Here is a 51,983-nt window from a genome sequence, read left to right on the forward strand (position 1 = left end):
TGTGGTGATCAGCCCCCGGCCTCACGCGTCCCGGCCCGTGCCAATAACGTCATGCCCTCTTACAGCTAGTTTCCCTGTACGAAAGCGTTGGCCGACACCGGACGCGGTGGTCATGGAGGCGCCAATTCGTGCCGAACGAATGCCCGGTCCGTGTGGCAGAGGGGCGCAGTCGGGCTCGGCGCCAACTCGGCGTCTTCGTCACGGAGTCGGCTTCTACTCGGTGTTTTCACCGCATCGATCTGCGCTTAGATGCGCACGGATTCCCTGTCATCTCGCTGATCGTATGGGGTCGTCGCAGGTAATACGTTCGCGGAAGTAAAATCTGCTCAGTGTCAGTTCGAGTCCGACTGGGGGCACTGGGAACAGGCGTGAGTCCGCATCCCGCGGCTCCGTGCGCCGCGGGCGGCAGAGTTCCTGACCGGTGGCGTGTTCAGCGCGGCAGGTGGCGCTGCAGCCACAGGGTGCACCACAGTCTCAGCCGCAGCTCGTCCCAGTCGGGGACGTCCACGACCAGGGCGGCCGGTCCGTAGCGGTGGACCGATTCGACGCCGTCGCGGTCGCGCAGCTCGGCGATCAGGTGCTCCACCACCCCCGGGTGCTCGGTGGGGATGTCCTCGCGCAGCCCGACGTCGAAGCAGTCGATCTCGGCGACCACCGTCACCAGCGGCTCCTCGATGGCCGCGGCCTCGGGGCCCTCGCCGTGCAGGGCGTCAATGGTGCGGCGGGCGTGGGCGAGCATCTCGGTCCCGCTCATGGGGTCGCGTCCGTGGGCGGACTGGTAGGCGCTGTAGAGCGGCATGGCCGGCAGGAAGACCTGCTGGTGGTCCGAGCCCAGCACCGGGTAGTTCAGCAGGGGGTGGTCGGCGATGAGGTGCTCACCGACTCTCCACCGGGCCTGCGGTGCCGCGGCACTGATGAGCTGCCCGAGGTAGGAGGCGAAGCCGTCGACGAGCGCGAGCGTCGCTGCCGGCGGGTGCGGGTCCACGAGCCTGCCGTGGCGGGCCCAGGACGGCCAGGAGGGCCGGGTCGGGTCCTCCACCAGGGGCATCGGGGCGACGCCGAGCTCGGTGATCCGGGTGGTGGTCCACGCCCACAGCGGGGAGACGGAGTAGACGGAGCCGTCGAGCATCTCGCCGGGCTCCTGGCCGTGGTCGGCCAGTGCCGAGCGCAGCCGCTGCAGCGCCGGTCCGCGTTCGCCCAGATAGGCGTCCAGGGCGTCCGCGGCCTGCTTCGTGTCCATCAACTCGTACGGCTGGTCCTCCATGGGCAGGACTCTACTGCCGGCGGCCGCGACGGCGCGGACCCGGAGCGGTGAGCGCTCCGAGCATCCGGTGCACCGTCCGGACGTGCTCGTGGGCGATCTCCTCGTTCAGCAGAGAGCGAGCAGCGCTCCAGCCTGCGCGGGCTCCCGCCGCGGCGGTCGGAGCCGGCGCCCGTGGTCCGGGCATGCCGGGGTCGGTCAGCTCACCCCGTGGTCGCCGTGGCCGGGAGGGTTGTCCGGTCCCGCGGGACGACGCCGTGCTCCCGGAGGAAGGCGGTGGTCCTCGCGGCGATCTCCGGGGATTGGGTCCGGTGCAGGTAGTGGCCGCCGTGGAGCACGACGATCTCGTGGTCGCGCACCTGCTGCATCTGCTCCTCGTGGGCGGGGAGCCACCCCGGGGTCTCGTCCACGGTGACCCGGGCCAGGAGCAGCAGCACCGGCAGGTCCGGCGGGAACTGCACGCCTTCCAGCCGGCGGGCGTTGTCACCGATCCGGTGCGTCTCGTCGGCGACGGCCGCGTTGCCGAAGTTCCAGACGGTCATCCGGCGCAGCTGGTCCCGCTCCTGGGCCGTGTGGGCGGTGTCTTCGGGCAGCGCGAGGTCGGGGGCGACCAGCACCGCCCAGCGGAGCAGGCCGGTGTCGGCGGCGAGCCGGGCCCACGGGATTCCCCTGCCGTTCTCAGCCGTCGTGGTCGTCCGCTCGGCGGCGAAGGCCGGGACAGTGGTGTCGATGCCGACCACCGCGGAGACCTCGCCCGGATACCGGTTGACGTAGTCGAGGAGGTAGAACCCGGCCAGGGAGTGGCCCCCCAGTACATAGGGTGCCTCGACCCCGGCCGCCACGAGCGCGGAGTGGATCTCCTCGGAGATGTTCTGCACGGTCCGCTCCGGGGCGGCCCTGTCCGCGTAGCCGTAGCCGAGCCCCTCCACGACCACCACGCGGTAGCCCGTGAGCTCCCGGCCCAGCGGGGCGAAGTCCAGTGCCGGGGCCGGGGTGCCCAGCCCGCTGAGCAGCACGACAGCGGGGCCGTCCGCCTCGTCGTCCACGACGTTGACCGAGCCGCCGTCCACCGGCACCCGCTGCCCGTACGGAGCCGTACTGGTGCGCTCGTGCTGCGTCAGGGCGGCGTTGAGCCCTGCCGAGAAGATCAGCAGCACGAGGAGGGCCAGTGCGGCGGATCCGGCGAAGCGTCCGATCCGCCGTGACCACGGACGTGCGGGATGAGCGGGCCGTGGCGACGTGCCGGTGCCCGGTGGGTCGTGATCGAGGTGACGGCGCGAAGCCATGTCGTGCTCCGATGGCCGGTGGACGGCCGCCGGTGGTGGGCGTCGGTGGGTCCTCACGGTGCGGCCACGGGGCGGGGCGTCGGGCCGGACCTCGAGGTCGACGCCGGAGAGCTGCCGCAGCCGAGACGGTGTGCAGTGTCCATGATCGGTCCTCGTGGCTGGGTGGCGGGGACGGGCCGGACGCTGTCCACGGCGGGTGCAGCGGGTGGAGGCGATGCTGCGGGGGCCGGTGGACCGGGCCCGCGGCACCAGTGTCGTCACGCCGATGACCCGCCTGCACCGGAGGCGCGAGTTGACCGCGGGATCGTTATCGTCCTGCCCGGTGGGCCGTCACAATCCGGGTCGAGCAGGTGCGGCCGTGGGGGCCCGGGGGCTCCTCGACGGGGCCGTCGACGCCGAGCTCGCCGGGCAGGACCTGCAGTGGCAGGCCGGGGCGGGACGCGGCGCCCAGCGGGTCGTCGAGGGCGACGGCACCGTGGCGGGATCGGGCGTCGGGAACCGGGCCGCGGCGACGACGACGCAGGGACACGCCCGTGCACGCCGCACGTCCAGGACGGTGGACCCGGCCACGGGGACGCCGGGAGGACCCGGACAGCAGACGTGCCGCGGCGCCGGACGCGGCGCGGCCCCGCTCCGGGGACGGAGCGGGGCCGCGACGGTACCGGCGCCGGGTCAGCGGTAGTCGATCCGGATGGATCCTCCCGGACGCCAGGTGATGGAACCGCCCTGGAAGTACTGCACCACGGAACGGTCGGCGTGGGTGATCTCACCCGTCCTGGGGAAGCCCAGGCGGCTGGTCGTGCCGCCGAGCGCCACGTAGGCGTTGCCGATCGAGCCCTTGGTCTCCTGGGCGTAGGTGGTGGGGCTCCAGTAGATCCGGCCCTTCTGGAACACCTGGTAGACCCCGCCCGTGCTGGTCGCGGCCTCGTCGGTCGTGGGGTAGCCCAGGGCGCCGGCCGTGCCGCCGGAGCGGTTGTGCTGGGCGCCGATCGAGCCCTTGAGGGCGTGCGCCCCGCCGGCGTCGCTCCAGACGATCCGGCCCTTCTGGAAGGACTGGGAGGTGCCGCCCCGGCCGTCGGGGACGGCCCCGGAGGTGGGGTAGCCCAGTGACCCCTGCTCGCTGCCGGCGCGCGAGTAGGCCGCGCTCGTGGCGCCCGTGATCGCATGCGCCCCGTGGGCGGAGCTCCAGAGGATCCGGCCGTTCTGGAAGGTCTGGTAGAACCCGCCGATGCCGTTGCTCCGCCGGTCCGCGGTGGGGTAGCCCAGGGCTCCCTTCTCGTTGCCCGCCGCGGCGAAGGCCGTCTCGATGTCCCCCGTCAGGGCGTGGGCCCCGGTGCGGGAGGACCAGAGGATCCGGCCGTTCTGGAACAGCTGGTAGGCCCCGCCGATGCCGTTGGACTTCTCGTCCGAGCGCGGGAAGCGCAGGACGCCGGCTGCGGTGCCGTTGCGCTTGTAGGCGGTCTCGACACCGCCCTGCACCCAGTAGGCGCCGGTGGCCGAGGACCAGTAGATCGTGCCCTTGGCGAAGGTCTGGCGGACCCCGCCGGCGACGGCCTGCTCGTGGGAGGTCGGGGCCCCCGTCTGGCTCTTGATCCGCTGATACAGGGACCCGATGGCGCCCTTGGTGGTGTAGGTCGGGGTGGGCGCGGCCGGTGCTGCGGTGGCGGCCGGCTTCGTGATCCAGAGCGCGTCGTGGGTGTTCAGGGTCTTGCCCCCGGGGAGGGTGGCCCAGGCGTCCCCGGAGTCGAGGATCAGCTGCTTGTACTGGTCGGAGCTCAGCGTCGGGTTCTTCTGCTTGAGCAGGGCCAGGGTCCCGGCGACGTGCGGGGTGGCCATCGAGGTGCCGTAGTCGAAGCGGCTGTTGGGCGCGACCGGTCCCCGGAGGCCGGTGTTGCCGGCGGAGAGGATGTGGTGGCCCGGGGCGTAGATGTCCACGGCGCCGCCGTGGTTGGAGTAGCTGGCCCGCACCCGGTCGGAGCCGATGGCCCCGACCGTGATCACGTTGTAGCAGTTGCCCGGGGCGTACTCGATCGCCGGGCGGCCGCTGTTGCCCGCGGCCACGGCCACGGGGATGTTCCGGAACCAGGCGGTGTTGATGGCGTTCTGCAGCGTCGCCGGGCACGCCCCGCCCATGGACAGGGACATGTTGATCACGTCGGCGCGCTTGGGCGGCGCGGGGACGCCGCTCACGGTGTCGCCCGCCAGCCAGCGCACGGCGTCGGCCATGTCGGAGACGTAGCCGTAGCCGCACGCGCCCAGGGCGCGGGCGTTGAGGAGGGTGGCGTCCGGGGCGATGCCGACGGTGCCGTAGTTGTCCCGCTTGGCGGCCACGGTGCCGGCCACGTGCGTGCCGTGCCAGATGGAGTTGGTGGCCGCGGAGCCGGCGTAGCACTGGCCCGCCGTGGAGTAGGTGCCCGGATCGCGCGGGTCGGGGTCCCGGCCGTTGCCGTCGTTGCCGAGGGCGGCGGTGGAGACGAAGTCGTAGCCGCCGATGGTCTGGGAGTCCAGGTCGGGGTGGTTGGCGAAGCCGGTGTCGACGACCCCGACCGTGACGCCCTTGCCGGTGGCCGTGTCCCACGCCGCGAAGGCGCGCAGATTCGTCAGGGCCCACATGGACGGGACGCCGGGGTCCACGGCGGTCGCCGCGACGGAGCCCATGCCCTCCGCCTCGTCCCCGCCGGGGATCCTGGCGGTGGAGACGAGGCGGTCCGGCTCGGCGTAGGCCACGGCCGGGTCCTTGGTGAGCTTCTCGGCCAGCTTCTCGGCCTGGTCGGTCGAGACCTCGCCGGCCAGCTCGACGACGGCCGCGCCGTCGCCGGTGGTCCGGATCTCGGTGGTGTCCTCGGCCTCAGGGACGTCGGCCTGAACGGCGGCGTCCTCGACGACCCGCGCGGACTCGGTCTCGCTCACGGGGGTGCGGTACTTGACGATCATCCGGTCGGTGATCTCCGGCGGGGCCTCGTCGCTGACCTGCTGGGGGGACAGGGTCGTGGCGTTCTCGGCGGGGGAGGCCGTCGCAGGCGTGAGAGGAGCCAGCACGAGGGCCAGGGTGAGGGCGGACAGGGTGGGGGCGAGCATGGATCGTTGCATGGGCGAACTCCTGGGGGTGGGGGGATCCCGGAAAAGGTTCTCATATGCAAATCAATGCGAAAAGATATAAGCGAAGATCACGGCTTCATCACGAAGTGTGACGCCCGGTGGTCCGGCGGGTGCCCGTGCCGGGGCGCTTCACGCGGTGCTCGCCAGGAGGGCGAGCCACTCGAGGTGACGCAGCGCCGAGGGGGTGCCCGCGGTCAGCAGGGCCACGGTGGCCGCCGTCGTGGCGCGGCCGAGGTGGCGGCGTGCGGAGGCACGGGCGCCGGGGGGCCGTCGGTGTGCGGCCGGGGCCAGGTCGAGCGAGACCTGGGCCAGGCTCCACAGGGCCGTGGCGCCCGAGCCGGCGACGACGAGGCAGCCGTAGAGGAGGACGGTGCCGGGCAGCTGCACCACGGGAGCGGGCCGGGGCTCAGCCGGCGAGCAGCGCGGCGGCCAGGCCCACGGCGAGCACCACGGCCACCGCCCAGGTGAGGCGGTAGGCCCGGCGGTAGTGCTCCTCGCTGCGGAGCTCGAGCCAGGCGGCGGTGGGCGCGACCGGGGTGCCCCCCGGTGACGTCCGCGCGCGCTCCAGGCGGCCGAGCGCCCCGAGGTAGCGGCTCCAGTGCAGGACGGCCAGGGCCCCGACGAGGAGGAGCACCGGGATCGCGGCCAGCGGCACCCAGTGGATGGCGGACTCGGGCATGACGGGCCTCCGGATCGGGACTGCGGTCGTTCCCCCCAGCATGTGTGCGGAAGCAAAGCCTTGTCTGTCCGCTCTCCTGGGGGCGGCCTGCCCGTGCCCGGCGGTCCGCCCCCACGCCCTCGGCTTAAGCACAGCAGTTCTCATGCTTTCGTCAGGCGGGGCTTGCTAGGCTGGACGCACATCACGCACAACCGTGCCACGGAAGGACCCCTCAATGGCCGGCGGTAACCCGCTTCTCCGCGATCTCTCGAAGCCGGGCGCAGGCAGCGCCCAGTCCTACGGGAACCAGTACGGACAGAGCTCCTACGGAACCCCCTACCAGCAGCAGCCCGGCTACGGACAGACCGGCTACCAGCAGCCCGGCTACGGCCGGCCGCAGCAGGGCGCCCCGTACTCGGCCGAGCGCCTGGACTCGATGTACAACGCCCCGGCCGCCGGGACGAACCAGACCGGCCGGATGACCTACGACGACGTCATCATGCGCACCGCCACGGTGCTCGGCGCCGTGGTCGTCGGTGCGCTCGCGGGCTGGATCATGCCGATCCTCACCATCCCCGGTGCCCTCGTCGGTCTCGTCCTCGGTCTGGTCAACGCCTTCAAGCGCGAGCCCTCGCCCGCGCTGATCCTCGCCTACGGGGTGTTCCAGGGAATGTTCCTGGGCGGCATCTCCGGGATGTTCGAGGCCATGTACCCGGGCATCGTGGTGCAGGCCGTCATCGGCACCATCGCCGTGTTCGTCTCGGTGCTCGTGCTCTTCCGGTCCGGGAAGGTCCGGGCCTCCCCGCGCGCCACGAAGATCTTCATGGTCGCGCTCATGGCCTACGCCGTCTTCGCACTGGTCAACCTGGGCGCGGTGCTGCTGTTCGGCTTCAACATCCGCACGGACAGCCCGCTCGGCCCCTGGCTGGGACTGCTCATCGGCGCCGTGGCCATCCTGCTCGCCGCCTACAGCTTCGTGCTGGACTTCGACAACATCAAGCGCGGTGTCGAGGTCGGCGTCCCGGAGAAGATGGCGTGGTCCGCGGCCTTCGGCCTGACGGTCACGCTGATCTGGACCTACGTCGAGATCCTGCGCATCCTGGCGATCATCCGGGAGATGACCTCGAACTAGGCCCTCGCCCCGGCTGCACCACCCTCGACGGCCCGGCACCCGCGCACCGCGGGTCCCGGGCCGTCGTCGTGCCCCGGCCCCGCACGGGGAACGGGAGCTCGGGACGGGCGCGGGGGACGGGAGCCCGGGGCCGGCTCAGTGGTACGAGATCCGGGGCCCGGGCGTCGGTCGGGTGGCCGTGTGCTCGGCCGCCGCGGCACGGGGAGGGCGGCCCACGAACAGCCACCCGAGGAGCTTCTCCTCCTCCGCCAGCCCGTAGAACGCACGGACCGCGTCCTCGCCCTCGCCCTCGCGCCGGGACCACACGGTGCCCCAGCCGGCGGCCCAGAACGCGGCCTCGAGCAGGGGACGGGCCCCGTGCGCAGCGTGCAGCTGGTCCTTGCGGGGGAGCTCGAGCGCGTCGTCGGGACTGAAGACGAGCGCGCAGCCCAGGCCTCCCGTGCTCGCCCACTTCAGGGCGCCCCGGAAGGCCGCGAGCCGGCGCAGCTGCCTGCCCTTGAACCGGGGGAAGGGGGCCGACATGTCGGGCACCCGGGTCAGCCCCGCCAGGGCGGCCGCGAGCTCCGGGGCGGAGCGCCGGGTGGTCACGGCCACCCGCCAGCTCAGCCCCGGCTCGGCGGCCGCGGTCCCCGCCGCCGCGCGGAGCACGGCCTCCAGCTCCTCCCGCGGAGGAGCGTCCGGGGTCAGCCCGGGAGCGGGCCGGCGCTGGGCGAGGACGCGGAGGAAGGAGCGTGACATGCCGCCAGTCTTCCACCGCGCGGTCCCGGCGGGGCGGACCGGCCCGCGGGTCCGTCGCCCGGCCCCGGCCAGGGGGCGCCCGGGGGCAGGACCGGCGTGCCAAGATGGCTCCATGCCTTCGACATCGCACGACGCCGAGCGGCCTCTGCGGCCGGGGCCCAGCACCGAGCTCCCCCCGCTGCACGGCGACGCCGCGGGCGGCGTCGCCGTCTCGGTGCGGGTGGCCGCGGCGTGGTCGTGGCGGCTCATCATCATCCTTGCGGCCGTGGGGCTGCTCGGCTACATGCTGTCGACGATCACGGTGGTCATCATCCCCGTGCTCATCGCCGGGCTTCTCGCCGGCCTCCTGTTCCCGCTGGTGAAGTGGCTGCGGGGACGCCACATCCCGGCAGGCCTCGCCTCGGGGACCGCGGTCCTGCTGCTCATCGGCCTCGTGACGGGCCTGCTCGTGCTCGCCGGACGGCAGATCGTGCTGGGCTTCGCGCAGCTGTCCCAGAACGTGGTGGTCGGCACCCAGCAGCTGCTGGGCTGGCTCGAGGACGGGCCCCTGAACGTCAGCGCGGACAGCGTCAACGACTGGATCGACGACCTCGGCACCACGGTGCAGGACAACAGCCAGGCCATCCTGGACGGGGCCATGTCCTTCGGGTCCACGGCCGGCAACGTGCTGACCGGCATCATCATCATGCTCTTCACCCTGCTGTTCTTCCTCATGGACGGCGAACGGATCTGGCTCTTCCTCGTCCGGCTGTTCCCGATCAGCGCGCGGCGGGCCGTCAACGGCGCCGGCCGCCGCGGCTGGACCTCGCTCGTGCAGTACGCGCGGATCCAGGGCTTCGTGGCGTTCGTGGACGCCGTCGGCATCGGGCTCGGCGCGGCACTGCTCGGCGTCCCGCTCGCCCTGCCCATCGGCATCCTCGTGTTCCTGGGCTCCTTCATCCCGATCGTGGGCGCCGTGGTCACGGGCGCCGTGGCCGTGCTCGTCGCCCTCGTGGCCAACGGCTTCGGCAACGCCCTGGCCATGCTCGCCGTGGTGCTCCTGGTGCAGCAGATCGAGTCCAACGTCCTGCAGCCGCTCGTGATGGGCCGGGCCGTGTCCCTGCACCCCCTCGCGGTCTTCCTCGCCGTCGCGTCCGGCACCATCCTCTTCGGCATCGCCGGCGCCCTGTTCGCGGTGCCGGTGATGGCCTTCCTCAACACGGTGGTGCGCTACCTGGTGGGCGGGACGTGGAAGGTGGACGACGAGATCCCCTGGGAGCCGTACTACTTCCCCTGGGAGATCAAGAAGCACGCGCGCCGGAACGAGCTCACCCGCGACCAGATCATGGCACAGCTCCAGCGCTTCCGCCGCACCCGCGCCAAGGAACGGCTGCAGGCCGCCCTCAAGCGCGGCCGCCGGGACGACCGCGCCCGGGCCGCCGCAGGAACGGCGTCCGGGAGCGGCCGGGGAACCGGGCACGGGACCGGGCGGGAGGCCGGCCGCGACACCGGGCGGGGAGCCGGGCAGGCGACCGGGCAGGGGAGCGTGCGCGGGGCATCGGCCGGGCCCGAGCGGCACCCGGGCAACGACTAGGATGAGGACCGCGCCCGCCGCCGGCGGGCGCTCGCCGTGGGGTGGGCCAGTCGGCCCGCCGCGGTCCCGCCCTGACGCACCGACCGGGAAAGAAGACGCACCGTGAGCCTGGCCGAACTGCCCGTCCGTCTCGCCGACATCCAGGACGCCGCCGCGCTCCTCGAGGGCGTGATCGACCGGACCCCGGTGGCCCACTCCCGGGCGCTCTCCCGGCTGGTCGGCACCGAGGTGAACCTCAAGGCCGAGAACCTGCAGCGCGCGGGCTCCTTCAAGGTGCGGGGCGCCTACGTGCGGATGGCCAAGCTCACCGACGAGGAGAAGGCCCGGGGCGTCGTGGCGGCCTCCGCCGGCAACCACGCCCAGGGGGTGGCCCTCGCCGCGGCCAAGCTCGGCATCACCGCCCGCATCTACATGCCGCTGGGCGCGGCCCTGCCCAAGGTCGCCGCGACCCAGGACCACGGTGCGGAGGTCATTCTGCACGGCACCAGCGTGGACCAGGCCCTCGCTGAGGCCCAGCGCCACGCCACCGAGACCGGGGCGGTGTTCGTCCACCCCTTCGACCACCCGGACATCGTCGCCGGGCAGGGCACGCTCGGCCTCGAGGTGCTCGACCAGGTGCCCGACGTCGACACCGTCATCACCGGCGTGGGCGGCGGGGGACTGCTCGCCGGCATGGCCGTGGCGGTCAAGGCCCGCGCCGAGCAGCTCGGCCGGCCGATCCGGCTCATCGGCGTGCAGGCGGAGAACGCGGCAGCCTACCCGCCCTCCCTCGCGGGGGACGCGCTCGTGACCCTCGACCGGGTCTCGACCATCGCGGACGGCATCGCCGTGGGCAAGCCGGGGCAGCTGCCGTTCAGCATCATCAAGGAGCTCACCGACGACGTCGTGACGGTCTCGGAGGACTCCCTCGCCCAGGCCCTGATCTTCCTGCTCGAGCGCAACAAGCTCGTGGTGGAGCCGGCCGGCGCCGTCGGCGTCGCGGCCCTCCTGGACGGCCGGCTGCAGGCCACCTACCCGGACCTCGGCAGCACGGTGGTGGTGCTCTCGGGCGGCAACGTCGACCCCATGCTCATGCTCAAGGTCATCCAGCGGGGGCTTTCCGCGGCCGGCCGGTACATGACCATCAGGATGATGCTCACCGACCGCCCGGGCGAGCTCGCGCGCATCTCCCAGCTCATCGCGGTCCAGGACGCCAACGTCACCGGCGTGGACCACACCCGGATCGGCGGCTCGCTCAGCCTGGGCGACGTCTCCATCACCATCGACATGGAGACCAAGGGGCACGAGCACTGCCGCCAGATCCTCCGGGCGCTCGAGGCGGAGGGCTACCACCCCGTCGTCGTGCACTGACCTCGGTGCGGCACCGATCCGGCGCTCCGACGACGACGGCGCCGGTCCCCGCGGGGACCGGCGCCGTCGTGGACGGGGACGACGTCAGGAGCGGCGCCGGCCGGTGAGGTAGGTGACGAACGCGCTGACGAACGTCGCGAAGACGAAGATGTTGCGCAGGCTGCCGGGGGCGCTCGCGGCCGGGTCGCCCTGACCCGCGAAGTGCAGCACGACGGCCACGACCCCGAGCACCGCCGTCAGGACCATCATGGCCTTCGTGCCCCGACCGGGGCTGCGCAACCAGTGGGTCGTCACGAGCGCCTCAGCCCTGGAACGGCTTGGCGTCCAGGATCTTCACCGGGATCTCCTTGCCGTTGGGAGCCGTGTAGGAGAGCTCGTCGCCGACCCGGTGACCGGAGATCGCGGAGCCCATCGGGGACTTCTCGGAGAAGACCTCGAGATCGCTGCCGGCGGCCAGGTCCTCGGCCACCTCGCGGGAGCCGATGAGGAAGGTCATCGACTCGCCGGCGATCTCCGCGGTGACGACCATGCCGGCCTCGACGACCCCGTCGTCGGCCGGGGCCTCGCCGACCTGGGCGTTCTCGAGCAGGTTCTTGAGGTGGACGATGCGCCCCTCGTTCTTGCTCTGCTCCTCACGGGCGGCGTGGTAGCCGCCGTTCTCCTTGAGGTCTCCCTCCGAACGCGCCTGATCGATGCGCTCCACGATCTCCTGCCGGTACGGGCCGGAGATGTGGTCGAGCTCCTTCTTCAGGCGGTCGTAGGCCTCCTGGGTCAGCCAGGCGCCGGTCTTGTTCGTGGTGGTCACAGTCTCTCCTCGGTGAACGGTCGGTGGGCCGCGGCTGCCCGCCCGGGAGCCCGGTCGGGTCCGCGACCGACCGGGCCGGCGGCGCGGGGCCGTCGGTGGTGCGGGGGTCCGCTACGCAAAGACCCCGCCCCGGTGCGGATCGTCCGTTTCGGACGGTGTCCGGCTGCCGAGGACGGGGAGTCCTGATCGTCAGTCTAGGCGGGGCGGGCGGGCAAGCCCAAAGCACGACGGCGACCGCGACACACGGGCGTCGCGACGGGGGAGGGGCTCAGCCCTCGAGCCAGCAGGATTCCACGACCGCGGTGGTCGCCAGGTTGGTGGTGCGCACCGCCGCGCGGTGCGAGCTCGTGCCGCCCTCGCCCAGTCGGTCCTCGGGCACGGTCCCGACGGTCACCTCCACCCAGCCGACCACGGCGTGCTCCTGGTTGAGGGCCCGCACCGCGCACGTCACGACGTCCTCGGGGCGCTTGGTGAGCTCGAAGTCCGCCGTGGCCCGCGCCTCGGAGACCACCTCGTAGCCGATGTCCTTGAACGTGGGAGCTGCCTGCCGCGCCGTCACCACCCAGGCGACGAAGACGGCCGCGAGCAGGGTGGCCAGCACCACGAGGCCGATCCAGCCGCGGGTCCCGATCCGGTGCTGGCGGCGGGGAGCTCCGTAGCGGTCGCGGAGCAGTTCTGGGGAGTCGATGGACACGGCGGCCTCGGGTCTCGGGGGCAGGGGGCGGCGCCGGGCCCGGCGGCCGCCCGACCACTGTAGCCGAGGCCCCTGGGAGCCTGCCGGGCGCAGGACCGCCCGGCGAACGCGTAAAATGGGCGGCGGCCCGTGCCCGCACCGGCCGAGTCCCCGTCTCCCCGACCGTTCCCGAGAGGATCTCCCGAGTGACCTCCCTGTCAGAGATGCGCCTGCTGGCCGTCCACGCCCACCCCGACGACGAGTCGAGCAAGGGCGCCGCGACCATGGCCCACTACGCCCGGCAGGGGGTCGAGGTCATGGTGGTCACGTGCACCGGTGGGGAGCGGGGTTCGATCCTCAACGCCGAGATGGAGGGCCACCCGCACGCCGAGCGGGACCTGACCGGTCTGCGCCGGCACGAGATGGCGCAGGCGGCCGCCGCGCTGGACGTCCACCACCGCTGGCTCGGCTTCATGGACTCGGGCCTGCCCGAGGGGGACCCGCTGCCGCCGCTGCCGTGGGGCTGCTTCGCCCTGCAGCCGCTCGAGCGAGCCGCCGCGCCCCTGGTCCGGCTGGTGCGCCGGTTCCGGCCGCACGTGATCCTCACCTACGACGAGAACGGCGGCTACCCGCACCCGGACCACATCCAGACCCACAACATCTCCGTCGAGGCGTTCCGCGCCGCCGGGGACCCGGAACGGTACCCGGGCCTCGGCGAACCGTGGACCCCGCAGAAGCTCTACTACGACCGGGCGTTCAACGTGGAGCGCTTCGTCGCCCTGCACGAGGCTCTCGAGGAGCGCGGCCTGCAGTCCCCGTACGCGGCCCGGATCGCGATGCTGCAGGAGACCGACCCGGAGGGCCACCGCCCCCCGGCGCCCCGGCACGAGACCACCACCAAGGTCCGGTGCCCGGACACCTTCGCGCTGCGGGACGAGGCGCTGCGCAGCCACCGGACGCAGGTGGCGCCGGACGGGATGTTCTTCGCCGTCTCCGCCGAGCTGCAGTCCCAGGTGTGGCCGTGGGAGGACTACGTCCTGGCGGAGTCCCGGGTGCCGGCCGACGTGCCGGAGCACGACCTGTTCGCCGGGATCGTGGGCTGAGCGCAGCGATGACCACCGTGCTGAACGTGCTCGCCCTGCTGCCGGCGATGGCCCCCGATCCGATCGACGAGGGTACCCTGCGCCCCGGCCTGGACCCGAGCCAGGTGACTCCCGGGATGCTGGGCTTCCTCGTGACGCTGCTGCTGGCCGTGGCCGTGATCTTCCTCGTGCGGGACTTCAACCGCCGCAACCGGCGGCTGCGCTACCGCGCGGAGTACGCCGAGCGCCGCGCGGCCGAGGATCGGCTGGGCGGCCACGCCGCGGCGGACGGAGCAGGGACCGGCGGCGCCGCGACCGGCAGTGCCGGCCCGGACCGGACCGGCGTGGACCCGGCCGGAGGAGCCCGTGCCGCCGGCGCGGAGCGGAGCGGCGCTGAGCCGCCGGCGCCGGCCGAGGAGCCGGAGGGCCCCGACCGGCGCGGCTGAGACCGGGGCCCGTCCGCGGGCCCGAGTGCAGGACCCGAGATCCGAGGAGCCACCGTGCCCAACCGATTGACCGGACAGTCCTCCGCCTATCTGCGCCAGCACGCGGACAACCCCGTGGACTGGCAGCCGTTCGACGACGCCGCGTTCGCGGAGGCCGCCCGCCGCGACGTTCCGGTGTTCCTCTCGGTGGGCTACGCCGCCTGCCACTGGTGCCACGTGATGGCCCACGAGTCCTTCGAGGACCCCGCGATCGGCGCCTACCTCAACGAGCACTACGTGCCCGTCAAGGTGGACCGCGAGGAGCGCCCCGACGTGGACGCGACCTACATGGCGGCCACGCAGCTGATCACCCGCCAGGGCGGCTGGCCCATGAGCGCGTTCCTCACCCCGGACGGGCGGGCGTTCCACGCCGGCACCTACTTCCCGCCCCGACCGGCCCACGGGATGCCCTCCTTCCGGCAGGTCCTCGAGGCCGTCGCCGCGGCGTGGTCCACCCGCCGGGAGGAGCTCGAGCAGGCCGCGGACGCCGTCGCCCGCGCTATTGCCGGGCAGGCGGAGGACCTGCGCACCGCCCTGGCCGGCGCCGCCGTGACCGTGCCGGCGACCGTGCTGGGGCAGGAGGACGGGACGGACCCGGCGGCGGTGGCGCTCGAGGTGCTCCTGCGGGAGGAGGACCCGGTGCACGGCGGCTTCGGCGGCGCCCCCAAGTTCCCGCCCTCCACGGTGCTGCCCCTCCTGGAGCGGCTCGCCGCCGCCGGGACCGCCGGGACCGCCGACCGGGCGCGGGGCCTGCTCGGGCGGACCCTCGCCGCGATGCGCGGCTCGGCGCTGTTCGACCACGTGGGCGGCGGTTTCTACCGGTACTCCGTCACCCGGGAGTGGTCCCTGCCGCACTACGAGAAGATGCTCTACGACAACGCCCAGCTGCTGCGGGCCTACGCGCGCGCCGCGGCCCTCGAGCCCGGCGCCGGCCACGGGCGGGCCGCCGCGGACACCGCGGGGTTCCTGCTGGCCGAGCTGCGCCTGCCCGGCGGGGCGTTCGCGTCCTCCCTGGACGCGGACACGGCCGCCGCGGACGGCGACGTGCACAGCGGCGAGGGCGCGTTCTACGTGTGGCAGCGGACCGAGCTGCGCGAGGTCCTGGGCGCCGACCGCGGCACGGCGGTGGCCGACCTCATGGGCGTGGCGGCCGGGCCCCCGCAGCCCCTGCACCCAGGGCGGGTTCTCGACGAGGCCGAGCAGGCCCTGTGGGACGCCGCCCGCCCGGAGCTCACCGCCGCGCGGTCCCGGCGCCCGGCCCCGGCCCGGGACGACAAGGTGGTGGCCGGCTGGAACGGCATGACGGTCACGGGCCTCGCGGAGGCCGGGGTGCTGCTGGGGGACCCGTCGCTCGTGCTCGCCGCCGAGGAGGCCGCGGCGCACCTGTGGGCCGTGCACTGGGACGGGTCCCGCCGGCGGCTCGCGCGGACCAGCCACGCGGGCTCTGCGGAGCACTCGATCGAGGGCCTGCTCGAGGACTACGCGATGGTGGCCGAGGGCTTCCTGGCCCTGTACCGGGCCACCGGGTCGACGCCCTGGTACGAGCGTGCCCGGGAGCTCGTGGACGTCGTCGGGGAGCGGTTCTCGCACCCGGCACCGGACGGCGGACCGGACGCCCCGGAGCGGGTGTGGTCCGACCTGGCCGACGTCCCCGCACCGCTGCTCGCCGCCGGCACCTCGGGGCGGGCCGATCCCCTCGACGACGTCACGCCGGCCGGGACGGCCGTGCTCGCCGCGGTGCTCGTGGAGCTGTGGGCCCTCGAGGAGGACGAGCGGCGGCTGCGGCCGGTCGCGTCCCTGCTCGGCTCCCTGGAGCTGCTGGCCCGCCGCTCGCCCCGCAGCGCCGGACGGGCCCTGGCGGTGCGGGCGGAGCTCGCGTCCGCCCCGGCCCACGTGGTGCTCGCGGGCGGGACCGCCGAGGACAAGCTCGCGGCGCGCCGCGCGGTGGGCCCCGCCGCGGTGCTGGCCACCAGGGTGGTGGACGCCGACGCCCCCGGGGCGCCGGGCTCGGCGCGCGGGAAGACCGCGCTCGGCGGCCGGTTCACGGTGTACGTGTGCCGGGACTTCGCCTGCCGCGCCCCCGTCCACTCCGTCGCGGAGCTCCAGGAGCAGCTGGCCGGGACGGGTCCGCTCAGCTGAGCATCGCGAGCATGATCGCCACGTAGTGCAGCACGAAGCCCAGCACCGTGCAGGCGTGGAAGACCTCGTGGAAGCTGAACACCTCGGGGAGCAGGCGCGGGCGCCGGGTGCCGTAGACCACGGCCCCGGTGATGTAGGCGATGCCGCCGGCGGCGGTGAGCGCGGCGGCCGGGGGGCTGCTCTGCCAGAACTGCGGCAGGTAGAGCACGGCCAGGCAGCCCATCACCACGTACAGCGGGGTGTACAGCCAGCGGGGCGCCAGCGTCCACAGCAGCCGGAAGAGCACCAGGCCGGCGGCACAGGACCAGATCACGGCCAGCAGCAGCCGGGACTGCGCCGGGGCCAGCAGCGCGACCGCCAGCGGGGTGTAGGTGCCGGCGATCAGCAGCGCGATGTTGGAGTGGTCCATCCGGCGCAGGACCATGTGCAGCCGCCGGGGCCAGTAGGCGCGGTGGTAGATCGCCGACACGCCGAACAGGAGGATGCCCGTCACGCCGTACACGGCGCACGCGATCCGCAGCTCGGTGGTGGGCGCCAGCAGGATCGCCACGAGACCCATGGCGACGACGACGGGCGTGAAACTCGCGTGGATCCAGCCCCGCCACGCGGGCTTGCGCTCCACGAGGTCCTCGATCCGGTGCTCGACCGCCTCCTCGACGCGGCCGGCGGCCCGGCCGACGGCGCCGTGCGTGTGTTCCATGATGTTCCTTCCGGCGTGCTGTGCGTGAGTCCGTCCGGTCTCCCACCGGGTAGTTTAGGAGGCGTCGCCGAGAGCCGGCCGGGTCCGTGGCCACCACCACGTCCGGCACCGTGGCCCCCACCACGTCCGGTCCACCACCGACACCGTGCGCGAGAACCCGGGAGGAAGCACAGATGCCCAAGCCACGGCCGCTCTACCGGTTCTACGAGCGCCGGCTCTCCGCCGAGCTCGACCCGCGGCGGCTGCCCAAGCACGTCGGCGTCCTCGTGGACGGCAACCGGCGGTGGGCCAAGCAGTTCGGCGCCTCGACCGCGGACGGGCACAAGGCGGGGGCGCAGAAGATCGTCGAGTTCCTCGGCTGGTGCCGGGAGCTGGACATCGAGGTGGTCACCCTCTACATCCTCTCGACCGAGAACCTCAAGCGCCCGGCCGCGGAGCTGGAGCCCCTGCTCGAGATCATCTCCGACCTCATGGACACCCTGAGCGAGGCGGGCATCTGCCGGGTCCAGCCCGTCGGCGCCCTCGAGATGCTGCCGCCGAGGCTCGCGGCGTGCCTGGCCGACCTCACGGAGCGCACCGCGGACAACGCCGGCCCGCACCTGAACATCGCGGTCGGCTACGGGGGCCGTCAGGAGATCGTGGACGCCGTGCGGGAGGTGCTCACCGAGGCCCTCGACGCCGGCGCCGACGTCCGGGAGCTCGCACAGGGCCTGTCCGTGGAGGACATCTCCCAGCACCTCTACACGCGCGGGCAGCCGGACCCGGACCTGCTGATCCGCACCTCCGGCGAGCAGCGGCTGTCCGGGTTCCTCATGTGGCAGTCCGCCTACAGCGAGTACTACTTCTGCGAGGCGCTGTGGCCGGACTTCCGGCGCGTCGACTTCCTGCGGGCGCTGCGCGACTACGCCTCACGACAGCGGCGCTTCGGCGGCTGAGCGCGCCCGTCCCCGCCCGTCGTCGTCCTGGGTGCTGTCCTGGGCGCCGGGCCGTGCCGGGCATCGCGCCTGGTGGTCGCGGGCAATTTCCGCGCCGTTCACCGTTTCTGCTCGCGTGGCGGGGCCGGTCCGCATACGTTGTCCTCAGGTGGACGGCGCGGACGCCGCCCGCCGTACGAGGAGGAAGGGCCGCCATGAGCATCTCCAAGAAGCAGGAGCGCATCGTCGACATCTCAGCCCCCCTGGGGGCAGGGGTGCGCTCCTACGTGATCGACACCTCGGTGCTGCTCTCCGACCCCCGGGCGGTCCTGCGCTTCGCCGAGCACCAGGTGGTGCTGCCCGTCATCGTCATCACCGAGCTGGAGGGCAAGCGGCACGACCCCGAGCTGGGCTACTTCGCCCGGCAGGCCCTGCGGCTGCTGGACGACCTGCGCGTGGAGCACGGCGGGCTCAACCGGCCCGTGCCCCTCGGGGACCAGGGCGGGAGCCTCGTCGTGGAGCTGAACCACGTCTCGGACACCGTGCTGCCGGTGAGCTTCCGGCTCAAGGACCACGACTCCCTGATCCTGGCCGTGGCCCTGAGCCTCGCCAACGAGGGCAAGGACGTGTGCGTCGTCTCCAAGGACCTGCCGATGCGGGTCAAGGCCTCCGCCCTGGGCCTGGAGGCCGAGGAGTACCGGGCCGAGTGGGTGGGCTCCGACGTCGAGTGGTCCGGGACCGCGGCGCTCGAGGTGCCCGACGACGTGGTGGACCGGCTCTACGGCGGCGAGGCCGTCGTGGTCCCGGGCGCCGAGGGGCTGCCGGCCAACACGGGCCTGACCCTGCACTCCGTGCGCGGCAGCGCCCTGGCCCGGGTCCGCGCCGACGGCTCCGCCCGGGTGGTGCGCGGTGACCGGGACGTCTTCGGCGTGCACGGGCGCTCCGCCGAGCAGCGGCTGGCGATCGACCTCCTGCTGGACCCCGAGGTGGGCATCGTCTCGCTGGGCGGGCGGGCCGGCACCGGCAAGTCCGCGCTGGCCCTGTGCGCGGGCCTGGAGACGGTGATGGAGCGCCGGGAGCACCGCAAGGTCATGGTCTTCCGGCCGCTCTACGCGGTCGGCGGCCAGGAGCTCGGCTACCTGCCCGGCTCCGAGGAGGAGAAGATGAACCCGTGGGGCCAGGCGGTGTTCGACACCCTCGGGGCCCTGGTCTCGCAGGAGGTCGTCGAGGAGGTGCTCGACCGGGGCATGCTCGAGGTGTTGCCGCTCACGCACATCCGCGGCCGGTCCCTGCACGACGCCTTCGTGATCGTGGACGAGGCGCAGTCCCTCGAGAAGAACGTGCTGCTCACCGTGCTGTCCCGCATCGGGCAGAACTCCAAGGTGATCATGACCCACGACGTGGCCCAGCGCGACAACCTCCGGGTCGGCCGCCACGACGGGGTGACCGCCGTGGTGGAGGCCCTCAAGGGCCACCCGCTCTTCGGCCACGTCACGCTGACCCGCTCGGAGCGCTCGCCGATCGCCGCCCTGGTGACGGAGGTGCTGGGCGACCTGGACGCCTGATCCCCGGCTCTCCCCGGCGGTGCGTCCGGGGGCCCCTGCCCGGGCGGTGGGCCCCCGGACGTGCCGCCGGAGGCGTCGTGGGTCCCAGGGACCTCGAGGGCCTCAGAACCTCAGGGAGCCTCGGGATCTCCGGGGGCCTCAGGAACTCAGGGGCCGACGGGCCAGGGCAGGTGCCTGCTCACGTCCGTGAGATCCAGGTGCACCGAGCGGAAGAGGTCGTCGATGAAGTACTCGTCCACGGCCTCGATCAGCAGGTCGTGGCCCGTGCCGGCCAGCGGTCCCTCGAGCACCTCGGAGCGGACGCAGATGGCCGTCCGCTCGTCGAGGAGCACCCGGGTGCGGGCCGGGGCGAGGGGGTGTCCCGGCGTCGTCGGGGTGTACGCGTGGCCGGGAACGACCACGGCGCCGCGCACGGGCCGCCCGTGGTGGGTGCCGGTGCTGACGTCCTCGACCGTGCAGGGCCGCCGCTCCGGCAGGTAGGGCGGCACGGGGGCGTCCCCGGCGAGCTCGACCGGGTCGAGGACGGCCTGCCACCGCCCGCCGCCGAAGACGGGGTCCCCGTAGGCCGCCTCGGGGCGGCGCTCGACGAGCCCGGAGTCCGTGAACACGGGCGCCACGAGCTGCGGCGCCAGCAGCCACGAGGCCGAGGTCGAGGCGACGTAGAAGTCGTCGCGGGACTGCTCCCGAGTGGTGGCCGTGTAGAGCGGGGTGCCGTCCAGGGTCTCGACGCGCAGCCCGTCCGGGCGCCGGACCCAGGCCCTGACGGGCCGGCGGGGCGCGGCGCCGGCGGGGGCCAGCCAGGACAGCACGAAGCGCACGGTGTCCCAGCGCCACGGCGACGAGCGGCTCAGCGCGCGGAACTCGTCCTGGTCGGCGGGCGCGGGGACGGGGGAGCGGTGCATGGCCCCAGTCTAGGGACGGCCCCGTGCGTCCACAGGCGCCCCGCTCCGCCGGGGCCGCGGCTACGATGCCCGGTGTGGGCACCTTCCTGGCCGAGCAGTTCGCCCGCGGGGACGCCGCCGGGTGGGCCGCCGGGGTGCTCGCGGCGCTCGGCACCGCCGTGCTCGCGGCCGCGTGCGCGTGGCTGTGGCGCACCGACGTGCGGGAGCACCGTCTGCCCGGCCGCGTGGTGCGACCGCTCTACCCCGTGTGCGGGGTGCTGCTGGGTGCGGCGGCGGTCGTGGCCGGCGAGCCCGTCCGGCTGCTGTGGATGCTGTGGGGCCTGGTGCTCATGGGCGGGCTCTACGTCCTGCTCCGCCTGCTCCACCCCGCGGGGATGGGCCTGGGGGACGTCCGGCTCTCCGGTCTGCTCGGCATGTGCCTGGGCTTCGTCTCCGTCTGGCACGCCGTACTGGGGGCGGCGGCCGGGTTCGTGCTCGGTGGTCTGGCCGGGGCCGTACTGGTGGCACTGGGCCGTGTCGACGCCCGCTCCCGGGTGGCGTTCGGCCCCGCCATGATCACCGGGGCCCTCGGGGTCCTCCTGCTGCTGTGATCCGGGCCGGCCTGCCAGAATGGGCCGGACCCCTGCCCGAGACGCCGCCCGAGGAGCCCGCATGCCCACCCCCGAGTTCGTCCTGTCCCTCCGGAAGAAGATCGGCCACGACCTCCTGTGGCTGCCCGCCGTCACCGCCGTGGTGCTGCGCGACGACGGCCGGGTGCTGCTGGCCCGGCGCAGCGACAACGGCAACTGGGGTCTGGTGAGCGGGATCGTCGAGCCCGGGGAGGAACCGGCGGTCACGGCGGTGCGCGAGTGCCTGGAGGAGACCGGCGTCGTCGCCGCCGTGGAGGAACTCGTGGCGGTCAGGGCGGGGGAGCCCGTGCAGTACCCGAACGGCGACCGCTGTCAGTTCCTGGACCACACGTTCCGATGCCGCTGGGTCTCCGGCGAGGCCCGCGTCAACGACGACGAGTCGCTCGAGGTCGGCTGGTACGCCCCGGGCGAGCTCCCGCCCATGCCGCCCCACCAGCTCGAGCGGCTGCGGGCCGCGCGGACGCACAGCGGGCCACCCCGCTTCGTGGTCTGAGCGCGGTCCGCGCCGGCCGGCATGGAGGCTGCCCACGCGCTCCCTCGCGGCCGGCATGGAGTGGTAGCCACGCACTCCCTCGCGGCCGGACTGTCGGGGACGGGTGATGAGGACCGGGGCGTCGGAGCCGGGAGGTCGGGACCGGGCCGTCGGGGCCGGGAGGTCGGGACCGGGCCGTCGGGGTCGGGTGGTCGGGACCGGGCCGTCGGGGTCGGGTGGTCGGGACCGGGGCGTCCAGGACCGGCGCCTCGGAGCCGGGCTGCCAGGACGGGGCTGTCAGGACCGGGCGGAGGGGGCCTGAGCGGCTCGGGAGCCGATGACCGACCGTGCCGTGTCGCGGGCGAGCGCCACCGGATCGGACGGCGCCCCCCGCAGGAGACTGCTGAGCACCCCGTTGTAGAGCAGCAGGAGCACCGAGGCCGTGGCGCCCGGATCCTGACAGCCCGCCTCCTGGGCCAGGTGCGCCAGCCGGTCGGTGACCAGCTGGGTGTCCTGCCGGATCAGGTCGAAGACGGGGTCCGTCCGCCCGTCCTCGGGGAGGGGGCGTTCGGATGCGGTGGCCAGGAAGCAGCACCACTGGGCCGGTCCGGCCGACGCGCGGAAGGTCTCGACGGCGTCGAAGACCGCCAGCAGACGCTCGTCCGCGGAGCCGGCTCCGGCGACGGCCTCGTCCCAGTGCCGGGTCCAGGTGTCGAGCCGTCGGGAGAGCACCTCGCGGAGGAGATTGTCCTTGGAGCCGAAGTGCTTGTAGAGCGTCACGATGGCCACGCCGGCCGATGCGGCGACCCGGTCGACGCCCGTCGTGGCGATGCCCTCGGTGAAGAAGAGCCTCTCGGCGGCGTCCAGGATGCGCTCCCGGGTGTGCTGGGGATTGGCCATGCCCTTAGTGTAACGTTCGTTCTGGCGGAACGATCGTTATGCGCAAGGGGGCTGGAATGACGGGAACCACCGTGGACCGCCGTGCCGCAACCGGTCTCGGTCCGGCGGCGGCGGGAATGCTGCTGGTCGCCGCCACCTACGGCATGGCCCGCTTCGGGGTCGGCCTCTTCGCTCCGGCCCTGGGCGCCGCGCGGCCGGACCTCACGGGCGTTCTCGGCTGGGCGGGGGCCGCGCAGTTCACGTCCTACTCGCTGGCGGCCGTGGTGGCGGCCCGGTGGGTCGACCGGCGCCCGCGCGCCGGGCTGCTGCTGGCCGGGGCCACCGCGATCCTGGGCTGCCTGGGGGTGGCGGTCGCCTCGTCACCGGTGCTGTTCGTGGCTGCGGTGTTCATCGGCGGCCTGGGCGGTGGCTTCGCCTCCCCCGCCCTGGTGCCGGTCATCGACGCGGTCGTCGCGCCGCACGCCTCCGCGACGGCGCAGTCCGTGGTGAACTCCGGAACGGCCGTGGGCGTGATCGGGGCCGGTGTGGTGGCCTCGACGGCCCTCGCGGTCGGTCCGGCCTGGGTGTGCATGGCAATGGTGTGCGCGGTGGCCACCGTCGCGGCGTGGTACCCCGTCCGGGCGCGCGCCGACCTGGCAGCCGCTGATCGCCCCACCGCCGCGCCGCCCTCCGCACCGGCCGGGACCTCGTCCGCCGCTGATCGCCCCACCGCCGCGCCGGCCTCCGTGCCGCCCCCGACCCTTTCCGCCGCACCGGTCCGGGCCTCGGCCACCGGTCTCGTCCGCGGTCCGTGGCGGCCGCTCGTCCTCCCCGGCGCGGCGGCGGTGGTTGCCGGCGCCGGGTCGTCCCTGGTCTGGACGTTCGGGCCGGTGCTGATCACCGACTCCGGTGCCGTGGCAACGGCGGGGGTCGGCTGGCTGTGGATCGCCCTCGGCCTGGGCGGAGCGCTCGGCACGCTCACCGGTGCGCTCGTCCGGCGTGCGGGGATCCGCGGAGCGTGGTGCTGGTGCGCCGGCGCCCTGGCCGTGGCCGCCACCGGCGTCGCGATGTCCGCGGCGGCCGGCACCGCCTGGCCGGCCTATGCCGGCATGGCCCTCTTCGGAGCCGGCTACATGGGGCTGTCCGGAGTGCTCATCCTCTGGGCGCGTCAGGTCCGGCCCGGCGGCGCCGGGGCCGGCACGTCCGCGCTCTTCGTCGCCCTGGCCACCGGGCAGGCGCTCGGGTCCGCCGGTTTCGGCCTGGCCCAGGGCGTTGCGGGCCCGGTGGTCCTGGCGGCGCTGGCTGCCGGTCTCTGCGCCCTGGGCGGCCTCACGGTCCTGCTGCGGACGAGGTGACCGCATCGGCGCCACCCTTCGGGTGCGACGCCGGTGACCGGCCGTCGCACCGTGGCCCCGCTGCATCGCCCGTGCTGCGTGGCCCGCCGGCTGCCCGCCAGCACCGTCCTCAGAAACAAAGCGTGCTTACTTGTGGCCGGTGACACCCGCTCCTAGACTCGGAGACGTCCATTCCACGAGCAGGATCGAGCAAGGAGGAACGACATGGCGACTGGTGAGACCGGTTTCGACGACGTCACCTACGACCTGGTGTCCGTGCAGTACCACGCGCTCAAAGCAGGTCACGACTACGGTCAGTACGTGCGCGACGCCCGCAACGCCGGCCGTGACGACATCGCCGACTTCTTCGAGAAGGTGATGTCCGAGGACTCCGCGCGCGCGCAGCAGTGCCACGAGTTCATCAAGGAGCTCTCCAAGTCCGGCGAGTCCGGGCCGGCCGTGACGTCCTGACCCGGGGCGCCGGGCCACCGGTCCGGCGCACGGCGCGAGGGGTCGCGTCCGTACGGAATGCCGCGGCATCCCCGTGCGGACGCGACCCCTCTGCGCACCGAGGGCCCCGACCGCGAGCCCTCGGTGCGCAGAGAGCGGTGGGTCAGGCGTTGGGGCCCGTCATGGTGGTGACGTCCAGCGCCCGGTCCAGCTGCTCCTCGGTGAGCCGGCCGTCCTCCACGTAGCCCAGGGCGATGGTCGCCTCGCGCACCGTCATCTTGTTCGCCACGGCGTGCTTGGCGATCTTCGCGGCGGCCTCGTAGCCGATGGCCTTGTTCAGCGGAGTCACGATGGACGGGGACGCCTCGGCGAGGAAGCGGCAGCGCTCCACGTTCGCCTCGAGCCCGTCGATCATCTTCTCCGCCATCACCCGCGAGGAGTTCGCGAGCAGCCGGATGGACTCCAGCAGGGCCGAGGCCATGACCGGGATGCCCACGTTGAGCTCGAACGCGCCGTTGGTGGAGGACAGCGAGACCGTGGTGTCGTTGCCGATCACCTGCGCGCACACCTGGATGGTGGACTCGCAGATCACCGGGTTCACCTTGCCGGGCATGATCGAGGAGCCGGGCTGGAGGTCGGGGATGAGGATCTCGCCGAGGCCGGTGTTGGGGCCCGAGCCCATCCAGCGCAGGTCGTTGTTGATCTTCATGTAGCTGTAGGCGACGTTGCGCAGCTGGCCGGAGGCCTCGACCAGGGCGTCCCGGTTGGCCTGGGCCTCGAAGTGGTTGCGGGCCTCGGTGATCGGCAGCCCCGTCTCCTCGGCGAGCAGCTCGATGACGCGGGCGGAGAAGCCGGCGGGGGTGTTGATGCCGGTGCCCACGGCAGTGCCGCCCAGCGGGACCTCGGCCACCCGCGGCAGGGAGGACTGGACCCGCTCGATGCCGTAGCGGACCTGCGCGGCGTAGCCGCCGAACTCCTGGCCCAGGGTCACCGGCGTGGCGTCCATGAGGTGCGTACGCCCGGACTTCACGACGTCCCGGAACTCGGCGGCCTTCTTCTCGAGCGACTCGGCCAGCTGCGTCATGGCCGGGACCAGGTCGTTGATCAGCGCACCTGTGACGGCGACGTGCACGGAGGTGGGGAAGACGTCGTTGGAGGACTGGGAGGCGTTGACGTGGTCGTTGGGGTGGACCTCGACGTCCGTGCCCTCGAGCGCCTGGTTGGCGAGGGTCGCCAGCACCTCGTTGGTGTTCATGTTGGAGGACGTCCCGGACCCGGTCTGGAAGACGTCGATCGGGAAGTGCTCGTCGTACTGCCCCGTGGCGACCTTGTCCGCGGCGTCCGCGATGGCCCGGGCGCGCTCGTCATCGAGCACCCCCAGCTCCGCGTTCGCCAGGGCGGCGGCCTTCTTGATCTGGGCCAGCGCGACGATGTGCTGGGGCTCGAGGGGCTTGCCCGAGATGGGGAAGTTCTCGACCGCCCGCTGGGTCTGGGCGCGGTACAAGGCGTTCGCGGGAACGCGGACCTCGCCCATGGTGTCGTGCTCGATGCGGTACTCGGTGGTCTCTGCCGTGGTGTTTGCCATGGCGCCAGTCTAGGTCAGCCCCACGTGACGCCCGGCACGGGGCCCCACGGTGACGCCCGGCCGCCCCGGGCCCGGTTCAGCGGCCCGGCAGCCAGGTGCCGTGCCCGTGGACGAGCTCCGCCTGGCCGTCCTCGAGGTGGTAGAAGACGCCGACCACGGCGACGTCGCCGTTGGAGACCGCGTCCGCGATCACCCGGGACTGCTCCATGAGGCGTGAGGCCGTCTGCTTGGTGTGCTCCACCACCGCCGAGTTGACGTCCTGGTGGCCGTGGCGCTGGGTCTCCAGTACGGACGGCATGATCCGCTCGATGAGGTCCCGCTGGAAGCCGCGGGGCATCTGCCCGGAACCGGCGACGCCGTGCGCGGCGGACACGGCCCCGCACGAGTCGTGTCCGAGCACCATGATCAGCGGCGTGCCGAGGTTCGCCACGGAGTACTCGATCGAGCCGAGCACGGCGTCGTCGATGACCTGCCCAGCGGTGCGCACCACGAACGCGTCACCCAGGCCGAGGTCGAAGATGATCTCAGCGGCCAGGCGTGAGTCCGAGCAACCGAAGATCACGGCGAACGGGTGCTGACCGCCGGCCACGGACTGCCGCCGGGAGGCGTCCTGGTTGGGGTGCAGGGACTCGCCCGCCACGAAGCGGGCGTTGCCCTCGCGCAGGCGCTGCCAGGCGGCGGCAGGGGTGCGGGGCGTGGTGTCGTCGGGACGGGCGTCCGGGGTCATGGCATCTCCGTGGTTCGCGGGGCAGGGGCGTCGGTGAGGTCCTCGGCAACGGCGGCGGCCAGCCGGTCCAGCTCGGCGCCGGGCGCGTCGCCCTTGAGCACCACGGTGGAGCCGTTGACCTCTCCGGTGTACACGGTCAGGGGGTCCTGGTTCCGGGACTCCTCCCGGATGTGGACGTCCCAGGACGTGCCGCCGGCCTCGACCTCGGCGGAGGCGGGAACGGCCTCGGCCTGCTGGGCCAGCCACGTGGGATTGGCCATGGACGTCTGGACCAGGCCGATGAAGCTGCCCTGCGGGGTGGCCCAGCCGATCTCCCAGGAGGGCACCCCCTCGGCGGCGCCGCCGTTCCACCGGGCGTAGTTGGCGGTCCAGCCCTCGCCCGGCTCCGGCACGACCGGGGTGAAGGGCGCCTCGTCTTCGACGTAGGCGGCCTCCTGGGCGACGTCGACGTCGGGCCGGTACGGCTGGGCGTCGGGGCGGGGCTGGAGCCACACGAAGGGCAGGACCAGCAGCAGGAGGACCGCCATGGAGATGACCATGCCCTGCACCGGGGCGTTGAGCCGCCGGGCCTGCTTCTCCGTGATCTGCGGGAGCGGCTGCCCGGGCGCGTCCGGGACGGTGCCGGCGGCCGCGCGGTGCTCTGCCGCGCGGTGCTCTGCGGGACGGTCGGGGGTCGAGGAACTCACCCGTCCATTGTGCCCTGTCCGCCGCCCCGTGTCCGCCGCGCCCACTCCTCCTGCCCTCGGCCCCCCGTCCGCTCCGGACCCGCCCGGCCGCACGGGACGCACCCGGCCGGACTGTGGCGCAGATCGCGGTCGGCGGGGGAGCGGACGATATGCTGGGCGGGACGTGGACCGCGCCCGCGGCCGAGCCCGGCCCGGAGGTCCCGCAGAACGTGAACTCGAAGGTGAGGAACAACGTGGCCGAAGAATCCACCGGAACGATCCAGGCGCGCACCAACAACGTGGCCGACCGCAACCTGGCGATGGAGCTGGTACGGACCACCGAGGCCGCGGCGATCGCCGGCGGCCAGTGGGTCGGCGCGGGTGACAAGCTCGCCGCCGACGGCGCCGCGGTCGACGCCATGCGCTCTCTGCTCTCCACCGTGCACTTCAACGGCACCGTGGTCATCGGCGAGGGCGAGAAGGACGAGGCCCCGATGCTCTTCAACGGCGAGCAGGTGGGCGACGGCTCCGGGCCGGCCTCCGACGTCGCCGTGGACCCGATCGACGGCACCCGCCTCACCGCGCTGGGCATGAACAACGCCCTGGCCGTCATCGCGGTGGCCGACGGCGGGTCGATGTTCGACCCCTCCGCCGTGTTCTACATGGACAAGCTCGTGGTGGGCCCGGAGGCGGCGGACTTCGTGGACCTGCGCCTGCCCGTCAAGCAGAACCTGCACCTCGTGGCCAGGGCCAAGGGCATCAACATCAACCAGCTCACCGTGTGCGTGCTGGATCGCCCGCGCCACCAGCAGCTCGTCGACGAGATCCGCGCAACCGGCGCCCGCACCCGGATGATCCTCGACGGGGACGTCGCCGGGGCGATCGCGGCCTGCCGCGAGGGCACCGGCGTGGACGTCATGATGGGCATCGGCGGCACCCCGGAGGGCATCGTCACCGCGTGCGCCGTCAAGGCCACCGGCGGGATCATCCAGGGCCGGCTGGCGCCGACCGACGACGACGAGAAGCAGAAGGCGATCGACGCCGGCCTGGACCTCGACGCCGTGATGAGCACCGACGACCTCGTCACCTCGGACAACTGCTTCTTCTCCGCGACCGGCATCACCGACGGTGACCTGTTGCGCGGCGTGCGCTACCGCGGCCCCAAGATCACCACGCAGTCCATCGTGATGCGCTCCCGCTCCGGGACCGTGCGGATGGTCGAGGCCGAGCACCTCGCCTCCAAGTGGGAGAAGTACGCCCGCCGCTGAGCCGGCGCGCAGCGGCCCGAGCGGCCGCGGCACAGGACCCCCGCACCGTCCTCCGGTCCGGGGGTCCTGCCGTGCCCGGACGCACCGTGTCCGGCACCGCCCGGGGACCCTCCCGGCTCTAGACTGGAGGCCGAACTGCGGGCGCCGACCGCGGTCCCCCAGCCGGGGCGGAGCGCCCGGGTGACGAGGAGGATCCCCACGTGAGCACCACGGTCAGCCCCTGTCCCAACCGCAAGACGTGGGACGCCACCGTCCGGGTGACCGGTGGCCACCCGCAGCAGCTGTGGGGCATCGGCGAGGCGCAGGTCTCCGCCGAGGGCCCCGGCCTGCAGGTCGACCGGGTCATGGTCCACGACGCCCAGCAGCGCACCGTGGGCTACGCCCAGCTCTACCTGCGCTCCGAGGCCGAGCGCGTGGTCGCCGGCACCGTGCACTGCCACGTGCACCGGCCCGAGGACCTGCCCGTGGTCGCCGCCGCGCTCGCGGACTGGGCACGGGAGGAGCACTCGGCCGTGCTGCTGCGCTTCCAGGCGGACACCCTGCGCGCCCCCGGCGCCACGGAGGCCCTGGAGGCCGCCGGGTTCACGCGCCCCGCCGCGGAGGCCGGGCCGGACGGACCGCGGCGGCTGGAGGTGGTGCTGGGAGAGACCGAACGGGACCTCTCGCGCCGGCTCTCCGAGGCCACCCTGGACCGGTGCCGCGCGGCCCTGCGCACCCCGGGCGTGACGGTGCGCGAGGTCACGGCGGGCAGCCGGGTGCTCTCGAACATCGGGCTGCGGACCCGGCTCATCACCCAGCTGCTGGAGGACCTGGGCGACGACTCGCTGCTGCTCGTGGCCACCGAGGCCGCCGAGGACGGCCGCGAGACGGCCCTGGGCTACCTGTGGTTCGTGCACACGCGCGGGCTCGCGATGATCTACCGGCTCGGCTTCACCCGCCGGGGCCGGGACCTGGGCGTGGACGACGCCCTGCTGCTGACCGGGATCGTCGAGCTGCAGAAGCGGCGCGTGCAGCGCCTCGACGGCGGGGACCCGGGCGAGACGGAGGTGCCGCTGGTGGTCCGCGAGCTGGCCGCGGCAGAGCGTCCGGTGCTGGGCCCGTGGGAGAAGGCCCTGGGGCGGGGCCCCGCCGGGGAGTTCGCGGAGGACGTCGCCGACGCCGCGGCCGAGGCGTCCGGCACGGCGGTCGCCGCGGAGCTGGGCCTGGGCGAGCCGGCCCCGGCGTGGTCGCCCGAGCGCGAGGAGCCGGACGACGTGCCCGGGGACGACGACGGCACGGGACGCCCCGCGCGGGGACGAGCCCGGCGGGCCCGGGACCTCACCCGCCGCGTGGTCGGGGAGAGCATCTCGGCCCTGCGGGACGCGGCGGGGCGCTGACACCGGGCCGCGGCCGGTCCGGTCGTCGCCGCCCCGGTTCCGGTCCGCCCGTTCCCGGCCGGTGCGGTTCGGGTCCCGGGGCCGGCCCGGCATGTCCGCCCGGCCGGGCGGATGCCGCGGGTCCCCGCCGCGGCGAGGGGGTCTCAGGCCTCCCGGCGGTGCACCCCGGCGAGCGTCTGCCGCAGCCAGCCCGGCAGGCCGGGGAGGCTCTTGCGGGCCGAGACGGCGGCCTCCCGGGCGGCGCGCACCCCGGTGTACGCGGCGTACTTCGCGCGGCTCACCGGCAGGTCCCAGGTCCCGGGATAGGACTCCGGACGGCCGCCGAAGGACTTCTTGAACTTCGTGAAGCCGTGCCACGCGTGGTCCGGGCCGGCGTCCTCGGGCGCGGTGCCGAAGAGGTCGAACCGGCGCAGGCCCTTCTGCTTGGCGTCGAGGACCATCCGCACGACCAGCGGGATCCCCGCCGAGAGCCTGCGGTGCTCGAAGTCCATCGCCGCGTGGGCGTAGGTGCGGGTGTCGTCGGAGTCGTAGACGAGGGAGGCGCCGATGGGTTCCCCGTCCAGCCGGGCCACGTAGAGCGAGGCCGCGCCCACGGGCATGAGGCTGCGGGCGGCCTCGCGCAGGTAGGCGTCCTGCTGGCGGGTGAAGTCCTTGCGCTCGGCCGTGGCCTCGAGGAAACCCAGCAGCACGTCGACGTCCTCGGGGTCGGTCGAGGCCGTGAAGGTCACGCCCTTCTTGGCGATGTTGCGGTGCAGGTTGCGGTTGGTGGACTTCATGTCCTGGAGGATCGCGTCCTCGTCCTGGGTGAGGTCGATGACCTGGGTGTGCCCGGGCTGCACCTGCCGGGGCGCCGGGCGCAGTCCGCGCCGCCGCAGCGAGGCCTCGGGGGTCTCGAGGCCGTCCGTCACCGCGGCGTCGACGGGCTCCACCCGCACGAACCAGCACCGCTCGGCCCGGGCCGTGCGAGCGAGGTGGTCGAGCGCCGCCTCGAAGGCCTGCGGGGTCCGCGCCTCGGGACCGTACGGGCAGTAGAGGTAGCGGCCGGTCCGGCCGCCCTCGACGACCGCGAGGTAGCGCCATCCGTCCCCGGAGGCCTGGAACACCGTGTGCCCCAGGTTCCGCTGGAATCCGGCCCATGCGTTCGACTGCAGTATGTTCGCCACGCCCCCACTGTACCGGGGCGTCCGGGCGTCGGCGTCGCCCCGCCGCCCGGACCGGTCAGGGCACCGAGCAGGTGCCGTTGGGGGTGAGCTCCTGCGCTCCCACGAGGGGCTTCGACGCCGGGACGGGGACGGTCATCGCGACCCCGGAGCCCATCGGCGTGCCGCCGGACAGGGCCTCCGCCTCCCGCGCGCCGCGGTCGGTGGCCTCCTCGAGCACCCGGTCGAGGTCCTCGTGCAGCAGGTCGAAGTCCGGGTAGGTGGGGAAGGACGGGTCGTAGAACGGCGGGCCGGCGGCGTACTGCACCAGCTCGTGCTCCTTCGCCTTGAGGGCCACGTCCACGAACGAGCCGATCTGGCTCTGCGGGATGTCGGTCTCGACGACCTGCGTGCCCGACTTCGCGAGGTCCTCGAAGCGCGTCAGCACGTTGACGGGGTTGAGCTGCTCGAGCATCGCCGCCTGCACGCAGCGCTGGCGCGCCTGGCGGTCGTAGTCCGTGGCTCCCTCGCGGGACCGGGCGTACCAGAGGGCGTGGTAGCCGTCCAGGCGCTGGACGCCCGGCTCGATGTACCCGAAGATCTCGTTCGGCAGGCCCGTCACCATGTCGGTGCCGCCGCCGATCGGCACGCGCCCGCCGACGTCGACGGTGATCCCGCCCAGGGCGTCCACGAGCTGCTCGAAGCCGTTCATCTCGACGATCGCGTAGGCCTGGACCTCGATGCCGAGGATGCCCGAGGCGGCGTCCTTCATGGCCTCGGCGCCGGGGTCCGCGGCGTCGGGGTAGAGCTCGGCGTGGTCGTTCGTGACGTCGGTGTAGAGGGAGTTGAGGATGCACTCGTCGCCGCAGTTGTAGCCCTCGGGATAGACGTCGGCCAGCGGAGAGTCCTCGGGGAAGGGCGCGTTCTGCAGGTTGCGCGGCAGGGAGATGGTCACGGTCCGCCCCGAGTCGGCGTCCACGCTGAGCACCGACATGGAGTCGGGGCGGCGGCCCGAGCGGTCCTCCCCGGAGTCGGTGCCCATGACCAGGATGTTGTACCGCCCGTCGGAGGGGCGGAACGGCAGCCCGCCCCCGAAGACGTCCGAGACCGCCCCGCGCGTCACGGACAGCAGGTAGGCGGAGTAGGCCAGCCCGCCCGAGGTGACGAGCATGAGCGCCACGGTGGCCGCGGCCACCGCCCGGCGGGTCCGCTGCACGAGCAGGCCGGGCCGGATGAGCCGGAGCGTGTCGAAGAAGAGGAAGGCCCAGCCGAGTGCCAGGGCCACGAGCCCCGCGATGACCAGCAGGGACGTGAAGGAGTTCGTCAGGAACCAGATCAGGGGGGTCCGCCACAGCAGCAGGCAGACGAGCGCCAGGACGGCCGCGGCCCAGACGACCACGTCGACCTTGAGGGCGGCACGGCCCACGGCCCGACGCCCCGCGACGAGCTGCGCGCTGCCGGGGACCACCAGCGTGGACAGCAGCAGCGTCCAGGCGCGCCGGGTGCGGGTGACGTCCCCGGCGTGCTGGGGGTGGCGCAGCGGGTCCGTGAGCCGGGGCGGGCGCGCCGCGTCGTCGTCGACGCCCCGCACGGCCGTCACGGCGTCGGGCGGGAGATCCCGGGGGGAGTCCGCGGCGGACGGGTCGTGGGGCGGGCGGGGATCGTGCTCAGCGCGGGGGGTGTGGCCGTTCACGGGCAGCTCCGGCGGGGAAGGACGGGCAGGGGGAAGGACAGGGGCGGGCGGGCCGGATCAGCCGTCGAGGCGGGTGCGCAGCGCCGCGCCCTTGTCGTGGGCGGTCTGCCGGAGCTCGGCGGCGAAGCGCAGGAGCCGCCCGCGCAGGGCCTCGGCCTGCGGGTCCGCGCCGGCGGCAAGAATCCGGGCGGCCAGCAGCCCGGCGTTACGGGCCCCGCCGATGGACACGGTGGCGACCGGGACGCCGGCGGGCATCTGCACGATCGACAGCAGCGAGTCCATGCCGTCGAGGGTCTTCAGGGGGACGGGGACGCCGATCACGGGTAGGGGCGTCACCGAGGCGAGCATCCCCGGCAGGTGGGCGGCGCCGCCGGCCCCGGCGATGATCACCCGCAGCCCCCGCTCGTGGGCCTGCCTGCCGTAGTCGATCATCTCGGTGGGCATCCGGTGGGCGGAGACGACGTCGGCCTCGTACGGGATGCCGAACTCCGCGAGCGCGGTGGCGGCGGCCTCCATCACGGGCCAGTCGGAGTCCGAGCCCATCACGACGCCCACGACGGGCTGCTGCTTCTCGTTCACTGGTGCTCCTGGGCTGCTCGGCGGGTGGGGGCCGCCATCGCGGTCCGGTCTGGGGCTACGCTATCCGTCCCGGCTGGGCGGGCCGTGGGAGGCACGCGGGTCAGGCCTGCCCGTCGCGCAGCACGGCGGCCACGCGGGAGGCCCGCCGGCGCAGCTCCGGGATCTCGTCCGCCGTGCCCGTGAGGTTGACGTGGCCGATCTTGCGCCCGGGCCGCACGGCCTTGCCGTAGTTGTGGATCTTGGCGCGGGGCTCGGCGGCCATCGCCGCCGGGTAGGCGCCGAAGAGGTCCTGGTTGGCCCCGCCCAGGTAGTTCTTCATCACCGCGGAGCCGCCGATCAGCCCGGTGTCCCCGAGCGGGAGGTCCAGCACGGCGCGCAGGTGCTGCTCGAACTGGCTCGTCACGGACCCGTCCATGGTCCAGTGCCCGGAGTTGTGCGGGCGCATGGCCAGCTCGTTGACCAGGAACCCGGTGCCGCGGCCGGGGGTCTCGAAGAGCTCCACGGCCATCACCCCGGTCACGCCCAGTTCCGTGGCCAGGGTGCGGGCGGCGTCCGCGGCGGCGGCCGCCACCTCGGGCAGCAGCTGCGGGGCGGGGGAGAGCACCTCGTCGCAGACGCCGTCCACCTGGATCGACTCCACCACCGGCCACGCCCGCACCTCGCCGGAGGGGGTGCGGGCCACGAGCGCGGAGAGCTCCCGGGAGAAGCCGACCTTCTCCTCGGCCAGGAGGGGGCCGTCCGTGCGGGCGAACCACTGCGCCGGTTCGGGACCGCGGGCCTGCTGGGCGGTGCCGAGCACCATGACGCCCTTGCCGTCGTAGCCGCCGCGCGGCGTCTTGAGCACCACGGGCCAGCCCGTGCGCTCGCCGAAGCCGATCAGCTCCTCGACGTCGGCGACGGCCTCCCACTGGGGGTTCGGCAGCCCGAGGCGCTCCACGGCCGCGCGCATCCGCAGCTTGTCCTGGGCGTGCACCAGCGCGTCCGGGCCCGGGCGGACGTCCACGCCCTCGGCGAGCAGGGTCTGCAGGTGCTCGGTGGGCACGTGCTCGTGGTCGAACGTCAGGACGTCGACGCCCTGGGCGAACCGGCGCAGCACGCCGAGATCGGTGTAGTCGCCCACGGGCGCGGTGGGCACGGCGGCGACCGCCGAGACGTCGGGGCCCTCGGCGAGCACGCGCAGCTCGATCCCCAGGGCGGTGGCGGAGGGCGCCATCATGCGGGCGAGCTGCCCGCCTCCGACGACGCCGATGACAGGGGCGGTCACAGAAGAATTCACCCGACCAGGGTATCCCGGCCCGTGGAGCGCTTCCGGCGGACCACCGCACGTCCTCCCGTTCCGTGCCGTCCCCGGCCCGGGTGCGGCCGGGGGACTGTGCCGTAACTCTCCGGTGGCGCGGAGGTGGGGCGGGGTAGGATGTGCCGTGGTCCGCACCGGGTGCTCTCCCGCGCGTCGACCGCCGCGCCGGCCGGCGCCCACCGCCTCACCACCTGGGAGACCTGAAGCCGCGTGAACCGTCTCGTCGACCGTTTCGATGCCCTGTGGCACCTGTTCGTCAAGGAACTCATGAAGTTCGGCGTCGTCGGCGCCCTCGCGTTCGTGATCAACGCGTCGCTCACCTGGATCCTGATGCACACGGTGTTCGAGGACGGCCACCTCAAGGCCAAGTTCGTGGCGACGGCCGTGGCCATCGTCTTCGCGTGGGTGGCCAACCGGCTGTGGACCTTCCGGCACAAGCGCCAGTCGGACAAGCGCCGCGAGCTGATCCAGTTCCTCGTGGCCAACGGCATCGGCATGGCCATCGAGCTCGGCTGCCTCGGCTTCAGCTACTACGTGCTCGGGCTCACCAGCGCCTACGCGTCCTTCGTGTCCGGCACGATCATCGGGACCATCCTCGGCACGGTCTTCCGGTACTTCGCCTACCGCTTCTGGGTGTTCACCGAGGAGCTCGACGAGGACCCCAACTTCGCGGACACCGCGGCCCTCGAGATCGCCCTGATCACGGGCCACCAGCCCGCGGAGGGCTCGGAGCACCCCCGCCGGGAGCACCCGCACCGGGCGCACCCGGATCCGCACCGGGAGGGCGGCCGTCCCCGGACGGGGAGCGCGGCGCGCCCCCGACCGGACGCCCACGAGAGCACGGAGCCGGTCGAGGGGCGCTGAAGCGTTCCGCTCAGAAGCCCACGGCGTTCTCAGCCGCCAGCACCGAGCTCCAGGAGTCGTCGGCCGCGTCCGCCGGGCGGTCCGTGACGACCACGGCCCGGCCCCCGGCCAGCACGGCCAGCACCCGCAGCAGCAGCTCCGCGTCCATCCGCCGTCCCGGCACGTGCACCGCCGACGCCGCGCCCCATGCGTCCTCCCGCCCTGCCGGGAGCTCGCCCGCGGCCGCCATCAGCCGGTCGTGGGGGAGGAAGCCGTCGGTGCCCGCCGCCCGGAGCGCGGCCCCGCCCGGCGCCGGCTCCTCCACGCCGTCGTAGACGTCCGCGTGGGAGCGGACCTCGGCGCAGTAGTCGAGGACGTCCCCGCCCGGCAGCTCGCCGCGATAGCCGAGCGAGAGCGCCGGCCGGTCCAGGACCACTGCCCGCGCACCGGAGGGCACCCGGTCCAGCAGCGGCGGCGTCGCCCCCTGCGCGTCGACGAGCCCCACCACGGCCCGGTCCCCGGGCTCCGCCGCGTCCTCGAGGGCATCGACCGCTCGTACCGCGGCCCCCATGGTCCACGTGCCCAGCACGACCGCGAGACTGCGCCAGTGCAGCTCGTCGCCCAGGGTGACGACGTCGCCCGCCTCGAGATCCAGCTCGTCCACCCAGAGGTTCGCGGTCTTCGCCACCCAGTTGTCGAGGACCCGCCCGGAGAGCTCCACGCGCTCACCGTCCAGGCCGTACCAGATCAGAGCGGGACGGCTGCTGCTCCGCAGCTTGTCCACCAAGCGGGGGACGGAGTGAGGGGTCGGTGTGTTCATGGTTCCTCCTCGATGGATGTCGCGCCCGCGTCGGCGGCGTGACATATGCGTAGGGCCGCATTCTTGGCGTTCTTCGGCGTCCTGTCGAAAATCGGGCCGTGACGTGGAAAAACGTCTACTCCCAAGAGCATGCTTCCCGGATATCGTGGCACGGGCGGCCTCCCGGGACGGGTTGACGCCGTGCTAGTTACACACGTGTAATTGGGAAGTCCGGCAGACGATCAGCAAGGATACGTTCTCCGGGATGCAAAGGGTCGGCGCCCCCCGAACTGCGCCGGGCCAGAGCGATCGTGTCGGATGGAAGGAAAGTCATGGGAGAGGCCGCACGACAGCAGGTCGTGGATTCCACCCCCCTCGAGGCCCGTCGCCGGAGCGTGCGCTCGGTGCCCGAGGACTGGTTCGTGGATCCCGCCGACCCGCGCGCCGCGGAACGGCACGTCCGCCGGGTCGCCGACAGCCTGGAGGATCAGGCCACGGCCTATCTCCGGGCCCACGAGGCCGTCCAGAGCCTCGCCGGGACCGGAGAGGCGCCGGCTCTCGACCTGCTCGAGGCGCCCGCCGCCGACGAGGGCTCCGACTGGAGCGCCGTGGCCGGGCTGTACGCCGTGGACGAGGACGAGGGCGAGCTCGCGTGGCAGACCGACGCGCTGTGCGCCCAGACCGACCCGGAGGCCTTCTTCCCCGAGAAGGGCGGGTCCACGCGGGACGCCAAGCGCGTCTGCGAGGCCTGCCCCGTGCAGGCCGAGTGCCTCGACTACGCGATGAACAAGGACGAGAAGTTCGGCATCTGGGGCGGGCTCTCGGAGCGCGAGCGCCGACGCCTGCGCCGCCTCGCCCGCTGAGGTAGTTTCGGGCCATGACCTCCTCCGGCAGTGCCACCCGCCTCTGCTCCCGCCAGACCTGCACGCGGGACGCGGTCATGACCCTGACCTACGTGTACTCGGACTCGACCGCGGTGGTCGGTCCGCTCGCCGGGCACGCCGAGCCCCACGCCTACGACCTGTGCGCCGTGCACGCGGACCGGCTCACGGTGCCCCGGGGCTGGCGCGTCGTCCGGCTGGAGCTGCCGGAGGCACGGGCCCGGCGCGAGGACATCGGCGCCGTGGCCGAGGCGGTCCGGGAGAGCGAACCGCCGGCGCCGGTCCGCGGCCGCCCGCGGACGGTGCTGCGCGACGTCTCGCTGCCGCAGCCGTCCTCGCCAGGCCCCGCCGCCCCGCGCCCGACGCGCCCCGGGGGCCCCCGTGCGGGTTCCCGGCCCGGCCGGCGGACGGGTGCTGCGGAGACCGCCGCGCAGAACGGCCCGACGACGGCCCCGGCCCTCGCCGCGCAGAGCAGTCAGTCGCCCGCCCCGGAGAGCGCCCCGCCGCCCGCAGCGCAGAGCCGTCAGCCCCCCGCCGCAGAAAGCCGTCAGTCGTCCGCCCCGGAGAATCTCCCGCAGCCGATCCCGCAGCCGATTCAGGAGCCTGCCCCCGAGGTGCCGTGGCACGACGTCCCGGTGCCCGGAGCGCTGCGCCGGGCGCACCTGCGCCGGCCCGCCGCGCGCGGCGGCTCCGCCCGGCCCGAGGCCTGAACCGCGCGTCCCCGGCCGGTTCCGGGCCACGCCGCTGCTCCGCCCCTAGGATGAGCCGCAGACCGCACCTGTCCGGTGCGGAAGGCTCTTCCCCCCGGAGCACCAGGAGTCCCCCATGACTGTCCCTGCAACGACGCAGCCGACGCACGCGTTCCACACCGAGGCCCGCCACGAGGCCGGGCCCGCCCGGCGCCACGAGGGGCCGGTCGACCGCCGCCCGGCCCCCTGGGCGCTGCCGGTGCCCGAGCCGGAGCCGGTGCCCCCGGTGGCGTCCGCCCTGGCGCCCGGCCTGCTGGAGATCCTGCGGTGCCCGCTGACGGGCGGGACGCTGATCCCCGTGGACGCCGACCGGCTGATGAGCGACCGTCCGTTCTGCGACGGTGTGCACCCGGTCTATCCGATCGTCCACGGCATCGCCTGCCTGATCCCCGGGCGCTGAGGCGCCGAACCCCGCGCCGGCCGTCACGAACGCGTTAACATTCGTGACCGAAGGACGGCGGGTGGCACCGGGCGCGGCCGGTGGACCTATCGTGGAAGCAGTTCTTCAGCGTTCCCCCCACCCCCCCCGACGCCCGAGGTGCCTTCCCCCATGCCCCTGTCCTCCTGCCCGGATCCCGGGTCCTCCGCCCCGCCCGCGCTGCCGGCTCCCCGGCGCCTGTTCGCCCTGGGGGCCGTGACGGTCCTGCTCGCCACCGGCTGCGCGCAGGCCTCCGGGACCCCCGCGGGGGAGCCGACCGCCGCCGCATCGGCCGCCGCCAGGGCCGTGCCGTCCCCGAGCCGGCCGGCCACGCCCGCGCCGGCCGAGGTCACGGTCGCGCCCACGGACGCCGCCGTCGAGCACAACCCCGGGGAACCGGTCGTGGTGCGCGCCGACGGGGGCGAGCTGACCGACGTCGTACTGGTCCCCGCCCTCGGCGGCGAACCGGTGCCCGGGGAGCTCTCCGCGGACGGGCGGACCTGGACCAGCACTGCGGTCCTGGCCTTCGACACCCCGTACGAGCTGCACTGGAGCGCCGCGTCAGGAGCCGGGCCGACGACGGGCACCAGCGCGTTCACGACCGTGCTCGCCGACCACGAGGTCGACGCGCGCCTCAACGTGGTGGACGGCGGGGTCTACGGCACCGGGCAGGTCCTGGAGTTCACCTTCTCCGAGCCCGTCGCGAACAAGGAGCAGGTGGAGGAGGCCGTGACCGTGGACGGCGGCGGGGACCGGGCGGGCGCCTTCCGCTGGTACTCCGACACCGTGGTCCGCTACCGCCCCGCCGAGAAGTGGGCGCCGCGCTCGGAGATCACGGTCTCCCTGAAGCTGCTCGGCCTCGACGTGGGCCACGGCATGGTGGGCAACCACGACCTGCGCCGGAGCTTCTCGACCGGCGCCGAGCACTACGCCCGGGTGGACAACGAGACCAAGACGCTGACCGCCTGGGTGGACGGCGAGGTCGCCAGGACGTTCCCCGTGACCCTGGGCAATCCGGACTGGCCCTCGACCACGGGGCAGAAGGTCATCATGGAGCAGGCCCCGCAGTACCTGTTCCAGGCCTCCTCCCTGGACCTGCAGCCGGGGGACCCGCACTGGTACGACACGTTCTGGGCCTCCAACGTGTCCCGGCTGACGGCCAGCGGGGAGTTCGTGCACCAGGCGCTGCCCTCCGCGATGCCCGTCCTGGGGGTCGCCAACGTCTCCCACGGGTGCGTGGGCATGCCGCCCGAGGGCGCGAAGTTCATCCACGACGTGTTCCGCCCGGGGGACGTCGTGGAGGTCGTGGGCACCGGCTACCCGCAGGCCGATCCCGACGACGGGTACGGCGACTGGAACATCCCGATCGAGCACTACGCGGACGAGGAGTGGAAGGGCAACTGGTGAGCCCCCGAGGCCGGGCTCCTGCCGGTGGGGAGGGGCGCGCCGGCGGTGGGTAGGATCGGGACCGGCCGGAGCGGGCCCGCCCGCCCCGGACTCCTGTCTCCCTCCGACCGAAGGACCCGCCCGTGGCCACCCCCAGCAACGACAAGGCCCCCTGGCAGCAGGCCGACCCGCCCGCGGACGACCAGCAGCGCGAGGAGCCCGTGTGGACCGGCCTGCTCCCCGCCGTCGTCCCCGCGGAGACCGCGCACGACCACGATGACGACGGCGAGCACGACGGCGGTCGCCCCGGCGAGCACGACGAGCGCAGCGGCGCCGGGCCGCGACGTGCGCCCGGCCGCACGGGCGGCGGCTCCCGCGCCGTCGGGGCCGACGAGGCCGCCGGGGACGACGACCTGGACGCGGAGGCCCGCCGCCGGGCCGCGCTGCGCCGGGACGCGCTGGCGGACGAGCCGCGGCTGCCGCGGCTGCAGCAGGTCTTCCTGGTGCTCGTGCTCCCGCTCGCGCTGCTGGCCGCGGCCGTGCGCGTGGTGGCCACGCCCCTGTTCCTGTGGGCGGAGTACCACCGGCCGGGCTTCCCGGCGGACTCCTACGGCTTCTCCACCGAGGAGCGGATGGTGTTCGGCTCCTACGGACTGGACTACGTGATGAACTGGGCCCCGTCCGCGTTCCTGGGCGGACTGCAGGACGCGGACGGCGCGCAGCTGTTCCTGAGCTCCGAGGTCGCGCACATGACCGACGTGAAGATCGTGCTGCAGAGCGCCCTCGCCGCGGTCGCGGTCCTGGCGCTGCTGGGCATCGTCTCCTGCCTGTACCTGCGGGCGAAGGCCCCGGGGGCCGCCTCCGGGGCCCTGTTCTTCGGCTCGTGGCTGACCGTGGGGCTGCTGGTCGCGCTGGCGGTCGCGGCGGTGCTCGGCTGGCAGCAGTTCTTCGCACTGTTCCACTCCCTCTTCTTCGCGGAAGGCTCCTGGACCTTCCGGGCCTCGGACACCCTCATCCGGCTGTACCCCACCCAGTTCTGGATGGACGCCGCGATCGCGGTGGCCGGCCTCGCCCTCCTGGGGGCGCTGGCGGTCATGGCCGCCACCTGGCCCACCGCCTTCCGCCGGCACCGGGCCCTCGACCGGGTGCGCCGACGCCAGGAGCTCAAGCAGCGGCTGTCCGGTCGCTGAGCCGGTCGCCGATCCGGCCGCGCCCCCGCTCGCCGAGCTGATCGTCGTCGCGGTCGCGGTCGCGGTCGCGGTCGCCGGCACGGCCGTCCGGCCGGCCGCGACGGCTCAGATCCAGGCGGCGAACCACATCCGCTCCCGCCACTGGGCGTACTCGACCGTCTCCGCGTACCAGACGGGCGCGAAGTGCGCGCTCAGCAGGAGCACTGCGGCCGTGAACACGCCCATCACCGCGAGACCCGCGCGCCGGCGCCGTACGGTGTCCCCGGGCCGGCCCAGGACCAGGCCGAGCATGCCGGCGAGCATGAGCATCAGGACCGGCTGCACGGGCAGCGCGTAGAAGTAGTACATGGTGCGCTCGGGGTACAGGAACCAGGGCAGGTACCCGGCCGCGAACACACCGGTCAGCGCCCCGGAGCGCCAGTCCCGCCGCGCGGCCCACAGCCAGGCGGCCACCAGCACGGCGGCGATCCCCGTCCACCACAGGAGCGGGTTGCCGAGGTTGAGGATCGCCTGCGAGCAGTGCTCCGCCGCGCACCCGGCCGTGCCCCGCTCCGGGGCCTCGTAGAAGTAGGAGGTGGGCCGGCTCAGGGTCAGCCACAGCCACGGCAGGGCCTCGTAGGAGTGGTCGGTGCCCAGTCCGCTGTGGAAGCCGTAGGCGGAGGAGTGGTAGGCCCACAGCGAGCGCAGGGGCGCGGGCAGCCACTGGGGGCCCTCGCCCGGGTGCTGCTGCGCCCAGGTGCGGTCGTAGGCGTCCGTCGAGGCGAACCAGCCCGCCCAGGTGGACACGTAGACCACCAGGCCGGTCCCGACGACCGCGAAGAACGCCGGCACGCCGTCCTTGAGCACCCCGGCGAGCAGCCAGCGTCGCACCCCGGCCACCCGCCGGGCGTTGAGGTCCCACAGCACCGTGAGCACGCCCAGCCCGGCCACCAGGAACAGGCCGCTCCACTTCACCCCCACCGCGAGCCCGCAGGCGATGCCCGCCGCGATCCGCCACCAGCGCACGCCCAGCCACGGCCCCCACTCCAGGCGGCGCCACAGCTGCGCGTCCGGGACGTCCCGGCCCGGGGCCACGCCCAGCCGGGCGGCCAGGCGGCGGCGCCCGTGCTCCCGGTCCAGCAGGAGCAGCACGAACGCGAGCAGGACGAAGAGCATGAGGAACACGTCCAGCATCGCGAGCCGGGACTGCACCAGGTGCAGCCCGTCCACCGCGGTGAACAGCCCCGCCAGCGTGGCCACCGTGACCGAGCGGAAGAGCAGCCACCCGGCGGCGCACACCAGCGCGATGGACAGCGTCCCGGCCAGGGCCGCGGAGAAGCGCCACCCCACGGGGTCCTCGGCGCCGAACAGCCACATGCCCCACGCGATGAGCCACTTCCCGGCCGGCGGGTGCACCACGTAGGAGGGGGTGCTCAGGGCCTCGGGCGGGGTGCCGGCCACGAACAGCTCGTCCGCGCCCTCCGGCCACTGCCGCTCGTAGCCGTGCAGCAGCAGCGAGTAGGAGTCCTTCACGTAGTAGGTCTCGTCGAAGACGATCGCGTCCGGGTGGGAGAGCCGGTGGAAGCGCAGCAGCCCGCCGAGCAGCACCACCAGCAGAGGCGCCAGCCACGCCAGCCGGGCCACCGCCACGGGGGCCGGCAGCAGCCGCTCGCGCAGGGCCGCGGGGGCCAGGGACCGGCGCAGGGTGCTCACCGGTGCGGCCGGCCGAGGCCCCGGGGCCAGGACTGGGGCGCGCACCGAGGAGCTCACGGTGTCATCGTAGGGGACGAGTCCCGGCGCCCGCGGCGGGGGCCGTGGAGCGCGCCGTAGAGTGGAGCCGTGCACACGGAACCCCACGACGACGCCCCCGCCGACGCTCCCGCCGATCCCGCCGGCGGCGCCGGAGCCGCGGGCCAGGTGGTCCTGGCGGGCACCCCGATCGGCAATCTCGGCGACGCCCCGCCTCGGCTGCGGGCGGCGCTCGAGACCGCGGACGTGCTCGCCGTGGAGGACACCCGGCGGCTTCGCCGGCTCACCGCCGGGCTCGGGGTCACCACGCGCGGGCGGGTGCTCACCCACCACGAGCACAACGAGGCGGGACGGGTGGCCGAGCTGCTCGACGCCGTCCGCGCCGGGGGCACCGTGCTCGTCCTCTCCGACGCCGGGATGCCCACCGTCTCCGATCCCGGCTACCGGCTCGCGGAGGCCGCGGCCGCCGAGGGCCTGACCGTCACCGCCATCCCCGGTCCCTCGGCGGTGCTCATGGCGCTGGCCGTGTCGGGGCTGCCCACGGACCGGTTCACGTTCGAGGGCTTCCTGCCGCGGAAGTCCTCGGAGCGGGCCGCCCGGCTGGCCGAGCTCGACGGCGAGCGGCGCACCATGGTCTTCTACGAGGCCCCGCACCGGCTCGAGGTCATGCTCACCGCGCTGCGGGACGCGTTCGGGCCCGGCCGCCGGGCGGTCGTGGCCCGGGAGCTCACCAAGCTGCACGAGGAGGTCGTGCGGGGCTCGCTCACCGAGCTCGTGGACTGGTGCGGGCAGGGGCAGGTGCGCGGGGAGATCGCCGTCGTCGTCGCCGGTGCCCCCGCCCCTGAGGCGGCACGCCCCGAGGACCTGGTGGCCGAGGTCGAGGCGCTCGTGGCCGCCGGGACCCGGCTCAAGGACGCCGCCGGCCGCGTCGCCGAGCGCACGGGCGTGGGCAAGCGCGAGCTCTACGAGACGGTGCTGGCCACCCGCAAGAGCTAGCGGCGGACCGGCCCGGAGGCCGCCTCACAGGTGCGCCGCGCCCCGGTGAGGCCGAGTTGACCGCGGGCACCGGCCAGCGACACGGGACCGAAACACGGCCCCGCCAGACTCGGAGGAGCCGGGGCCCGGGCACATGCCGCGCGGTCCCCGGCGTCCTCCTGTCCGTCCAGCAACGGAGCCATGCCATGTCCTATGTGATGCCCGCCGACTTCGTCACGAAGATGATCGACGCCGGAGCGGCGAAGGCCAACATGTCCACCCGCGACACCCTGATCCGCGCGTTCATGGCCGGCGCCATCCTCGCGCTCGCCGCGGCGTTCGCGGTCACCGTCACCGTGCAGACGGGCCAGCCGCTGCTCGGGGCCGTGCTCTTCCCGGTCGGGTTCTGCCTGCTGTACCTGCTGGGCTTCGACCTCCTGACCGGCGTGTTCACCCTCGTGCCCCTCGCGCTCATCGACCGGCGGCCGGGCGTCACCGTCCACTCGATGCTGCGCAACTGGGCCCTGGTGTTCACCGGCAACTTCGGCGGCGCGTTCGTCGTGGCCGTCCTGATGGCGATCACCTTCACCTACGGCTTCTCCCTGCCCCCGGACGAGGTCGGCCGGCGGATCGGGGAGATCGGAGAGGGCCGGACCGTGGGCTACGCCGAGTTCGGCGCCGCGGGGATGCTGACGCTGTTCGTCCGCGCCGTCCTGTGCAACTGGATGGTCTCCACCGGGGTGGTCGCCGCGATGATGTCCACCAGCGTCTCCGGCAAGGTGATCGCGATGTGGATGCCCATCATGCTGTTCTTCTACATGGGCTTCGAGCACTCGATCGTCAACATGTTCCTGTTCCCCTCCGGGCTGCTGCTCGGCGGCGACTTCTCGGTCATGGACTACCTCGTGTGGAACGAGATCCCCACCGTGCTCGGCAACCTGGTGGGCGGGCTCACCTTCGTGGGCCTGACCCTCTACGCCACCCACGCCCGCACCGGGTCCCCCCGCACCCGCCCGGCCCGGCCGGAGGACCGCGTCCCGGTCGCGTGAGCCGCGGCACCTCGGAGCCGCGGCACCCCGTGGCTCCGTCGCGCCGGGTCCGGCTCCGCTCGCGGTTGCCCCGATCGATCCTAGGGAGCCGCGAGCGGAGCCGGACCCGGCGCTCGGGTCGGCCCGGCGGCGGCGCAGGGCCGCGCTCAGTGGCGGGTCGTCACCGAGCGGGGGAGCCACCGCGCGCGCCGCGCACCGGGTCCGCCGCGCCCGGCGAGACCCGTCCGCAGCGCCGCGACGTCCTCCGGGCCGGCCTCGGGCGACCACGCCGTGCTGCCCGGCGCGTAGAGGGCCCGCTCGACGTCCCGGCCGAGCCGTTCCAGGGGCGCCGCGGCGGCCGGCACCACGGTGCCGAGCCGGTCGACGTAGGCCCGGGGCGTCTCCGCGGCGGCGCGGCCGAGCCCGTGGTCGACACCGAGGTCCTCGACCTCCGCCCACCCCGCCAGGGCCCGCTCGGCCGCCGGGGCCTGCGCGTCGCCCAGCACCCGCATCCGGCGCCGGCGCCGCCGGGACCGCAGGAGCCGGGGGAGGGCTGCCAGCAGGGCCAGCAACGCGGCGGCCAGGACCCCGGCCGCCCAGGGCAGCCACGCGGCCGGGCCGGCGTCCTCCTCGGGCTCCGGCGCGGCCGGGGCCTCCGGGGTCGGCACGGCCGTCGGCTCGGCGGAGGGCGCGTCCTCGTCGGGGCTGTCCGCCGTGCTCGCCGGGGTGGGCTCGTCCGTCGGCTCGCCGGTCGGCTCCGCGGTGCCCTCGCCCTCCTGCGACTGCCCGTCCCCGTCCTGCGGGCCCTCGGCAGCGTAGCCGGGGAGGGCCCCGGTGCCGGGGGTTGGCTCGAAGCGCACCCACCCGGAGCCCTCGAACCACAGCTCCGGCCACGCGTGCGCGTCCCGGGGCAGCACCGCGAAGGCGCCCGGGCCCGCCGCGTCCCCGAACGGGTCGTCGGCACCCGGCGCGGCACCCGGACCCGTGCCCGGTCCGGCAGCCGGGAGATAGCCGACCGCCACGCGGGCGGGGATGCCGAGCTCCCGGGCCATGACGGCCATCGCCGGGGCGAAGTGCCCGGCGTAGCCCGTGCGCACGGCCAGGAACTCCTCGAGGGAGGCCATGCCACCGGCGTCGTAGCCCTGCTCGAGCGGGGCGTCCACGTCGTAGCGGAACTCGTCCGAGCGCAGCCACTCCTGCAGGGCCAGGGCCTGGTCGAAGGCCGTGGGAGCGTCCCCGGCCCGCTCCCGGGCGGCCTCCCGCAGCGCGGCCGGGGTCTCGCCGGGCAGCTCGCGGAACGGGGCGAGCTCCGGGGAGTCCGGCGCGGCGGGGGCCTCGCGCAGCCGCGCGGACGTGGGCTCGGGCACGATCGAGCGAACCTCGTAGGCGGTGCCCTCCGCCGGGACCTGCTCCCCGTGCACGGTGAGGTCCCGCGGGCTCCAGGCCCAGTCGCCGTTCCCGGGTCCCGTCACGTCCACGGGGGCCCACGGCAGCGGCAGCCAGCGCTCGGACCAGTCCCGCAGCTCCACGGCGGTGCGGCGCTCGGGACCGTCGCCCACCGGGTGCAGCGGGGTGGGGCCGAGGTCGTCGAGCTCGGGGTCCAGCCCGGTGGTGTCCGGGAACCACTCCGCCCCGGAGAAGTCGGCGAGGGTGAGCACCCGCAGCAGCTCGGGCTCGTCCGTGCTCGTCGTGTACTCGAGGCGCGGCAGCTGCTCCGCGGAGCGCAGGTCCTGCCCCACGGCCCGCAGCGGACCCACCCCGGAGGCGCGCTCGCCGGCCGACCCGCTGCCCTGGGGGAACGCGCCGTTGACGAAGCCGGGCACCAGCCCCGGGACCAGCAGCGTCACCGCCAGCACACCGGCACCCACCACGAGGGCCCGCGGCCAGCTGCCCGGCGCCGCGGCGGTGCGGGGCTCCCGCACCGCGCCGAAGCGCCGTCCGCCGCCGAGCAGGACCAGCGCGGCGAGCACGGCGGCCGCCGTCCCGGCCGCGCCCACGCTCCCCGGCAGCACCAGGGCGGGCACCACGAGCAGCGCCAGCACACCGAGGCCGCTGACCCCCGGCAGCCGCAGCGCCACGAGCACGGTGTCCACGAACAGGGTCACGAGACCCGCGGCGAGAGCGGCGACGAACGCGAGCGCCACGGACTCCGGATACGGCGCGGGCCGCTCGGCGGCGATCCCGGCCGCCTCCCGCCACAGCTCCGCGCCGAGGGCCAGGCTCCCGGGCGTGGGGACGAGGCCGAGCAGCGCGGGCCCGCGCAGGAACAGCACCGTGAGCGCGAGCACCAGGGCCCCGGCGCCGAACAGGGGTGCCAGCAGGCCCGGCAGCCGCAGCACCCGGGACGTCGTGGTCGCGGCGACCACGGCGAGCGCGGCGAGCAGCGCCCCGGGGACCCACCCCGCGCCGTCGAGGACCCCGGTCAGCGCCACGAGGGACAGCCCGACCGCCACGAGGACCGTGCCGGCCAGACCCAGGACGGTGCCCACCGGGCGGCGGTTCCTCGCGGGAGGCTCCGGCGATCCGGCGGCCTCCTGCGGGGCAGCCGCGGGGGCGCGGACGGCGGCGCTCATCGGAGGGCCCCGGCCGCGCGGGCCCCGCTGCCCAGCTGCGCCCACGCGTCCTCGGGTGCGGCGGACGCGGGCACGACGACGACGGACCAGCCCGCCGCCTCGAGCACTCCCGCCCCGTCCGGGACCGTTGCCGGGGAGGAGGTCACCAGCACCGCGCTGCCCGCGGCCGCCCGCTGCGTGCCGCGCAGGATCCGTTCGGCGGCCGCCGCGGAGAGGTTCCCCGAGACCAGCAGCACGGGGTGGACCAGACCGTCGCGGTCGAACCGGTCGGCCAGCGCATCCGCCACGGTCCCGTCGGCCGCTCCTCCGCGGGCCGATCGGTCCGCGGTCGCCGGTCCGCCCGTCGATCGTTCCTCGGTCGCCGGTCCGCGGGGCGCTGTTCCACGGGTCGCTGGTCCTCGAGTCGCCGGGCCGCCGGTTGCCGTGCCCTGCGGTGCGGGCTCGGGACGGACCCGCGCCAGCCCGTGCCGGGCGTCCTCGGCGTCGTCGTCGGTGAGGGCGGCGGCGCGGGTGCGGGCGGGAGCGGCGTCGTCCTCGTCCTCCCCGCCCCGGGGCAGGGGGCGTCCGAAGGTGTCGAGGGCGTGCAGGGCGGTCTCGCGCTGGGTGAGGTGCTCCAGCACGGCGGCGGTGAAGGACACGGCCCACTCGAACTCGGCGGTGCTCGGGAGCACCCCGGCCCACAGCCGCTCCCCGGGCCAGGAGGTCTCGTCGCTGTCCAGGACCAGGGTGAGGCGGCGGGTGCTGCGGGGGTCCTCCTGCCGGACCATCAGCTGGCCGTGCTTCGCGGAGGCGGCCCAGTGGACCCGGCGCATGGGGTCGCCGTGCCGGTACTCGCGAGTGGTGACGTTGTCGGGGCCCGGTTGCGGCTGCGCCGTCCGGGACGGGTCGGTGCCGGACTCCCGCAGCCGATCGGCGCTGATCTCCGGCAGCTCCACCGGGTCCGGCGCCACGTGCAGGGACGTGCGCTCGGAGGCGTCGAGCAGCTCGGCGGCGAGCCCGAACGGGTCGGCGACCCGCACCGTGGCCGGCCCCAGGGCGTAGACCCCGCGGCGGCGCGGGCGGACGGTGTAGGCGGCGGGCTCCCCACCGGCCTCCACGCTCAGTTCGCGGTCCCCGCCCAGCGGCTCCGGCACCGTCTCGTGCACGGCGACCGCCCCGGTGACCGTGCCGCCGCGCCGGGTCCGGTGCCGCACGCGCAGCCGCACCACGGCGGAGTCCCCGGCCGTCACGAGCGCCGGGTCCACGCCGCGCTTGAGCAGCACCCTCGGCTTGACCACGTACAGGGACAGCGCCGCGAACAGGGGCGCCCCGCCGAGGAACAGGGCCAGCGCCAGCACGTCCTTGCGGCCGAGCCAGGTGGCAAGCAGCAGGCACAGGGCGCCCGCCCCCAGGAAGGCCCAGCCGCGCCCCGTGAACCGGGCGCGGGAGTCCACGGGCTGCTCCGCCCGCTCTCCCTCGGCCGTCCGCTCGGGCCGGCGCCTCATCGGGTCCGGGGGGTGTGCTCGGCCGGGACCCGCACCTCGTCCAGCACCGCCCGCACCAGCTCCTCCGCGGAGTCGGTGCCGGCACGGCGGTCCAGGATCAGGCGGTGGGCGAGCACCGGCACCGCGACCGCCCGCACGTCGTCGGGCAGGACGTACTCGCGCCCGCTCAGGGCGGCCTCCGCGCGGGCCGCGGCCTGCAGCTGCAGCAGCGCCCGGGGGCTGGCCCCCAGCCGGATCTGGGGGTGCGAGCGCGTGGCCTGGCCCAGGGCCACGATGTAGGCGCGCACCGCGTCCGAGACGTGGATGCCGCGCACGTGCGCCACCAAGCGGGCCGCGTCCTCGAGGGAGACCACCGGCTGCAGGCCCTCCAGCGGGGAGACGCCGCCGTGGTCGGTGAGCATCGTCATCTCCGCCGCGGTGTCCGGGTAGCCCATGGAGATCCGCGCCGTGAACCGGTCCCGTTGCGCCTCCGGCAGGGGGAAGGTGCCGTCCATCTCCACGGGGTTCTGCGTGGCCACCACCATGAACGGGGTCGACAGCCGGTAGGTCGTCCCGTCCGCCGTGACCTGTCCCTCCGCCATGCACTCGAGCAGCGCGGACTGGGTCTTGGCCGAGGCCCGGTTGATCTCGTCCCCGATCACCACGTTGGCGAACACCGGGCCGGGCTTGAACTCGAACTCGCGCCGGGCCTGGTCGTAGACGGACACACCCGTGATGTCCGTGGGCAGCAGGTCCGGGGTGAACTGCACGCGCGCGACCGTCCCGCCGATCGCGGTGGCCAGCGTGCGCGCCAGCATGGTCTTGCCCACGCCCGGCACGTCCTCGACCAGCAGGTGCCCGCCGGCCAGCAGCACGCTCAGGGCCGTGCGCGCCGCCTCCGGCTTGCCGTCGATCACCGTGTTGATTCGGTCCAGGATCGCCTGCGTGTACTGGGGGAAGGACTCCATGGGCTCCTCGGCTTCCTGCTCGCGTCTGCAGCTCCCAGTATGTCTGCCCGGGCCCAGCTCGTAGATTGGTCGGTGTCCGCGTGTTTCGCGTCCTGCTGTCCGTCCTGCTCCCCACCCCGATGACCGACCTGTTCCCCGAGACCTCCTGAGGTACCGCCCGTGACCGACCCCAACGCCACCCTCCTCGCCGCCTCCCTGTGGCCGGACCCCGCCGCCCGGCCCGCTCCCGCCCCCGGTGCGGCCCCCGCCGCCTACCAGCCCGAGCGCTACGCCCTGCCGGAGGACGTCCCCGCCGGGGAGGGCACCCGGCGCCGTTCCGCCCAGGACGACGACGGGCGCCGCCGCAACCTCGCCTACCCGCCCGCGCCGGAGCCGCTGCCGCACCCGGTGGCCGACAACCACACCCACCTGGACCTGCAGGACGGCCGGGTCCAGGTCTCGGTCCGGGACGCCGCGGACGCCGCCGCCCTCGCCGGGGTGGGCGGACTGGTGCAGGTCGGCTGCGACGTCCCCTCCTCCCGCTTCGCCGTGGCCGCCGCCCAGGCCGACCCCCGCGTGCTGGCCGCCGTGGCGCTGCACCCCAACGAGGTGCCGGGACTCGCGGCCGCCGGGACCCTCGACGAGGCGCTCGCCGAGATCCGTTCCCTGGGCGAGCACGAGCGGGTCCGGGCCTTCGGCGAGACCGGCCTCGACTACTACCGCACCGAGGGGGAGGGGCGGGAGCACCAGAAGCGGTCCTTCCGGGAGCACATCCGCTTCGCGAAGGACACCGGCAAGGCGCTGCAGATCCACGACCGGGACGCCCACGCCGACGTCGTCGCCGTCCTGCTGGAGGAGGGCGCCCCCGAGCGCACCGTGTTCCACTGCTTCTCCGGGGACGAGGAGCTCGCGCGCACCTGCAACGAGCACGGCTGGTACATGTCCTTCTCCGGGACCGTCACCTTCAAGAACAGCCACGACCTCAAGGCCGCCCTGCGGATCGCCCGCCCGGAGCTGGTGCTCACCGAGACCGACGCGCCGTTCCTCACCCCGCACCCGTACCGGGGCCGGCCCAACGCCAGCTACGTGGTCAACTACACGGTGCGCGGCATGGCGGAGATCCTCGAGCAGGAGCTGGAGCCGCTGTGCGAGCGCCTGTGGACCAACACGGTCGAGGCGTACGGCCCCTTCTGACCCGCATCCGCACCCTTCCCTTCCCGCCCGGCCCCGAGGTCCGGCCGCTCTCCGACGCCGAGTCCCGATGCTGAGGTGCCCGCACGCGCCGAGTCCCCACACCCCGGCGCTCGCACGCGCCGAGTTCCCACACCTTGGTGCCCACGCGCGTCGAGTCCCCACACCTCGGTGCCCTCGCGCGTCAAGTCCCCCATGACGTTCCCGTTTCCCCAAAAGAATCCTGGGGAAACAGAAGCATCTTGGGGACTCGACGGGCCGGCGGCGGGCCGGTGTGGAGCCAGCTGGGGCCCGCGCGGCGCAGCAGGGGTCAGCGGGTGGCGGCCGAGCGGCGCAGCGCGGCCTCGATCCGGTCGACGGTCGCGGCGGGGGTGCGCACGACGTCGTGCCATCCGATCCGGATGACGGTCCACCCCTGTTCTTGGATCTCGACCTCGCGCCGCCTTTCGTTGCGGATCACGGTGGCGGGGGCATCACCGTACTTGCTCTCGCCGTCGAACTCGAGAACCAGCTGGTGCTCGGGCCACGCGAAATCGGCACGATAGTTCCCCGTCCGGCCCACGATCACCCACTGCAGCTCCGGCGCCGGCAGCACGGACTCCGCCAGCATGAGTCGGGTGAGTGTCTCTCCCACGGACTCGGAGCGCGTGTCCATGGCGTCCAGTACGCGTTGAGCTCGGCGCGCGCCGCGACGGCCGGCCCACTCCGGCAGGCGCTCCTCCAGCCGGGCCCGTGTGACACCGAAGAGGTGCGCCTGGTCCGCCAGGACCACGGCGTCGGGGAAGGGCAGCAACCGGGCGCAGTCCAGTAGCTTTCGTTCGCCCGCGGTGGCGCGCAGCCCCTCGACCGTGACGATGTCGGTCTCCGGCAACGGTTCCTGGTGCCTGACGACGCCGGCATACCCGTTGTGGGTTCCTTCTCCCGGCCTGGTGAGCGTGTGCAGGCGGGCCGGGACTCGCCGGAGGTCCAGGCCGTGCACCACGGCGGCCGAGGCGAGACAGAAGATCGGCGGCACGGAAGCGGCCCGGGTGAGCGCCTGATGCCTGAGCAGCGCCTGCTCCTCGGGTCCGAGCCGCAGATAGGCGTCGGAGGTCGTGAAGTAGCCGGGGTGGATCCGGTGGAGCTTTCCATCGCGGAGGCGGCTCCGGATCTCGTGGCCGCTGAGGCCGGTGTCGCGCAGTTGGGCGAGGCTCATGAGGTCGGTCATGACCCGTTGATAGATCCGACGGAGCGCCTGTGTCTGGGCGCCGCCGTGACCGGGGGACAAGACGACGGATCGGACGCGCAGCCCGGAAGTGGGGAGTGGAGATGGTGCCCGCCGAGTCCCCCATCCAGTGGCATTTCCCCAAGAATCGGC

At 74.2% G+C, this 51,983-nt stretch carries 48 protein-coding genes; 23 read left to right on the forward strand and 25 right to left on the reverse strand.

Annotation, left to right across the window (positions count from 1 at the left end):
• Nucleotides 1–430 precede the first annotated feature (430 nt).
• The 5 genes from ABD220_RS00175 to ABD220_RS00195 form a co-directional block, all read right to left on the reverse strand.
• A complete protein-coding gene (locus tag ABD220_RS00175) occupies nt 431–1,264 on the reverse strand; it encodes a hypothetical protein (RefSeq protein WP_344118736.1) in 834 nt (277 codons plus the stop codon).
• Nucleotides 1,265–1,464: 200 nt separating this feature from the next.
• On the reverse strand, nt 1,465–2,547 hold the full coding sequence (locus tag ABD220_RS00180) for an alpha/beta fold hydrolase (protein ID WP_344118737.1): 1,083 nt from the start codon (nt 2,545–2,547) through the stop codon (nt 1,465–1,467).
• Nucleotides 2,548–3,219: 672 nt separating this feature from the next.
• Nucleotides 3,220–5,637 (reverse strand): S8 family serine peptidase, encoded by a 2,418-nt coding sequence (locus ABD220_RS00185; RefSeq protein WP_344118739.1) that lies wholly within the window; start codon nt 5,635–5,637, stop codon nt 3,220–3,222.
• Between the two features lie 138 nt (nt 5,638–5,775).
• A complete protein-coding gene (locus ABD220_RS00190; RefSeq protein WP_344118741.1) occupies nt 5,776–6,036 on the reverse strand; it encodes a hypothetical protein in 261 nt (86 codons plus the stop codon).
• Nucleotides 6,037–6,052: 16 nt separating this feature from the next.
• Nucleotides 6,053–6,325, reverse strand: coding sequence for a hypothetical protein (locus ABD220_RS00195; protein WP_344118744.1), 273 nt, complete (start codon nt 6,323–6,325; stop codon nt 6,053–6,055).
• Nucleotides 6,326–6,539: 214 nt separating this feature from the next.
• Here ABD220_RS00195 and ABD220_RS00200 point away from each other — a divergent pair, with 214 nt between their 5' ends.
• Complete coding sequence (locus tag ABD220_RS00200; RefSeq protein WP_344118746.1) at nt 6,540–7,436, forward strand: Bax inhibitor-1/YccA family protein; 897 nt, start codon at nt 6,540–6,542, stop codon at nt 7,434–7,436.
• A gap of 135 nt (nt 7,437–7,571) precedes the next feature.
• Here ABD220_RS00200 and ABD220_RS00205 read toward each other — a convergent pair whose 3' ends face one another.
• Nucleotides 7,572–8,174: a nitroreductase family protein gene (locus tag ABD220_RS00205; protein WP_344118747.1), complete on the reverse strand. Its 603-nt coding sequence runs from the start codon at nt 8,172–8,174 to the stop codon at nt 7,572–7,574.
• Between the two features lie 112 nt (nt 8,175–8,286).
• Here ABD220_RS00205 and ABD220_RS00210 point away from each other — a divergent pair, with 112 nt between their 5' ends.
• Nucleotides 8,287–9,747 carry an AI-2E family transporter gene (locus ABD220_RS00210; protein ID WP_344118749.1) on the forward strand — a complete coding sequence of 487 codons (1,461 nt, stop codon included), beginning with the start codon at nt 8,287–8,289 and terminating at the stop codon, nt 9,745–9,747.
• Nucleotides 9,748–9,849: 102 nt separating this feature from the next.
• Nucleotides 9,850–11,097, forward strand: coding sequence for a threonine ammonia-lyase (gene ilvA, locus ABD220_RS00215; RefSeq protein ID WP_344118751.1), 1,248 nt, complete (start codon nt 9,850–9,852; stop codon nt 11,095–11,097).
• 84 nt (nt 11,098–11,181) lie between these two features.
• Here ilvA and ABD220_RS00220 read toward each other — a convergent pair whose 3' ends face one another.
• The 3 genes from ABD220_RS00220 to ABD220_RS00230 form a co-directional block, all read right to left on the reverse strand.
• On the reverse strand, nt 11,182–11,391 hold the full coding sequence (locus ABD220_RS00220; RefSeq protein ID WP_344118753.1) for a hypothetical protein: 210 nt from the start codon (nt 11,389–11,391) through the stop codon (nt 11,182–11,184).
• Nucleotides 11,392–11,398: 7 nt separating this feature from the next.
• The gene (gene greA, locus ABD220_RS00225; protein ID WP_344118755.1) at nt 11,399–11,902 is read right to left on the reverse strand and encodes a transcription elongation factor GreA; all 504 of its coding nucleotides are present in this window, start codon (nt 11,900–11,902) and stop codon (nt 11,399–11,401) included.
• Nucleotides 11,903–12,170: 268 nt separating this feature from the next.
• Nucleotides 12,171–12,596, reverse strand: coding sequence for a DUF4307 domain-containing protein (locus ABD220_RS00230; RefSeq protein ID WP_344118757.1), 426 nt, complete (start codon nt 12,594–12,596; stop codon nt 12,171–12,173).
• A 203-nt stretch (nt 12,597–12,799) separates the two neighbouring features.
• Here ABD220_RS00230 and mca point away from each other — a divergent pair, with 203 nt between their 5' ends.
• The 3 genes from mca to ABD220_RS00245 are packed head-to-tail and all read left to right on the forward strand — an operon-like array spanning nt 12,800 to nt 16,281.
• Nucleotides 12,800–13,678, forward strand: a complete 879-nt coding sequence (gene mca, locus ABD220_RS00235; protein WP_344118886.1) for a mycothiol conjugate amidase Mca — start codon at nt 12,800–12,802, stop codon at nt 13,676–13,678.
• Between the two features lie 8 nt (nt 13,679–13,686).
• Nucleotides 13,687–14,103 (forward strand): hypothetical protein, encoded by a 417-nt coding sequence (locus ABD220_RS00240; RefSeq protein ID WP_344118759.1) that lies wholly within the window; start codon nt 13,687–13,689, stop codon nt 14,101–14,103.
• A 54-nt stretch (nt 14,104–14,157) separates the two neighbouring features.
• Nucleotides 14,158–16,281 (forward strand): thioredoxin domain-containing protein, encoded by a 2,124-nt coding sequence (locus ABD220_RS00245; protein ID WP_344118761.1) that lies wholly within the window; start codon nt 14,158–14,160, stop codon nt 16,279–16,281.
• On the opposite strand, the gene trhA is transcribed toward ABD220_RS00245, so the two are convergent.
• Entirely contained in the window at nt 16,274–16,981 is a 708-nt protein-coding gene (trhA, locus tag ABD220_RS00250; RefSeq protein ID WP_344118763.1) for a PAQR family membrane homeostasis protein TrhA, read from the reverse strand. The genes ABD220_RS00245 and trhA overlap by 8 nt on opposite strands.
• Nucleotides 16,982–17,154: 173 nt before the next feature.
• Between trhA and ABD220_RS00255 the strand changes: the two genes are divergently transcribed.
• Nucleotides 17,155–17,916 carry an isoprenyl transferase gene (locus ABD220_RS00255; RefSeq protein WP_344118765.1) on the forward strand — a complete coding sequence of 254 codons (762 nt, stop codon included), beginning with the start codon at nt 17,155–17,157 and terminating at the stop codon, nt 17,914–17,916.
• Nucleotides 17,917–18,110: 194 nt separating this feature from the next.
• Nucleotides 18,111–19,460 (forward strand): RNA 5'-3' helicase PhoH2, encoded by a 1,350-nt coding sequence (gene phoH2 / locus ABD220_RS00260; RefSeq protein WP_344118767.1) that lies wholly within the window; start codon nt 18,111–18,113, stop codon nt 19,458–19,460.
• 146 nt (nt 19,461–19,606) lie between these two features.
• Here phoH2 and ABD220_RS00265 read toward each other — a convergent pair whose 3' ends face one another.
• A complete protein-coding gene (locus ABD220_RS00265) occupies nt 19,607–20,362 on the reverse strand; it encodes a hypothetical protein (RefSeq protein ID WP_344118769.1) in 756 nt (251 codons plus the stop codon).
• A gap of 23 nt (nt 20,363–20,385) precedes the next feature.
• On the opposite strand from ABD220_RS00265, the gene ABD220_RS00270 reads away from it, so the two are divergent.
• Together ABD220_RS00270 and ABD220_RS00275 are read left to right on the forward strand one after the other, a co-directional pair.
• Nucleotides 20,386–20,952 (forward strand): prepilin peptidase, encoded by a 567-nt coding sequence (locus ABD220_RS00270; RefSeq protein ID WP_344118771.1) that lies wholly within the window; start codon nt 20,386–20,388, stop codon nt 20,950–20,952.
• A 61-nt stretch (nt 20,953–21,013) separates the two neighbouring features.
• Nucleotides 21,014–21,484, forward strand: a complete 471-nt coding sequence (locus ABD220_RS00275) for an NUDIX hydrolase (protein WP_344118773.1) — start codon at nt 21,014–21,016, stop codon at nt 21,482–21,484.
• A 276-nt stretch (nt 21,485–21,760) separates the two neighbouring features.
• Here the strand turns inward: ABD220_RS00275 and ABD220_RS00280 are convergent, their stop codons facing one another.
• Nucleotides 21,761–22,363 (reverse strand): TetR/AcrR family transcriptional regulator, encoded by a 603-nt coding sequence (locus tag ABD220_RS00280; protein WP_344118775.1) that lies wholly within the window; start codon nt 22,361–22,363, stop codon nt 21,761–21,763.
• A 56-nt stretch (nt 22,364–22,419) separates the two neighbouring features.
• Between ABD220_RS00280 and ABD220_RS00285 the strand changes: the two genes are divergently transcribed.
• Together ABD220_RS00285 and ABD220_RS00290 are read left to right on the forward strand one after the other, a co-directional pair.
• Nucleotides 22,420–23,697 (forward strand): MFS transporter, encoded by a 1,278-nt coding sequence (locus tag ABD220_RS00285; RefSeq protein ID WP_344118776.1) that lies wholly within the window; start codon nt 22,420–22,422, stop codon nt 23,695–23,697.
• 204 nt (nt 23,698–23,901) lie between these two features.
• Nucleotides 23,902–24,147: a hypothetical protein gene (locus tag ABD220_RS00290; RefSeq protein ID WP_047804076.1), complete on the forward strand. Its 246-nt coding sequence runs from the start codon at nt 23,902–23,904 to the stop codon at nt 24,145–24,147.
• Nucleotides 24,148–24,289: 142 nt separating this feature from the next.
• On the opposite strand, the gene ABD220_RS00295 is transcribed toward ABD220_RS00290, so the two are convergent.
• The 3 genes from ABD220_RS00295 to ABD220_RS00305 all read right to left on the reverse strand — a co-directional run bounded on the left by ABD220_RS00295 (nt 24,290) and on the right by ABD220_RS00305 (nt 27,124).
• On the reverse strand, nt 24,290–25,711 hold the full coding sequence (locus tag ABD220_RS00295) for a class II fumarate hydratase (RefSeq protein WP_344118779.1): 1,422 nt from the start codon (nt 25,709–25,711) through the stop codon (nt 24,290–24,292).
• 76 nt (nt 25,712–25,787) lie between these two features.
• Nucleotides 25,788–26,438: a carbonic anhydrase gene (locus tag ABD220_RS00300; RefSeq protein ID WP_344118780.1), complete on the reverse strand. Its 651-nt coding sequence runs from the start codon at nt 26,436–26,438 to the stop codon at nt 25,788–25,790.
• Nucleotides 26,435–27,124: a DUF4245 domain-containing protein gene (locus ABD220_RS00305; RefSeq protein WP_344118781.1), complete on the reverse strand. Its 690-nt coding sequence runs from the start codon at nt 27,122–27,124 to the stop codon at nt 26,435–26,437. The genes ABD220_RS00300 and ABD220_RS00305 overlap by 4 nt, the downstream gene beginning before the upstream one ends.
• 299 nt (nt 27,125–27,423) lie before the next feature.
• Here ABD220_RS00305 and glpX point away from each other — a divergent pair, with 299 nt between their 5' ends.
• Both glpX and ABD220_RS00315 read left to right on the forward strand, forming a co-directional pair.
• Nucleotides 27,424–28,371 carry a class II fructose-bisphosphatase gene (gene glpX / locus ABD220_RS00310; protein ID WP_344118888.1) on the forward strand — a complete coding sequence of 316 codons (948 nt, stop codon included), beginning with the start codon at nt 27,424–27,426 and terminating at the stop codon, nt 28,369–28,371.
• 200 nt (nt 28,372–28,571) lie between these two features.
• The gene (locus tag ABD220_RS00315; RefSeq protein WP_344118783.1) at nt 28,572–29,747 is read left to right on the forward strand and encodes a hypothetical protein; all 1,176 of its coding nucleotides are present in this window, start codon (nt 28,572–28,574) and stop codon (nt 29,745–29,747) included.
• Between the two features lie 143 nt (nt 29,748–29,890).
• Here the strand turns inward: ABD220_RS00315 and ABD220_RS00320 are convergent, their stop codons facing one another.
• The 4 genes from ABD220_RS00320 to ABD220_RS00335 all read right to left on the reverse strand — a co-directional run bounded on the left by ABD220_RS00320 (nt 29,891) and on the right by ABD220_RS00335 (nt 34,422).
• Entirely contained in the window at nt 29,891–30,910 is a 1,020-nt protein-coding gene (locus tag ABD220_RS00320) for a lipid II:glycine glycyltransferase FemX (RefSeq protein WP_344118785.1), read from the reverse strand.
• 55 nt (nt 30,911–30,965) lie between these two features.
• Nucleotides 30,966–32,579, reverse strand: a complete 1,614-nt coding sequence (locus tag ABD220_RS00325; protein ID WP_344118787.1) for an LCP family protein — start codon at nt 32,577–32,579, stop codon at nt 30,966–30,968.
• 57 nt (nt 32,580–32,636) lie between these two features.
• Complete coding sequence (purE, locus tag ABD220_RS00330) at nt 32,637–33,122, reverse strand: 5-(carboxyamino)imidazole ribonucleotide mutase (RefSeq protein ID WP_344118890.1); 486 nt, start codon at nt 33,120–33,122, stop codon at nt 32,637–32,639.
• A 136-nt stretch (nt 33,123–33,258) separates the two neighbouring features.
• Nucleotides 33,259–34,422 (reverse strand): 5-(carboxyamino)imidazole ribonucleotide synthase, encoded by a 1,164-nt coding sequence (locus ABD220_RS00335; RefSeq protein WP_344118788.1) that lies wholly within the window; start codon nt 34,420–34,422, stop codon nt 33,259–33,261.
• Nucleotides 34,423–34,665: 243 nt separating this feature from the next.
• On the opposite strand from ABD220_RS00335, the gene ABD220_RS00340 reads away from it, so the two are divergent.
• Complete coding sequence (locus tag ABD220_RS00340) at nt 34,666–35,319, forward strand: GtrA family protein (RefSeq protein WP_344118789.1); 654 nt, start codon at nt 34,666–34,668, stop codon at nt 35,317–35,319.
• A gap of 10 nt (nt 35,320–35,329) precedes the next feature.
• Here the strand turns inward: ABD220_RS00340 and ABD220_RS00345 are convergent, their stop codons facing one another.
• Nucleotides 35,330–36,118 carry a TIGR03089 family protein gene (locus ABD220_RS00345; RefSeq protein ID WP_344118790.1) on the reverse strand — a complete coding sequence of 263 codons (789 nt, stop codon included), beginning with the start codon at nt 36,116–36,118 and terminating at the stop codon, nt 35,330–35,332.
• 311 nt (nt 36,119–36,429) lie between these two features.
• On the opposite strand from ABD220_RS00345, the gene ABD220_RS00350 reads away from it, so the two are divergent.
• From ABD220_RS00350 to ABD220_RS00370, 5 genes are all read left to right on the forward strand, one after another.
• Nucleotides 36,430–36,960, forward strand: coding sequence for a WhiB family transcriptional regulator (locus ABD220_RS00350; RefSeq protein ID WP_344118792.1), 531 nt, complete (start codon nt 36,430–36,432; stop codon nt 36,958–36,960).
• A 77-nt stretch (nt 36,961–37,037) separates the two neighbouring features.
• Complete coding sequence (locus ABD220_RS17990) at nt 37,038–37,688, forward strand: DUF3499 family protein (protein ID WP_425552481.1); 651 nt, start codon at nt 37,038–37,040, stop codon at nt 37,686–37,688.
• A gap of 115 nt (nt 37,689–37,803) precedes the next feature.
• A complete protein-coding gene (locus ABD220_RS00360; protein ID WP_344118794.1) occupies nt 37,804–38,127 on the forward strand; it encodes a hypothetical protein in 324 nt (107 codons plus the stop codon).
• Between the two features lie 150 nt (nt 38,128–38,277).
• Entirely contained in the window at nt 38,278–39,552 is a 1,275-nt protein-coding gene (locus tag ABD220_RS00365) for a L,D-transpeptidase (RefSeq protein ID WP_344118796.1), read from the forward strand.
• 122 nt (nt 39,553–39,674) lie between these two features.
• Nucleotides 39,675–40,721, forward strand: coding sequence for a TIGR01906 family membrane protein (locus ABD220_RS00370; protein ID WP_344118798.1), 1,047 nt, complete (start codon nt 39,675–39,677; stop codon nt 40,719–40,721).
• 105 nt (nt 40,722–40,826) lie between these two features.
• Here the strand turns inward: ABD220_RS00370 and ABD220_RS00375 are convergent, their stop codons facing one another.
• Nucleotides 40,827–42,413 carry a dolichyl-phosphate-mannose--protein mannosyltransferase gene (locus ABD220_RS00375; protein ID WP_344118800.1) on the reverse strand — a complete coding sequence of 529 codons (1,587 nt, stop codon included), beginning with the start codon at nt 42,411–42,413 and terminating at the stop codon, nt 40,827–40,829.
• A 126-nt stretch (nt 42,414–42,539) separates the two neighbouring features.
• On the opposite strand from ABD220_RS00375, the gene rsmI reads away from it, so the two are divergent.
• A complete protein-coding gene (gene rsmI, locus ABD220_RS00380) occupies nt 42,540–43,445 on the forward strand; it encodes a 16S rRNA (cytidine(1402)-2'-O)-methyltransferase (protein WP_344118801.1) in 906 nt (301 codons plus the stop codon).
• A 185-nt stretch (nt 43,446–43,630) separates the two neighbouring features.
• A complete protein-coding gene (locus tag ABD220_RS00385) occupies nt 43,631–44,473 on the forward strand; it encodes a formate/nitrite transporter family protein (RefSeq protein WP_344118802.1) in 843 nt (280 codons plus the stop codon).
• A gap of 146 nt (nt 44,474–44,619) precedes the next feature.
• On the opposite strand, the gene ABD220_RS00390 is transcribed toward ABD220_RS00385, so the two are convergent.
• The 3 genes from ABD220_RS00390 to ABD220_RS00400 all read right to left on the reverse strand — a co-directional run bounded on the left by ABD220_RS00390 (nt 44,620) and on the right by ABD220_RS00400 (nt 49,456).
• Nucleotides 44,620–46,941, reverse strand: coding sequence for a transglutaminaseTgpA domain-containing protein (locus tag ABD220_RS00390; RefSeq protein WP_344118804.1), 2,322 nt, complete (start codon nt 46,939–46,941; stop codon nt 44,620–44,622).
• Between the two features lie 80 nt (nt 46,942–47,021).
• Nucleotides 47,022–48,509 (reverse strand): DUF58 domain-containing protein, encoded by a 1,488-nt coding sequence (locus ABD220_RS00395; protein WP_344118806.1) that lies wholly within the window; start codon nt 48,507–48,509, stop codon nt 47,022–47,024.
• On the reverse strand, nt 48,506–49,456 hold the full coding sequence (locus ABD220_RS00400) for an AAA family ATPase (RefSeq protein ID WP_344118808.1): 951 nt from the start codon (nt 49,454–49,456) through the stop codon (nt 48,506–48,508). Before ABD220_RS00400 ends, ABD220_RS00395 begins: the two co-directional genes overlap by 4 nt.
• Before the next feature lie 159 nt (nt 49,457–49,615).
• Between ABD220_RS00400 and ABD220_RS00405 the strand changes: the two genes are divergently transcribed.
• Entirely contained in the window at nt 49,616–50,629 is a 1,014-nt protein-coding gene (locus ABD220_RS00405; RefSeq protein ID WP_344118810.1) for a TatD family hydrolase, read from the forward strand.
• A 307-nt stretch (nt 50,630–50,936) separates the two neighbouring features.
• Here the strand turns inward: ABD220_RS00405 and ABD220_RS00410 are convergent, their stop codons facing one another.
• Entirely contained in the window at nt 50,937–51,821 is an 885-nt protein-coding gene (locus ABD220_RS00410) for a DUF559 domain-containing protein (protein WP_344118812.1), read from the reverse strand.
• Nucleotides 51,822–51,983 lie beyond the last annotated feature (162 nt).

Source organism: Kocuria aegyptia (genome assembly GCF_039530085.1).
GTDB lineage: Bacteria > Actinomycetota > Actinomycetes > Actinomycetales > Micrococcaceae > Kocuria > Kocuria aegyptia.

What these genes read in the sequence shown, in the direction of transcription:
- ABD220_RS00395 (WP_344118806.1), bottom strand. Translation starts at nt 48,509, where the DNA reads ATGAGGCGCCGGCCCGAGCGGACGGCCGAGGGAGAGCGGGCGGAGCAG.
- ABD220_RS00240 (WP_344118759.1), top strand. Translation starts at nt 13,687, where the DNA reads ATGACCACCGTGCTGAACGTGCTCGCCCTGCTGCCGGCGATGGCCCCC.
- ABD220_RS00295 (WP_344118779.1), bottom strand. Translation starts at nt 25,711, where the DNA reads ATGGCAAACACCACGGCAGAGACCACCGAGTACCGCATCGAGCACGAC.
- ABD220_RS00205 (WP_344118747.1), bottom strand. Translation starts at nt 8,174, where the DNA reads ATGTCACGCTCCTTCCTCCGCGTCCTCGCCCAGCGCCGGCCCGCTCCC.
- ABD220_RS00180 (WP_344118737.1), bottom strand. Translation starts at nt 2,547, where the DNA reads ATGGCTTCGCGCCGTCACCTCGATCACGACCCACCGGGCACCGGCACG.
- ABD220_RS00285 (WP_344118776.1), top strand. Translation starts at nt 22,420, where the DNA reads ATGACGGGAACCACCGTGGACCGCCGTGCCGCAACCGGTCTCGGTCCG.
- ABD220_RS00255 (WP_344118765.1), top strand. Translation starts at nt 17,155, where the DNA reads ATGCCCAAGCCACGGCCGCTCTACCGGTTCTACGAGCGCCGGCTCTCC.
- phoH2 (WP_344118767.1), top strand. Translation starts at nt 18,111, where the DNA reads ATGAGCATCTCCAAGAAGCAGGAGCGCATCGTCGACATCTCAGCCCCC.
- ABD220_RS00345 (WP_344118790.1), bottom strand. Translation starts at nt 36,118, where the DNA reads ATGAACACACCGACCCCTCACTCCGTCCCCCGCTTGGTGGACAAGCTG.
- ABD220_RS00195 (WP_344118744.1), bottom strand. Translation starts at nt 6,325, where the DNA reads ATGCCCGAGTCCGCCATCCACTGGGTGCCGCTGGCCGCGATCCCGGTG.
- ABD220_RS00275 (WP_344118773.1), top strand. Translation starts at nt 21,014, where the DNA reads ATGCCCACCCCCGAGTTCGTCCTGTCCCTCCGGAAGAAGATCGGCCAC.
- ABD220_RS00210 (WP_344118749.1), top strand. Translation starts at nt 8,287, where the DNA reads ATGCCTTCGACATCGCACGACGCCGAGCGGCCTCTGCGGCCGGGGCCC.
- ABD220_RS00385 (WP_344118802.1), top strand. Translation starts at nt 43,631, where the DNA reads ATGTCCTATGTGATGCCCGCCGACTTCGTCACGAAGATGATCGACGCC.
- ABD220_RS00200 (WP_344118746.1), top strand. Translation starts at nt 6,540, where the DNA reads ATGGCCGGCGGTAACCCGCTTCTCCGCGATCTCTCGAAGCCGGGCGCA.
- ABD220_RS00365 (WP_344118796.1), top strand. Translation starts at nt 38,278, where the DNA reads ATGCCCCTGTCCTCCTGCCCGGATCCCGGGTCCTCCGCCCCGCCCGCG.
- ABD220_RS00280 (WP_344118775.1), bottom strand. Translation starts at nt 22,363, where the DNA reads ATGGCCAATCCCCAGCACACCCGGGAGCGCATCCTGGACGCCGCCGAG.
- ABD220_RS00400 (WP_344118808.1), bottom strand. Translation starts at nt 49,456, where the DNA reads ATGGAGTCCTTCCCCCAGTACACGCAGGCGATCCTGGACCGAATCAAC.
- ABD220_RS00300 (WP_344118780.1), bottom strand. Translation starts at nt 26,438, where the DNA reads ATGACCCCGGACGCCCGTCCCGACGACACCACGCCCCGCACCCCTGCC.
- trhA (WP_344118763.1), bottom strand. Translation starts at nt 16,981, where the DNA reads ATGGAACACACGCACGGCGCCGTCGGCCGGGCCGCCGGCCGCGTCGAG.
- ABD220_RS00350 (WP_344118792.1), top strand. Translation starts at nt 36,430, where the DNA reads ATGGGAGAGGCCGCACGACAGCAGGTCGTGGATTCCACCCCCCTCGAG.
- ABD220_RS00265 (WP_344118769.1), bottom strand. Translation starts at nt 20,362, where the DNA reads ATGCACCGCTCCCCCGTCCCCGCGCCCGCCGACCAGGACGAGTTCCGC.
- ABD220_RS17990 (WP_425552481.1), top strand. Translation starts at nt 37,038, where the DNA reads ATGACCCTGACCTACGTGTACTCGGACTCGACCGCGGTGGTCGGTCCG.
- ABD220_RS00360 (WP_344118794.1), top strand. Translation starts at nt 37,804, where the DNA reads ATGACTGTCCCTGCAACGACGCAGCCGACGCACGCGTTCCACACCGAG.
- ABD220_RS00185 (WP_344118739.1), bottom strand. Translation starts at nt 5,637, where the DNA reads ATGCAACGATCCATGCTCGCCCCCACCCTGTCCGCCCTCACCCTGGCC.
- ABD220_RS00290 (WP_047804076.1), top strand. Translation starts at nt 23,902, where the DNA reads ATGGCGACTGGTGAGACCGGTTTCGACGACGTCACCTACGACCTGGTG.
- glpX (WP_344118888.1), top strand. Translation starts at nt 27,424, where the DNA reads ATGGAGCTGGTACGGACCACCGAGGCCGCGGCGATCGCCGGCGGCCAG.
- mca (WP_344118886.1), top strand. Translation starts at nt 12,800, where the DNA reads ATGCGCCTGCTGGCCGTCCACGCCCACCCCGACGACGAGTCGAGCAAG.
- ABD220_RS00175 (WP_344118736.1), bottom strand. Translation starts at nt 1,264, where the DNA reads ATGGAGGACCAGCCGTACGAGTTGATGGACACGAAGCAGGCCGCGGAC.
- purE (WP_344118890.1), bottom strand. Translation starts at nt 33,122, where the DNA reads ATGGGCTCGGACTCCGACTGGCCCGTGATGGAGGCCGCCGCCACCGCG.
- ABD220_RS00410 (WP_344118812.1), bottom strand. Translation starts at nt 51,821, where the DNA reads ATGAGCCTCGCCCAACTGCGCGACACCGGCCTCAGCGGCCACGAGATC.